This is a genomic window from Labrys sp. KB_33_2 (assembly GCF_052114505.1).
GTDB lineage: Bacteria > Pseudomonadota > Alphaproteobacteria > Rhizobiales > Labraceae > Labrys.
In genome coordinates, this window is the sequence record NZ_JBFREW010000009.1 from 57,672 (window position 1) to 114,179 (window position 56,508).

51 protein-coding genes and 2 tRNA genes (2 of these 53 running past the window's edge) are annotated in these 56,508 nt (G+C 62.7%); 24 read left to right on the top strand and 29 right to left on the bottom strand.

The genetic code is table 11. The features are described from left to right. The 3 genes in view from AB4037_RS16930 to AB4037_RS16940 are tightly spaced (at most 52 nt apart) and all read left to right on the top strand, a layout consistent with a single transcriptional unit that may run on beyond the window. Window positions 1-78: the final stretch of a MocE family 2Fe-2S type ferredoxin gene (locus AB4037_RS16930; protein WP_434957025.1), read on the top strand. 237 nt of this gene lie to the left of the window's left edge; the window shows 78 of its 315 coding nt (coding positions 238-315); its start codon lies beyond the left edge, outside the window; it ends in the stop codon at window positions 76-78. Between the two features lie 16 nt (window positions 79-94). After that, on the top strand, window positions 95-1,318 hold the full coding sequence (locus AB4037_RS16935; RefSeq protein WP_441772303.1) for an NAD(P)/FAD-dependent oxidoreductase: 1,224 nt from the start codon (window positions 95-97) through the stop codon (window positions 1,316-1,318). A 52-nt stretch (window positions 1,319-1,370) separates the two neighbouring features. Next, window positions 1,371-2,177, top strand: coding sequence for a 3-methyl-2-oxobutanoate hydroxymethyltransferase (locus AB4037_RS16940; protein ID WP_434957027.1), 807 nt, complete (start codon window positions 1,371-1,373; stop codon window positions 2,175-2,177). A gap of 254 nt (window positions 2,178-2,431) precedes the next feature. Here the strand turns inward: AB4037_RS16940 and AB4037_RS16945 are convergent, their stop codons facing one another. From AB4037_RS16945 to AB4037_RS16970, 6 genes are all read right to left on the bottom strand, one after another. Beyond that, window positions 2,432-3,472 carry a Gfo/Idh/MocA family protein gene (locus tag AB4037_RS16945; RefSeq protein WP_434959659.1) on the bottom strand — a complete coding sequence of 347 codons (1,041 nt, stop codon included), beginning with the start codon at window positions 3,470-3,472 and terminating at the stop codon, window positions 2,432-2,434. 123 nt (window positions 3,473-3,595) lie between these two features. Further along, window positions 3,596-4,381, bottom strand: a complete 786-nt coding sequence (locus tag AB4037_RS16950; RefSeq protein ID WP_434957028.1) for a ThuA domain-containing protein — start codon at window positions 4,379-4,381, stop codon at window positions 3,596-3,598. Window positions 4,382-4,585: 204 nt separating this feature from the next. Continuing rightward, complete coding sequence (locus AB4037_RS16955; RefSeq protein WP_441772304.1) at window positions 4,586-5,677, bottom strand: ABC transporter ATP-binding protein; 1,092 nt, start codon at window positions 5,675-5,677, stop codon at window positions 4,586-4,588. Between the two features lie 4 nt (window positions 5,678-5,681). Next, on the bottom strand, window positions 5,682-6,503 hold the full coding sequence (locus AB4037_RS16960; RefSeq protein ID WP_434957030.1) for a carbohydrate ABC transporter permease: 822 nt from the start codon (window positions 6,501-6,503) through the stop codon (window positions 5,682-5,684). Then, window positions 6,500-7,426, bottom strand: a complete 927-nt coding sequence (locus tag AB4037_RS16965; protein ID WP_434957031.1) for a carbohydrate ABC transporter permease — start codon at window positions 7,424-7,426, stop codon at window positions 6,500-6,502. The genes AB4037_RS16960 and AB4037_RS16965 overlap by 4 nt, the downstream gene beginning before the upstream one ends. 222 nt (window positions 7,427-7,648) lie before the next feature. Then, window positions 7,649-8,908: an ABC transporter substrate-binding protein gene (locus AB4037_RS16970; protein ID WP_434957032.1), complete on the bottom strand. Its 1,260-nt coding sequence runs from the start codon at window positions 8,906-8,908 to the stop codon at window positions 7,649-7,651. A gap of 564 nt (window positions 8,909-9,472) precedes the next feature. Between AB4037_RS16970 and AB4037_RS16975 the strand changes: the two genes are divergently transcribed. After that, a complete protein-coding gene (locus AB4037_RS16975) occupies window positions 9,473-10,489 on the top strand; it encodes a substrate-binding domain-containing protein (protein ID WP_434957033.1) in 1,017 nt (338 codons plus the stop codon). A gap of 103 nt (window positions 10,490-10,592) precedes the next feature. Here AB4037_RS16975 and AB4037_RS16980 read toward each other — a convergent pair whose 3' ends face one another. Together AB4037_RS16980 and AB4037_RS16985 are read right to left on the bottom strand one after the other, a co-directional pair. Further along, window positions 10,593-11,486 (bottom strand): DMT family transporter, encoded by an 894-nt coding sequence (locus AB4037_RS16980; protein ID WP_434957034.1) that lies wholly within the window; start codon window positions 11,484-11,486, stop codon window positions 10,593-10,595. Between the two features lie 262 nt (window positions 11,487-11,748). Further along, window positions 11,749-12,396, bottom strand: coding sequence for a cyclic nucleotide-binding domain-containing protein (locus AB4037_RS16985; RefSeq protein ID WP_441772305.1), 648 nt, complete (start codon window positions 12,394-12,396; stop codon window positions 11,749-11,751). 478 nt (window positions 12,397-12,874) lie between these two features. Here AB4037_RS16985 and AB4037_RS16990 point away from each other — a divergent pair, with 478 nt between their 5' ends. Further along, window positions 12,875-13,771 carry a tyrosine-protein phosphatase gene (locus AB4037_RS16990; protein WP_441772306.1) on the top strand — a complete coding sequence of 299 codons (897 nt, stop codon included), beginning with the start codon at window positions 12,875-12,877 and terminating at the stop codon, window positions 13,769-13,771. 41 nt (window positions 13,772-13,812) lie between these two features. Here the strand turns inward: AB4037_RS16990 and AB4037_RS16995 are convergent. Next, a tRNA-Ile gene (locus AB4037_RS16995) sits at window positions 13,813-13,888 on the bottom strand. A 148-nt stretch (window positions 13,889-14,036) separates the two neighbouring features. Here AB4037_RS16995 and AB4037_RS17000 point away from each other — a divergent pair. Further along, window positions 14,037-14,750, top strand: a complete 714-nt coding sequence (locus tag AB4037_RS17000; RefSeq protein WP_434957037.1) for an SIMPL domain-containing protein — start codon at window positions 14,037-14,039, stop codon at window positions 14,748-14,750. 191 nt (window positions 14,751-14,941) lie between these two features. Next, window positions 14,942-15,427, top strand: coding sequence for an Lrp/AsnC family transcriptional regulator (locus tag AB4037_RS17005; protein ID WP_434957038.1), 486 nt, complete (start codon window positions 14,942-14,944; stop codon window positions 15,425-15,427). Window positions 15,428-15,476: 49 nt separating this feature from the next. Here the strand turns inward: AB4037_RS17005 and AB4037_RS17010 are convergent, their stop codons facing one another. From AB4037_RS17010 to AB4037_RS17025, 4 genes are all read right to left on the bottom strand, one after another. Then, on the bottom strand, window positions 15,477-15,962 hold the full coding sequence (locus AB4037_RS17010; RefSeq protein WP_441772307.1) for a hypothetical protein: 486 nt from the start codon (window positions 15,960-15,962) through the stop codon (window positions 15,477-15,479). Between the two features lie 177 nt (window positions 15,963-16,139). Continuing rightward, window positions 16,140-16,613, bottom strand: a complete 474-nt coding sequence (greA, locus tag AB4037_RS17015) for a transcription elongation factor GreA (RefSeq protein WP_149254640.1) — start codon at window positions 16,611-16,613, stop codon at window positions 16,140-16,142. Between the two features lie 122 nt (window positions 16,614-16,735). Continuing rightward, on the bottom strand, window positions 16,736-20,041 hold the full coding sequence (carB, locus tag AB4037_RS17020) for a carbamoyl-phosphate synthase large subunit (RefSeq protein ID WP_441772308.1): 3,306 nt from the start codon (window positions 20,039-20,041) through the stop codon (window positions 16,736-16,738). A 235-nt stretch (window positions 20,042-20,276) separates the two neighbouring features. After that, on the bottom strand, window positions 20,277-20,501 hold the full coding sequence (locus AB4037_RS17025; RefSeq protein WP_441772309.1) for a hypothetical protein: 225 nt from the start codon (window positions 20,499-20,501) through the stop codon (window positions 20,277-20,279). Between the two features lie 352 nt (window positions 20,502-20,853). On the opposite strand from AB4037_RS17025, the gene AB4037_RS17030 reads away from it, so the two are divergent. Then, entirely contained in the window at window positions 20,854-21,111 is a 258-nt protein-coding gene (locus tag AB4037_RS17030; RefSeq protein ID WP_441772310.1) for a hypothetical protein, read from the top strand. A gap of 97 nt (window positions 21,112-21,208) precedes the next feature. On the opposite strand, the gene AB4037_RS17035 is transcribed toward AB4037_RS17030, so the two are convergent. From AB4037_RS17035 to carA, 3 genes are all read right to left on the bottom strand, one after another. Then, a complete protein-coding gene (locus AB4037_RS17035) occupies window positions 21,209-22,078 on the bottom strand; it encodes a LysR substrate-binding domain-containing protein (protein WP_441772311.1) in 870 nt (289 codons plus the stop codon). 439 nt (window positions 22,079-22,517) lie between these two features. Continuing rightward, window positions 22,518-23,582 (bottom strand): extensin family protein, encoded by a 1,065-nt coding sequence (locus tag AB4037_RS17040; RefSeq protein ID WP_434957044.1) that lies wholly within the window; start codon window positions 23,580-23,582, stop codon window positions 22,518-22,520. Between the two features lie 20 nt (window positions 23,583-23,602). Then, complete coding sequence (gene carA, locus AB4037_RS17045; protein ID WP_441772312.1) at window positions 23,603-24,802, bottom strand: glutamine-hydrolyzing carbamoyl-phosphate synthase small subunit; 1,200 nt, start codon at window positions 24,800-24,802, stop codon at window positions 23,603-23,605. 245 nt (window positions 24,803-25,047) lie between these two features. On the opposite strand from carA, the gene AB4037_RS17050 reads away from it, so the two are divergent. Further along, on the top strand, window positions 25,048-25,509 hold the full coding sequence (locus AB4037_RS17050; RefSeq protein WP_441772313.1) for a GatB/YqeY domain-containing protein: 462 nt from the start codon (window positions 25,048-25,050) through the stop codon (window positions 25,507-25,509). 74 nt (window positions 25,510-25,583) lie between these two features. Beyond that, complete coding sequence (locus AB4037_RS17055; protein ID WP_441772314.1) at window positions 25,584-26,723, top strand: alpha/beta hydrolase; 1,140 nt, start codon at window positions 25,584-25,586, stop codon at window positions 26,721-26,723. Between the two features lie 3 nt (window positions 26,724-26,726). Here the strand turns inward: AB4037_RS17055 and AB4037_RS17060 are convergent, their stop codons facing one another. Beyond that, window positions 26,727-27,653 carry an NAD-dependent epimerase/dehydratase family protein gene (locus AB4037_RS17060; protein ID WP_441772315.1) on the bottom strand — a complete coding sequence of 309 codons (927 nt, stop codon included), beginning with the start codon at window positions 27,651-27,653 and terminating at the stop codon, window positions 26,727-26,729. Between the two features lie 56 nt (window positions 27,654-27,709). Between AB4037_RS17060 and AB4037_RS17065 the strand changes: the two genes are divergently transcribed. After that, on the top strand, window positions 27,710-28,648 hold the full coding sequence (locus tag AB4037_RS17065; protein WP_441772316.1) for a LysR family transcriptional regulator: 939 nt from the start codon (window positions 27,710-27,712) through the stop codon (window positions 28,646-28,648). Window positions 28,649-29,146: 498 nt separating this feature from the next. Beyond that, window positions 29,147-30,424 (top strand): porin, encoded by a 1,278-nt coding sequence (locus AB4037_RS17070; protein WP_441772317.1) that lies wholly within the window; start codon window positions 29,147-29,149, stop codon window positions 30,422-30,424. Window positions 30,425-30,503: 79 nt separating this feature from the next. On the opposite strand, the gene AB4037_RS17075 is transcribed toward AB4037_RS17070, so the two are convergent. Beyond that, on the bottom strand, window positions 30,504-30,656 hold the full coding sequence (locus tag AB4037_RS17075) for a hypothetical protein (RefSeq protein ID WP_441772318.1): 153 nt from the start codon (window positions 30,654-30,656) through the stop codon (window positions 30,504-30,506). Between the two features lie 202 nt (window positions 30,657-30,858). On the opposite strand from AB4037_RS17075, the gene dnaG reads away from it, so the two are divergent. Beyond that, the gene (dnaG, locus tag AB4037_RS17080) at window positions 30,859-32,766 is read left to right on the top strand and encodes a DNA primase (protein ID WP_441772319.1); all 1,908 of its coding nucleotides are present in this window, start codon (window positions 30,859-30,861) and stop codon (window positions 32,764-32,766) included. Window positions 32,767-33,279: 513 nt separating this feature from the next. Then, window positions 33,280-35,286 (top strand): RNA polymerase sigma factor RpoD, encoded by a 2,007-nt coding sequence (rpoD, locus tag AB4037_RS17085; protein ID WP_441772320.1) that lies wholly within the window; start codon window positions 33,280-33,282, stop codon window positions 35,284-35,286. 320 nt (window positions 35,287-35,606) lie between these two features. Here the strand turns inward: rpoD and AB4037_RS17090 are convergent, their stop codons facing one another. The 3 genes from AB4037_RS17090 to AB4037_RS17100 form a co-directional block, all read right to left on the bottom strand. Next, window positions 35,607-38,780: an efflux RND transporter permease subunit gene (locus tag AB4037_RS17090; RefSeq protein ID WP_434957053.1), complete on the bottom strand. Its 3,174-nt coding sequence runs from the start codon at window positions 38,778-38,780 to the stop codon at window positions 35,607-35,609. 11 nt (window positions 38,781-38,791) lie between these two features. After that, a complete protein-coding gene (locus AB4037_RS17095; protein ID WP_441772321.1) occupies window positions 38,792-39,943 on the bottom strand; it encodes an efflux RND transporter periplasmic adaptor subunit in 1,152 nt (383 codons plus the stop codon). A gap of 363 nt (window positions 39,944-40,306) precedes the next feature. Further along, window positions 40,307-40,549 carry a hypothetical protein gene (locus tag AB4037_RS17100; protein ID WP_434957055.1) on the bottom strand — a complete coding sequence of 81 codons (243 nt, stop codon included), beginning with the start codon at window positions 40,547-40,549 and terminating at the stop codon, window positions 40,307-40,309. A gap of 196 nt (window positions 40,550-40,745) precedes the next feature. Between AB4037_RS17100 and AB4037_RS17105 the strand changes: the two genes are divergently transcribed. The 4 genes from AB4037_RS17105 (at window position 40,746) to AB4037_RS17120 (ending at window position 43,958) form a co-directional block, all read left to right on the top strand. Then, window positions 40,746-41,045: an HlyU family transcriptional regulator gene (locus tag AB4037_RS17105; protein WP_441772322.1), complete on the top strand. Its 300-nt coding sequence runs from the start codon at window positions 40,746-40,748 to the stop codon at window positions 41,043-41,045. 85 nt (window positions 41,046-41,130) lie between these two features. Further along, window positions 41,131-41,207, top strand: a tRNA-Arg gene (locus AB4037_RS17110). Between the two features lie 230 nt (window positions 41,208-41,437). Continuing rightward, entirely contained in the window at window positions 41,438-43,060 is a 1,623-nt protein-coding gene (locus tag AB4037_RS17115) for an ABC-F family ATP-binding cassette domain-containing protein (RefSeq protein WP_434957057.1), read from the top strand. 139 nt (window positions 43,061-43,199) lie between these two features. Next, window positions 43,200-43,958 (top strand): YbaY family lipoprotein, encoded by a 759-nt coding sequence (locus tag AB4037_RS17120; protein WP_441772323.1) that lies wholly within the window; start codon window positions 43,200-43,202, stop codon window positions 43,956-43,958. A 13-nt stretch (window positions 43,959-43,971) separates the two neighbouring features. Here the strand turns inward: AB4037_RS17120 and AB4037_RS17125 are convergent, their stop codons facing one another. Next, on the bottom strand, window positions 43,972-44,862 hold the full coding sequence (locus AB4037_RS17125) for a LysR family transcriptional regulator (protein ID WP_441772324.1): 891 nt from the start codon (window positions 44,860-44,862) through the stop codon (window positions 43,972-43,974). Between the two features lie 110 nt (window positions 44,863-44,972). Here AB4037_RS17125 and AB4037_RS17130 point away from each other — a divergent pair, with 110 nt between their 5' ends. From AB4037_RS17130 to AB4037_RS17145, 4 genes are all read left to right on the top strand, one after another. Beyond that, window positions 44,973-45,647 carry a cysteine hydrolase family protein gene (locus AB4037_RS17130; protein ID WP_441772325.1) on the top strand — a complete coding sequence of 225 codons (675 nt, stop codon included), beginning with the start codon at window positions 44,973-44,975 and terminating at the stop codon, window positions 45,645-45,647. Beyond that, window positions 45,644-45,979 carry a GYD domain-containing protein gene (locus tag AB4037_RS17135; RefSeq protein WP_434957061.1) on the top strand — a complete coding sequence of 112 codons (336 nt, stop codon included), beginning with the start codon at window positions 45,644-45,646 and terminating at the stop codon, window positions 45,977-45,979. The genes AB4037_RS17130 and AB4037_RS17135 overlap by 4 nt, the downstream gene beginning before the upstream one ends. A 114-nt stretch (window positions 45,980-46,093) precedes the next feature. Continuing rightward, window positions 46,094-46,903, top strand: coding sequence for a transporter substrate-binding domain-containing protein (locus AB4037_RS17140; RefSeq protein ID WP_434957062.1), 810 nt, complete (start codon window positions 46,094-46,096; stop codon window positions 46,901-46,903). A 20-nt stretch (window positions 46,904-46,923) separates the two neighbouring features. After that, window positions 46,924-47,595: an amino acid ABC transporter permease gene (locus tag AB4037_RS17145; protein ID WP_441772326.1), complete on the top strand. Its 672-nt coding sequence runs from the start codon at window positions 46,924-46,926 to the stop codon at window positions 47,593-47,595. A 4-nt stretch (window positions 47,596-47,599) separates the two neighbouring features. On the opposite strand, the gene AB4037_RS17150 is transcribed toward AB4037_RS17145, so the two are convergent. Next, window positions 47,600-48,067 carry a GNAT family N-acetyltransferase gene (locus AB4037_RS17150; RefSeq protein WP_434957064.1) on the bottom strand — a complete coding sequence of 156 codons (468 nt, stop codon included), beginning with the start codon at window positions 48,065-48,067 and terminating at the stop codon, window positions 47,600-47,602. 198 nt (window positions 48,068-48,265) lie between these two features. On the opposite strand from AB4037_RS17150, the gene AB4037_RS17155 reads away from it, so the two are divergent. After that, window positions 48,266-48,709 (top strand): VOC family protein, encoded by a 444-nt coding sequence (locus AB4037_RS17155; RefSeq protein WP_441772327.1) that lies wholly within the window; start codon window positions 48,266-48,268, stop codon window positions 48,707-48,709. 6 nt (window positions 48,710-48,715) lie between these two features. On the opposite strand, the gene soxR is transcribed toward AB4037_RS17155, so the two are convergent. Beyond that, a complete protein-coding gene (soxR, locus tag AB4037_RS17160; RefSeq protein WP_441772328.1) occupies window positions 48,716-49,159 on the bottom strand; it encodes a redox-sensitive transcriptional activator SoxR in 444 nt (147 codons plus the stop codon). Window positions 49,160-49,280: 121 nt separating this feature from the next. Between soxR and AB4037_RS17165 the strand changes: the two genes are divergently transcribed. Beyond that, complete coding sequence (locus tag AB4037_RS17165; RefSeq protein WP_441772329.1) at window positions 49,281-50,714, top strand: MFS transporter; 1,434 nt, start codon at window positions 49,281-49,283, stop codon at window positions 50,712-50,714. 59 nt (window positions 50,715-50,773) lie between these two features. Here AB4037_RS17165 and AB4037_RS17170 read toward each other — a convergent pair whose 3' ends face one another. The 5 genes from AB4037_RS17170 to AB4037_RS17190 form a co-directional block, all read right to left on the bottom strand. Further along, entirely contained in the window at window positions 50,774-51,811 is a 1,038-nt protein-coding gene (locus AB4037_RS17170) for an NAD(P)-dependent alcohol dehydrogenase (RefSeq protein ID WP_441772330.1), read from the bottom strand. A 170-nt stretch (window positions 51,812-51,981) separates the two neighbouring features. After that, complete coding sequence (locus AB4037_RS17175) at window positions 51,982-53,511, bottom strand: sugar ABC transporter ATP-binding protein (RefSeq protein ID WP_441772331.1); 1,530 nt, start codon at window positions 53,509-53,511, stop codon at window positions 51,982-51,984. A 2-nt stretch (window positions 53,512-53,513) separates the two neighbouring features. Then, complete coding sequence (locus AB4037_RS17180; RefSeq protein ID WP_434957070.1) at window positions 53,514-54,473, bottom strand: ABC transporter permease; 960 nt, start codon at window positions 54,471-54,473, stop codon at window positions 53,514-53,516. Beyond that, window positions 54,473-55,507 carry an ABC transporter permease gene (locus tag AB4037_RS17185; RefSeq protein WP_441772332.1) on the bottom strand — a complete coding sequence of 345 codons (1,035 nt, stop codon included), beginning with the start codon at window positions 55,505-55,507 and terminating at the stop codon, window positions 54,473-54,475. Before AB4037_RS17185 ends, AB4037_RS17180 begins: the two co-directional genes overlap by 1 nt. A 109-nt stretch (window positions 55,508-55,616) precedes the next feature. Further along, a protein-coding gene (locus AB4037_RS17190) for a sugar ABC transporter substrate-binding protein (protein ID WP_441772333.1) crosses the window boundary here: on the bottom strand, window positions 55,617-56,508 show its 3' portion. 134 nt of this gene lie beyond the right edge of the window; 892 of the gene's 1,026 nt are visible here — the last part of the coding sequence; its start codon lies beyond the right edge, outside the window; its stop codon occupies window positions 55,617-55,619.

Sequence of the window (56,508 nt, forward strand, 5' to 3'; positions counted from 1 at the left end):
GGCGCCCCCGTCTGCATCAACCTGAAGACCTATGCCGTCCGGCTCGCCGACGGCAAGGTCCAGATCCAGCTCGGTTGATCCGATGCAACCGGGCATGGTCATCGTCGGCGCCGGCGAGGCGGGCGCCAGGGCCGCCTTCGCCCTTCGCGAGAACGGCTGGGCAGGCTCCATCACCCTGATCGGGGACGAAGTCCACGCCCCCTATGAGCGTCCGCCCTTGTCGAAGGCGACGCTGCTGGACGAAGCCGGCCCTTCCCCGCGCTATATCGTGGCGGAAGAGCGCTTCGAGGCCGATGCCATCGTCCATCTGGCCAAGCGCACCGTCGCAACGATCGAGCGGGACAGGCGGCTGGTTCGGCTCGATGACGGCAATGCCCTCACCTATGAAAAGCTGCTCCTTGCCACCGGCGCAGCGCCTCGCCGGCTGCCCCTGGCTGGCGCGAACAGGCCCGGATGCGTGACGCTGCGGCGCTTCGAGGATGCCCTGCATCTGAGGGAACGTTTTCGTCCGGGTGCGGAAATCGTCATCATCGGCGGCGGCTTCATCGGGCTGGAACTCGCTGCCAGCGCCCGCCAGCGCGGCGCGGCGGTCACCATCATCGAGGCACTTCCACGGCTGCTCAGTCGGGGGGTGCCCGCCGATATCGCCGAGGTCGTGCAAGAGCGCCATCGAGCGGCAGGCTGCACGCTGCTGTGCGGCGAAGGCATCTCCGCCATCGAGGAGGAGCCAGACGGCCTCGCCGTCCGCCTCACCAGCGGAAAACTGGTGCTCGCCGACCTCGTCGTTCTCGGCGTCGGTGCTTCGCCCAGCATAATGCTGGCTGAGGCGGCAGGCCTTGTCGTCGACAACGGCATCGCCGTCGACGCCAGGCTCCGGACAAGCGACGAAGCCATCTTCGCGGCCGGCGATTGCTGTTCTTTTCCCCTGCCCGTCTATGGCGGACGGCGCGTGCGTCTGGAATCCTGGCGCAACGCCCAGGAGCAAGGCACGCATGCCGCCCGCACCATGCTGGGCGAAGACGTCGCCTTTGACGCCGTTCCCTGGTTCTGGTCGGATCAGTATGACCTATCCCTGCAGGTCGCCGGACTGGTCGACGAGGGGCGCCATACCATTCGCCGAGACGGTGCGGACGGTTCCTTCATCCTCTGCCATCTCGACGATGGCGGACGCCTGGTCGCCGCCAGTGGCATCGGCCCCGGCAATGCCATCGCCAAGGATATCCGGCTTTGCGAGATGCTGATTGCCAGGCGCGCGCACCCGGACAGGGACAAGCTCACCGATCCCAACACCCGCCTCAAATCCCTTCTCGCTGCCTGATCCGTCCTGCGCCTCGACGATGCGATCTTACCGCAGCCCCCTGGAGACCGTCATGGCCCGCCTTCGTCCCACCGTTGCCGACCTGCTTGCGCTTCGCGGCAAGAAGCAGATCGCCAAACTGAGAGTCACCACACTGGAAGAGGCCGAGGCGGCCGAGCGCGCCGGCATCGGCATGCTCTCGGTTCCCCCCAAGCTGATCGCCGAGCCCGCTTTCCGTGATGCGGCACCGACGGCCTTTGCGGTGACCGGGCTGGAACATGGCCACTACGTCAGCGCGGAAGACTATCTGCGGGCCGCCTTCCTTGCCAGGCAGCAGAGTTCAGACGCCGTCTATTGCGCCGCCAGCCTTGCCACCATCCGGCGGCTTCGCGACGAAGGCATTCCCGTAGTGAGCCATGTCGGCCTGATCCCCTCGCATCGGACCTGGACCGGCGGCTTCAAGGCTGTCGGCAAGACCTTCGAGACCGCCTGGCAGGTCTGGCAGCAGACCAAGGCTCTCGAGGAAGCCGGTGCTTTTGCGGCGGAGATCGAAGTGGTGCCGGTGGAGGTCGCCGCGGCCATCGGCCGCCGGACCAGCCTATTCATGATCTCCATGGGCGCCGGCGGAGGATGCGATGCGCAGTACCTGTTCGCAGACGATGTGCTCGGCGCCCATGACGGGCATTATCCGCGTCATGCCAAGGTCTATCGCAATTTCCGCGCTGAATATGAGCGCCTGCAAAAGGAACGCATCGCGGCATTTTCCGAATACAATGCCGACGTCGCCAATGGTGCCTTCCCGGCGCCGAACCAGGTCGTCGGCATTGCCGGCGAGGAACTCGAGCGCTTCCTGAAGGCGCTCGATGCCGACGCGGCCTGATCGCAGGCACTGTGAGGCCGCTCCCGGGGACGCAGGCGTCTCGCCCATGGGCGCTAACTTAGCGGCCAGAGGCGCAGGTAGCGGGAGGGTCGATCTCCACAGCTCCATCAATTGATGGAGCGAGATCGACCACCTTTGTCCTCTATCTGGCTCGACATTTCCAAGATGGTCGATCTGGAGATCGACCCTCCAATCTGGTCCCACCACCCAAAGTTAGCGCCTATGGGCGTCTCGCCCCCGCACCCGAAAGACGATCAGGCGATCGGTGGGGCCGAGGCGATATCCGTGTCGAAGCAGCGATCGATCACGCGCTGCAGATTGGCGGCGTGGCGGAAGCTGGGTTCGGCGTTCTCTCCGCTCTGCACCGCCGCGATGAAGCGCTGGTAATTGGTCTTCACCGGATCGGCGTGCAAATCGCGCCAGGCCTGGGTGTGGATGCCGTCCCCGGTGCAGATGCGCAGGCTGGTGAAGGGGCCGTGATTGATCTCGATCGCGCCCTTGGTGCCGAAGACACTGAGCTTCAGCGTGTTGGCATAACCAGTCATGAAACGGCTGGTATGGATCACGCCCAGCGCGCCATTTTCGAAACGCACCGACATCACCGCGCTGTCATTGGCATCGAGCGGATAGTCGCCGATCCGGTCGCCCGATGCCTTATGGAAAGTCGCGAGTTGCGCCTGCAACGCGACCGGCGTCATGCTCACGGCATAGCTGGCGAAATCCAGGATGTGGATGCCGACATCGCCCAGCACGCCCTTGGAGCCATGCTCCTCCGACAGACGCCAGAGCCAGCGGGGCTCGGTCGACCAGTCACCCCAGTGATTGCCCACCAGCCAGCTCTGGCGATAGGAGGCCTCGACATGGCGAACCTCGCCGATCTCGCCGCGCGCAATGATGCCGTGGGCCGCCTGCAGCGCCGGCACATCCCGATAGGACAGGTTGACCATGGCAATCAGGCCGGCGGCCTCGGCCGCCGTCGCCATCTCGTCGGCCTGCGGGAAGGTTTCGGCCAGCGGTTTCTCGCACAGGACATGCTTGCCCGCGAGGATCAGCTTCATCGTGGTGGGATGGTGAAACCTGTCGGGCGTGACATTGGCTACGGCATCGAAGCCGCCCCAGGCGATCGCCTCGTCGAGATCGCCGAAGGAGTGCGGGATGCCATGCTCGTCGCTGAACTGGCGCGCCCTCGCATCATCGATGTCGACGCCCGCCACCACCTCGGCATCGGGAGAGGCCTGGAAGTGCCGGGCGTGATTGGCCGCCATATTGCCGGTGCCGAGCACGAGAATGCGGATCTTGGACATGGAATGATCTCGGGAGCGCGGACATCCCGTCCGCTCTTGGAAACGTCAGGCGCGATCAGGAAGTGCGGACATCGCGACGTGCAAGCATGTCGCCGAGATGTCCGCGCTCCAAATTCACCGGAAGCCTTCTTCACCATCCTCGTGGAGCCGCGGCCCCTTCACTTCCAGAGGCACGGGCGCCTTGTCATGCGGCGTGTTGGGCGCTTCGTTGACTCGCTTCCAGGCCGTCGCGGGATTGAAAGCCCATTTCACCGCGTTGCCGAGCACCTTGCGCACGGTGGCGTTGTGGTAAGTCGGATAGGCCTCGTGGCCCGGACGGAAGTAGAAGATCTTGCCGGCGCCGCGCTGATAGGTCAGCCCCGAGCGGAAGACTTCGCCGCCTTCGAACCAGGAGATGAACAGCGTTTCCATCGGCTCGGGCACGGTGAAGGGCTCGCCATACATCTCTTCATGCTCGATCTCGAAATATTCCGGCAGGCCTTCGGCGATCGGATGGTTCTTGTTCAGCACCCACAGCCGCTCGACTTCCCCGGCCTCGCGCCAGGACAGCGCGCAGGGCGTGCCCATGAGCTGCTTGAAGATCTTGGAAAAATGGCCCGAATGCAGAACGATCAGGCCCATGCCCTCCCAGACGCGCTCCTGCACGCGCTTGACGATCTCGTCCTTGACCTCGCCGTGGGCAGTGTGGCCCCACCACAGCAGAACGTCGGTATTCTTGAGCTTCTCGACGGTCAGGCCATGCTCGGGCTCGTCGAGAGTCGCGGTACCGACACTGATGCCGCCGGCCTCCTCCAGCGCCGCCGCTACCTCGCCATGGATGCCCTTGGGATAGAGCTGGCGCACCAGGGCGTTGGTCTGCTCATGCCGGTTCTCGTTCCAGACGAGTGCGCGGATAGTCATGTCGGGTTTCCTTTGCCGTCAACGGCGATTCAAAGCGCTTTAATAAAAATCTCTGCCACATCCTGGGGCATGATTGAAGGTGGGATCTGAGGATATTTTCAGGTCCGGCGAAGCTCGCCGGGACCGATGCTCGTTGCACCGGTGGCGGGCGGCTACGCGAAGGGTTCCCGAAGGACGCCCCTGGTGCCGTCCGCCGAGATCGTTCTAGGCCTGGAGCCGCCGCAGGGCCGCCCCGTCGGCCTTGAAGACATGCGACAGTTCCCCCGGCACGCCGATATTCACCTTGGTCGCGGCGACCACGGGTGCGTCCCCGGCATGGCGCAATGTCACCAGCCTGCCGTCCGCCGTGCGCACATATAGGAAATGGCTTTCGCCGAGTTCCTCGACCACTTCGACATCGCCGGTGAACGAGGCCTCCCCGCCGGCTTCCTGCAGATGTTCGGGCCGGATGCCGAGCTTCACCTTGTCGCCGGCGCGCACGCCGTTGCCGTCGACCTTGGCCACCACGCTGCCCCCGCCTGGCAAGGCGACTTTCACGCCGGAGGCGTCGGCCGCCTGCACCTCGGTATCGATGAAATTCATCTGCGGCGAACCGATGAAGCCGGCGACGAACAAATTGTGCGGGTTGTGGTAGAGTTCCAGTGGCGCGCCGACCTGCTCGACATTGCCCGCGTTCAGCACCACGATCTTGTCGGCCAGCGTCATGGCCTCCACCTGGTCATGGGTGACATAGACCATGGTGGCGCCCATCTGCTTGTGTAGCTTGGCGATGGAAATGCGCATCTGCACGCGCAGCGCCGCATCGAGGTTGGAGAGCGGCTCGTCGAACAGGAAGACCTTGGGGTTGCGCACGATGGCGCGGCCGATGGCGACGCGCTGGCGCTGGCCGCCGGACAGCTGCTTGGGCAGGCGCTCGAGCAGCGGCGTCAGTTCCAGGATCTTCGCTGCCTCGCGCACCTTCTGGTCGATGGTCTGCGTATCGGTCTTCGCCAGTTCCAGGCCGAAGGCCATGTTCTGATAGACGTTCATGTGCGGATAGAGCGCATAGGACTGGAACACCATCGAGATGCCGCGATCCTTGGGGGTCTTGTCGTTCACGCGCTGTCCGTCGATCAGGAGGTCGCCGGACGTGATGTCCTCCAATCCGGCGATCAGGCGCAGCAAGGTCGACTTGCCGCAGCCCGACGGACCGACGAAGACCACGAAGTCCCTGTCTTCGATGTCCAGGTTGACGCCATGCAGGGTCTCGATCCGGCCAAAGGCCTTGCGGATATTCTTGAGTGTCACACTCGCCATTTGCTTAACCCTTGACGGCGCCAGCGGTGAGACCCGCGACGATCTTGCGTTGGAAGATGAGGACGAGGACGATGAGGGGCAGCGTCACGATGACCGAGCCGGCCATGATGTTGCCCCAGGGCAGTTCCTGCTGGCTGGCGCCACTCATCGAGGCGATCGCCACCGGCACGGTGCGGTTGTCGGGCGAGAAGGTCAGCGCGAACAGGAATTCGTTCCAGGCCGCGATGAAGGCGAGCAGGCCCGTCGTCACCATGGCCGGCCACATCAGCGGCATGAACACGCGGCGTACCACCGTCCAGGGGCTGGCGCCGTCGACGAAAGCCGCTTCTTCCAGTTCCCGCGGCAGTTCCTTCATGAAGGTGGTGAGCACCCATACGGTGAAGGGCAGCGTCAGGATCAGGTTGGAAAGCACCAGCGCCGGCATGGTGTTGTAGAGGCCGAAGGCGCGCACAACCTCATACATGCCCGACAGCACCGCGACCTGTGGGAACATCGACACGGCCAGGATGGTCATCAAGAGGAGGCCCCTGCCCTTGAAGTGGACCCGGCCCAGCGCATAGGCGGCCGTCACCCCCAAAAAGAGCGAGATCAGCACCACCGTGACGGCGACGAGGATCGAGTTCCAGATGTTCCAGGCAAAGGGCTGCTGCTCGAACACGCCGACATAATTGGAGAAGTCCAGACTGTCGGGCAGCAGCGAGGTCGAGAACAAAGCCTGGCCCGTACGCATCGAGGTGATGATGGCGTAGTAGAACGGAAAAACGGCGTAGAGGACGATGACGACGACCAGCAGCCAGAATCCGATGGGTTTGAGGACCTTGGTCATCGCGTTGCATCCTCCGAAACACGCACCTTGCCCACGGTCATAGCCAGTACGGTGATGATGCCGATCACCAGGAACAGCAGCGTCGCCGCTGCCGAGCCGAGCCCCGTCTTGGCGAAGTCGACCAGTTGCAGCCGGGCAAAGCCCGACATCGAGATGGTGTCCCGGCTGCCCGAGGTCAGCACATAGATCAGGTCGAAGATGCGCAACGCGTCGAGGGCGCGGAAGACTACGGCCACCATCAGGGCCGGGCGGATCAGCGGCAGCGTCACCTTGAAGAACACCTTCACGGGGTGGATGCCGTCGACCTTGGCCGCCTCATAGCAGTCGGATGGCATCATCTGCAGTGCCGCCAGGATCAGCAGGGCCATGAAGGGCGTCGTTTTCCAGACATCCACCATGATCACGGCCCACATCGCCGTCTGCGAATTGGCGGTCCAGGCCACCGGGCTCGAAATGATATGCAGGCTGAGCAGGATGTGATTGAGGATGCCGAACTGGTCGTTGAGCATCCACAGCCACATCTTGGCCGAGACGATGGTCGGAATGGCCCAGGGGATCAGCACCGCGGCACGGACGAAGGCGCGCCCCTTGAAATTGGCGTTCAGCACCAGCGCGACGATGGTTCCGAGCACCGTCTCCAGGGCCACGGATACCAGCGAGAACCACACCGTGTTCCAGACCGAAAGCCACCACACCTTGTTGGCGAGCAGGCCGATCCAGCGCCCGTCGACATTGGCCAGATAGTTCGAGAAGCCGACGATCTTGTAATTGCCGGGACTGCTCAGCTTGGCATCGGTGAAGCCGAACCAGATGGTGCGCAGCAGCGGCCACCCGGCGACGACAGCCAGCACGACCAGCATGGGCAACAGGAACAGCCATGCCGACCGAACCCTTGTCCGTGTCAGTTCTGATTGACTTGCCATTGGGGACTCCCAGAGGGAAGCAGGAAGAGTTGGCCAGCGGATGCGCCACCACCCAAGTCGAAATTCTTGAAGTCGGAGCGCATGAAGTCGAGATGCGACCTGCCAATAGCCACGCCCACGGGTCAGGACCCAGGCTTCGGCCATGCGGCTGGAGAGGGAAGGAAGGAAGGAAGGAGAAAGAGCGCCGCGAACCGAGGGTTCGCGGCGCAGTCGGGGAGGATGCTACCAGCCCGAGCCCTTGATATTGGCGAGTTCGCCGTCAAGGTCCTCGAGAGCCGTCTCTGCTTTCGCCTTGCCGGACAGCACGCTGGCAATCGCGTTCCAGAAGGCATTCGAAACTTCGTTGTAATTGGCGCCGGTGATCTTGGAGGGACGGGCGACCGCGCTGGTGAAGGTCGCTTTCAGGTCGCCGAAGAACGGTACGGCCTTGAGCACGTCCGGGTCCTCGTAGAGGCTGGCGATGGTGGGATTGTAGCTGCCTTCGATGGCGCGGCGTTTCTGCTCCTCCTTCGAGGTCAGATAGACGGCGAGGTCGGCGGCAAGATCCGCCTTCTTGGAATATTTGGAGACGGCGAGTTGCCACCCGCCGAGCGTACCCGTGTTCTTGCCGTCGGCACCGCCCTTGGGCAGGGCCACGACCCCGATCTTGCCCTTGACCGGGCTGTCGGCGCCATTGCCCAACGACCAGGCATAGGGCCAGTTGCGCATGAAGGCGGCGTTGCCCGACTGGAACACGCCACGCGCTTCCTCCTCGCCGTAATTGAGCACGCCATCCGGCGCAATCTTGCCGATCCAGGAGGAGGCCAGCGTTACCGCTTCCGCCGCCTTGGGATTGTTGATGGTGATCTTGCCTTCCGCATCGACGATGGTGCCACCGCCGTAGGAGTCGATCCATTCCAACGCATCGCAGGTCAGACCCTCATAGGCCTTGCCCTGGAACACGAAGCCCCAGAATTTGTCGTTGCCGCCCTTGCGCTCTCCCTCCTGAACCTTGGCCGCGGCCTCGGTCATTTCCTGCCAGGTGGTTGGCGGCTTCAGCCCGTTCTTCTCCAGAAGATCCTTGCGATAGTAGAGCACGCCCGCATCGGTGAACCACGGCATGGCGACGAGCTTGCCGCCCACCGTGTTGTTGTCGATGATCGCGGGGAAATGCTCCTTCTCGGCACCCTTGGTGTAGGGGCTGAGATCAATGAAGTGATTGGCGAGAATGCCGGGCCAGATCACGTCGATCTGGAAGACGTCGATGTCGCTCGCACCAGCCGACAGCAGCTGCTGATAGAGCGCCAGCCTTTCATTGGTATCGTTGGGGGTCGAGACGATCTTGACGGTATTGCCGGTCTTCTTGGCCCAGGCTTCCGCGCCGCTCTTGCACAGGGCCAATTCCTGGCCGACTGCGCCGCAGGAAATCGCGACTTCAGCAGCGCTGGCAAAGCTCGTGAGAGCGATAGAGGCAGTCGCGGCCAAGGCCCAACGCATGAACATGCGGTCTTCCTCCCTTTAATGTGCCGCAGCTGCCTCCTCTATGGCAGGTCAGCATAGGCAACCGACATTTCCTCGTTCGAGGTCTCTTTTAGCAGAGCTTCTATAATCTACTTCAAAGCGCTTTGAATTCTAATTCCGACAAAAGTCCGCCTTTGTCAAGGCAACCACATGGCAAAACTGCGTAACAACTGGGGCGCCCGAACAGATCCTCCGAAAGTGGCATGCTCCATTGAAATATTTTGATTGAAATTCAATGCCGCTGATGTTTTTTGAGCGAATGCGTGAGAAACTTGTGAATTTCCCAACAAATACGGCGGTTATGCTACCTATTTGACGGAAAAGAACTAAGCTGACTCAGAAAAAATAATAGAAAGCGTTGGCCCAAAGCGCTTTAATGAACAGATGCGGTCTCATCGCTGCTTGCGGCTGGGGGAATTGCCTAGAAGGGTGCGCAGTATCGCGAGCTATTCGCTGTGCCCGACGGATATTTCTCTCCGATCCCCGGTAAAACGGGTCCGCTTCTGTTCATCGAGAGAAACGAGAAGGCCTGGAAGGAACGTTGCGGTGAACTTGAAGGAACTGTCACAGCATCTGGGTCTGTCCCAGACGACTGTCAGCCGCGCGCTCAACGGCTTTCCGGAAGTTGGCGAGGCGACGCGCAAGCGCGTGCTGGAGGCGGCCGAGACCTACCAATATCGTCCCAATGCCAGCGCACGCAAACTCGCGACCGGTCGCGCGGGGGCGATCGGCATCGTGTTTTCGTCCGAACGCAACATGCTGCTCGATCCGATCTTCACCGATTTTCTCGCCGGCGTCGCCACCCAATGCTCTCGATCCGACAATGACGTGCTGGTCTCCTCCGCCCAGGGCGACGAGGCCGGTACCTATCGACGCCTCGCGCGCGTCCGGTCGGTCGACGCCGTGCTGCTGTCTTCCCCGACGATCGACGATACGCGCATCGCATTGCTGCAGCGGCTGGGCATGCCCCTGGTCATGCATGGACGCACACAGACCGGCCTGCATTATCCCCATCTCGACATCGACAATGAGGGGGCCTTTCACAAGGCCACCACGCTGCTGATCGATCTGGGGCACCGGCGCATCGGCCTGCTCAACGAAAACCTGCGCTTCACCTTCGCTACGCATCGTTCGCAAGGCTGGCGCCGAGCGTTGACCGCCCGGGGGCTCACCGCCTCTCCGGAACTCGAAGGCGGCGCCCGCATGACTGAGGAGAACGGCTACCGCATGGCCCGTGGCCTGTTCGAGCTATCAGACCCGCCGACGGCCCTGCTCTGCTCGTCGATCTTTCTCGCCCTCGGGGCCATGCGGGCGGCCCGGGAGACAGGCCGGGTCGTCGGCAAGAACCTGTCGCTGATCGCCCATGATGACGGCCTCGACGCCATCCGGCCGGAGACACTGACGCCAGCCCTCACCACCACTTTCTCCTCGATCCATGCCGCCGGAATCCGGGTGGCCGAGATCGCCATGGCCTTGGCCAACAGCGCCAATCCCGCCGCCATCGCAGAGATTTGGCCTGTCGATCTCGTCTTCCGCGGCTCCACCGTGCCGCCCGCGCCCTGACTAAAGCAAAGCGCGATTTCGGGAAAATCGCGCTTTGCTTTCTAGTTCCTATTCTGACGCATTTTCTTAAGCGAAAAGTCCATCAGCTTTTCTGGAAAATGCTTTAGCCGGCCGGCGCGGACACAGTGGCTCGATCACGATAGAAGACGAACAATCCGCTGCCGATGATGATGCAATTGCCGATGACGATCGGCAGCGTCGGCACGTCGCGCCAGACGATCCAACCCATCAAAGTGGCCCATACCATGGCCGAATACTGGAACGGGGCGAGCAAGGCAGCCGGCGCCATGGCCAGAGCGCGGGTGATGCATACGAAGCACATCATGGCGACGATACCGACGAGGAACATCAGGGCAAGATCGAACCAGCCCGGCGTAACCCAGGCGAACGGTATCGTAGCCGCGCCGATGACGCCCGCCCCGGCGAACTGCCAGACCACGAGGGAAAGCCAATGCGTGCGCCGCAACTGCCGCGTCACGGTGACCGCCAGGCCGAACATGACGGCGCCGATGAGAGCGATGGGCGAGGCCGAGGAGAACAGTTCCGCCGAAGGCTGGAGCGCCACGAGAACGCCGATGAAGCCGGCGATGACCGCTCCCCAGCGGAACGGCTCCACCCTTTCGCCGAGTAGGGGAACCGACAAGGCGGTGATGATCAGGGGTGCCGCCATGTAGAAGGTCATGACGTCGGCGAGCGGCATGCTGCGCGTGGCGAAATAGAAGCAGTAGGTGTCGCCGGCCATGCACAGGATGCGCAGGATCTGGAGCCGCCACTGGCCGAAATCGAAGAGATCGACCTTCAGGTGCCAGACCATCGGCACGAGGACGATGGCCGCGCCCACCGAGCGCAGCAGCAACAGCTGGCCGACGGAATAGTCGGCAACCAGCCATTTGCCGAGGGCATCGTTCAGGGCGAAAAAGAACACGCCGGTGAGAAAGAGCGCGATGCCCATGCCGACGCTCGCGGCCCCGATACCAGCCTGGCGGGGGGAAGTCATTTCGGTTTCGTTTCCTGCCGGAACAAGGCGCGTTCGGCGATGAATGCGCTTTGCCCAATTCTTGGTTCGAGTTCTTTGGTTCGAAGCGTCTTTGCGAGTCTTGCCGAGTCCGTCAATTCGCAAAGCGTTCCAGGCACATGGCATGGAGTTTGAAGCGGTCCGGAAGTCGGCCGGGCGTCGCCCCATCCGCCCCGAACGGTCATTTGTCGTACCAATATCCGGACATTGCGGAAAGAGGCAATCTTTCGAGCCCGTAGGGAAATCAGGCGGCCGTCATCTTCGCCGCCATGTCCGAGGCGAGCAAGCCGTCGAGCGCGACCTTGATCAGGGGGCGGCGCATCCGCAAGGCGTTGAGGGCTGCAACCGGCCATTCGACATAACAGGCGCCTGGCTCGACCGTCACAGTGGCCGAGGCCGGCTGGCGACGCAGGAAGCCGACCTCGCCGATGAAGGACTGCGGCCCGATGACCAGATTGCGGCCAGCCTTCTCCACATGGGACCGCCCGTCGAGCACATAATAGACCTTCTCGACCGCTTCCCCCTGGCGCAGGAGGGTGTGGCCATCCTCGCTGCGTCGCCAAAGACCGATCTTCATCAAGGATCGGAACTCGCCCGGCGACAGGCCGCCCAGGGCAGCAAACAGCCGTCGCTCTTCGGCGCTCAGACGAAACTGGGTGCGAGCAAAAACCAGCCTGGCCATCATCAGAAGATTCACGCCCAGATTGACCACGGTCCAGAACAGCGCATCCCACAGCATGATCTCGGGAACGACCAGGTAATAGAGAATGTAGAGCAGGGTCGAGACCACGAGGAGGGCACGCAAGACCAGCTGGTCGCGGCAGGTCAGCGCCGCAACGGCAATGAGGGCGGCGGCATGGATCAGGCCGAGCCGGACAATTTCGAAGAACATTTCAGCACCAGGGAGGGAAGACCGGATGCAGTGTCACGCCGCCATCCGCGGCATCCACATGGTGCGCTCAGCGCAAAAATGCTGTGCGCCCTCGCACGGGTCGGCCGATGTGGCCCCAACCCGGAGCCGACTCGCGCCCATGCAAGGCGCATCGGCTCTAGAACCCCGATAACCGCCTGGTTGCCATTGCGAGTTTGTCGGCTGGCCTCGAATACGGCGACGCCCTCGCCCGGCGCGCTGCTCTGGATGCGCTGATGGGAAACCCTCCGCCATAGTCCGCATGGTTTTGTCGGTTTCGGCAGTGGCGGGCACCTCTCCGAGATGACATCCCCCTCTTGTCGCGCGCCATCGACATAACCACGCAATGTCCATGCAATAATAATCAGCAGTATAGATTTATCGCCGGCGACACTCTTGCAACGCACTTCCCATTAAGCCGGCATATCAATCTCAAAAACTCGGCTTCAGGATGCAAAAAATGCCACCCCTTTTCATGATAATAAGGGACATAATCAGGGATATATTTAGAAACATTGATAACATAATCTCATTTATTCTAATAAATCTAATGATAATTGCGGCAATTTTCGCATCAATTTATGAAAAAATAAGTACGGATCGCTCCATCGCCCTTGCATCGCTGTCGATCCTGTTCGCGCTGCTGCTGTCTTATTACAGATTGAAACAACATGTCCGCTACAACCCAGGATCTTCCCTGAGACACCTGCTTCCACGCGTCTTGCTTGCACGGTCGAAAGGGGGCAGCCGTGCCTGCGGATGGCTCTCCAGAACCTTGTTCTGGAGCATCTCCGCCGTGGCTATCTATGTCGTGGTGCTCATCTGCTGGGGCAATTTCGGCACGGTGATTCGCGGACAGGTCTATCGGTCCGCCCAACTCGGCAGCGCCACGATGTCATTCAACGTCCAGCGCTATGGCATCAAGGCCATCATCAATCTGCGCGGCAGCAATCCCGGCCAGGATTGGTATGATAGGGAAGTCGCCGATGCGAAGGTGCTCGGCATTCACCACATCGATTTCCGGATGTCGGCCAAGCGGGGGCTGAGCCGGGAACAAGCCGAAGAACTCATCGCCTTGATGGCGCAGGCGCCAAAACCGCTGCTGATCCACTGCGCTTCCGGAGCCGACCGCACCGGCCTTGCCGCCGCCCTCTATGTCGCCGCAATCGCCAAGGCCGGCCGCGAGAAGGCGCAAGCCCAATTGTCTCCCTTCTTCGGGCACTTGTCCCTGCCCTTTTTGCCCGGCTATGCCATGGACAGAACCTGGGAGGAATTCGCCCAGTGGCTGAACAAGGTTGGGCACGAACCACACCCTGCGCTGGCTAGGTCGGACGGCAACACCACCGACCTGCAATGACCGATAATCGCGCCAGGCTAGCGAATTCCTGTAAGGAGTTCTGGTGGGCCCGGAGGGACTTGAACCCCCAACCAGACCGTTATGAGCGGCCGGCTCTAACCATTGAGCTACAGGCCCGGCTGTGCCAGACGGGGCATCTATAGGCAGAGTCTTGTCCAGGTTCAATCGGCTATCCGCAATTGCGATGCCTGCCGCAAGCCCGTCATCATGCCGCCGCCTTCGATTGCAAGGTTCCACTCGCAATTTTTATCACTGGAGTTCATCGATGCTACCGTCCTTCGTCGCCCGCCCCGCCCTCGCCGCCTTGCTGCTGGCCGGAGCGCTCGGCGCCGCCCAAGCCGAAGATTTCAAGCGCGTGATCGCCATCAATGGCGAGGCGACGGTCGGTGCCAAGCCGGATCTGGCCTATGTCAGCGTTGGCGTGCAGAGCGCAGGCAAGGTGGCGCGCGACGTGCTGACCGCCAATTCCAAGGCGACCGGCGAGGTTCTCGCCGCTCTCAAGGCAGCCGGCATCGATCCCAAGGACCTGCAGACCTCGGGCTTCAGCGTGCAGCCGGCGAGCCCACAGAACGGCAAGTTCTCGTCGAGTTCCGAAGATGGCCCGGCCATTGCGGGCTATACCGTCTCCAATACCGTGAACGTGACGCTGCGCGACCTGCCCAGGCTCGGCGATATCCTCGACAAGGCGGTGAGCGCCGGCGCCAACAGCGTCGAGGGCATCCAGTTCGTCGTCTCCGACCAGTCGGTCCTGCTCGACGGGGCTCGCAAGACCGCCCTGGACGATGCGAGGCGCAAGGCCGAGATCTATGCCAAGGCCTCCGGTCTGCGCTTGGGCAAACTGGTGGATCTGAGCGAGAATACCGGCCCGATCGGCGGCGGCCTCTATCGCGCCAAGGCTGTGCAGGATTCGGTGCCGATCGAGTCCGGAGAGAGCGCGCTGAACGTCACCGTATCCGCACGCTTCGAGCTTGAAGACTGACCCTTCGCGCTCCGCCAGTATCGAACAAGACTCCACGGGCCAGCACGGCATTTGCCGCAGTGCTGGCCCGCCGATTTTCCGCACACGCAAGTTTGTTTCACGCAGCAAGGCCGATTGGGTAACAAAGATGCTTGCCTGGCTGTTCTCCCCGGTTTAGGACGGCTTAACCGCTCTTAATCGGAATGCTTATCGTGCGCGCACGCCTTGATGCTGTTGACTGGAAAATCCTGCAGGAACTACAGGCCGATGGTCGCATGACCAATGTGGAGCTGGCCAAGCGCGTCGGCATTTCCGCGCCCCCCTGTCTGCGGCGTGTGCGGGCCCTCGAAGATGCCGGCGTGATCAAGGGTTACCGTACCCTGCTCGACGAAACCTCGCTCGGTTACGAGATCACCATCTTCGCCATGGTCAATCTGACCTCGCAGGCCGGCGCGGATCTGCAATCCTTCGAAACCTATGTGAAGAATCAGCCCCTGGTGCGCGAATGCTGGATGCTGTCCGGCGACGTCGATTTCGTGCTCAAATGCGTGGCGAAGGATCTGCGCTCCTTCCAGGCTTTCGTGGCCGAGCTGACGGCAGGGCCGGCCGTGCGCAACGTCAAGACGGCGCTGACTCTGCGTTCCATCAAGGACGATCCGATCGTTCCCCTCGAACTCGACGTGAGCGAAGGGGCCTAACCCCGATGCGGTTCAGCTGGGCGTGCTTGCCCATCTTGAGTGAACCGTATCAAGCCTGAACCAGCTTGCTCAGCAGCCAATGCGCGTAGCTGGAAGCCAGCCAATCATATCGGCGCGGTGTCGGATCAGGCACTTCAGCAGCGGCATCCACCGAGGTCGTGGTAGCGAAGAGCGGGAAGCTCTTGATCACGCTCCCCGATGACGACAGCGTGATGCGGCCATCGAGCGTGTCGACACTGTCGAAGCTGACCAGGCCACCGTCGGAATCCACAGGAAAACTGATGTCGGTAAGCACGACCGACAATGTCGCTCCGCCCTTTGCGCCGGGCTGGTAGCGCGAGCCGAGCTGACGGACGAGATTGCGCTGAAGATAGGGCGGCATGCGCTGGAGCCAGAGATTGCCGCTCCCGCTGACCTGAACCCTGCGGATGACGGGAATGGCGGGATTGTCGCCATAAGAGGTGGCGCAACTGGTGAGCAACAGACCGGCGCCAATGGTCAGGAAGCCCCTGCGCCCGATACGTTCCGAAGTCATGGTACCCTCCTGCTCGCGATACGCGCTCTCTATAGATACTCGCTCTCTATAGAACGTGCCGTCTCCCCAATCGAAGCAAATTCATGCGACCATGTCGTCCTGTATCCAACAGCAAAACGCCGCACCCGGCGAGGATGCGGCGCACTGCGTTACAGGGGCCTGAAATCAGCGGTCGGCTCAACGCCAGGCGACGTTGGCGATCTCATAGGCCTTGGGGCCTTTGGGCGTGTTGACCTCGACGGAGACCCCGATCTTCTTGCCCACCAGAGCGCGGGCGAGCGGCGAACCGATCGAGATCTTGCCGGAGCGGACATCGGCCTCGCTCTCGCCGACGATCTGATAGGTCTTCTTTTCCTCGGTGTCTTCGTCGATCAACGTGACAAGGGCCCCGAATTTGACGGTGTCGCCGGACAGCTTGGAAATATCGATCACTTCGGCGCGAGACAAAGCATCTTCGAGTTCGGCGACACGGCCTTCATTATGGCCCTGAGCTTCCTTGGCCGCGTGATATTCGGCGTTCTCGGAAAGGTCGCCATGGGAACGCGCTTCGGAAATCGCCGCGATGATGCGCGGCCGTTCAACCTGCTGGCGTTCCTTCAATTCTGCCTCGAGCGCGGCATAGCCTGCCGGCGTCATCGGGATCTTGTCCATTGCTTCGTCTTCTCTTTCCAAACGCAAAAAAGATACGCGCCGGACGGACTTTCCCGGCGCGGCTGACATATCGGTTTTGCAATTTTACGGTACCCTCCCCCCACGGGAGAGGGTGCCTCCTTTCAGAAATAGGATTGCAGCGGCCGCACTTCCAGATCCCCGCCCTTATGGGCTTTGATCCCTTGCGCAGCCGCCACCGCTCCGAAGAGAGTGGTGTAATATGGGACTTTATGCAAGAGGGCGGCACGTCGCAACGAACGCGAATCCGCCAGGGCCTGGGCCCCTTCCGTGGTGTTGAACACTAGCTGGATGCTGCCATTCTTGATGGCATCGACGATGTGCGGACGCCCTTCCAAGACCTTGTTGATACGCGTGGCGTTGACGCCATGGCCGGCAAGGAATTGCTGCGTGCCGTCGGTCGCGACGATCGAAAAGCCGAGCTCGGCGAGCAGCCGCATCGAATCGAGGATACGCGGCTTATCGCTCTCCTTCACCGACACGAACACCGTGCCGCCTGATGGCACGGTGACACCGGCTCCAAGCTGGCTCTTGGCGAAGGCGACGGCATAGTCGCGGTCGAGACCGATGACTTCGCCGGTCGAGCGCATTTCGGGGCCCAGCACCGTATCGACACCAGGGAAGCGCGCGAAGGGATGCACCACTTCCTTGACCGCGATATGGTCGAGCTTCTTGGCTTTCAGGTTGAAGGAAGCCAGGCTTTCGCCCGCCATGACCCGGGAGGCGATCTTGGCGATCGGCTCGCCGATCACCTTGGCCACGAAGGGCACCGTGCGCGAAGCGCGCGGATTGACCTCGAGCACATAGATCAGGCCGTCCTTGATGGCGTATTGCACATTCATCAGGCCTCCGACATCGAGGGCCAGGGCCATGGCCTTGGACTGGCGTTCGAGTTCGTCCAGGACCTCGGGACTCAGCGAGCGCGGCGGCAGCGAACAGGCCGAATCGCCGGAATGGATACCCGCCTCCTCGATATGCTCCATGATGCCGGCGACGAAGACATCCTTGCCATCGGCGAGCACGTCGACGTCAACCTCGACCGCGTCGGAAAGATAGCGATCGAACAGCAGCGGGTTCTTGCCCAGCAGCGTGTTGATCTGGCCCGTCTTGTCGTTGGGATAGCGCGTCTTGATCTCCGGCGGCACCATCTGCGGCAGGGTACCGAGGAGGTAATCGTCGAAGGCAATTTCGTCGCGGATAATCGCCATGGCGCGTCCGCCCAGTACATAGGAGGGACGCACCACCAGCGGCAGGCCGAGATCGGCGACGACCAGGCGCGCCTGCTCGACCGAATAGGCGATGCCGTTCTTGGGTTGGCGCAGGCCGAGCTTATCGAGCAGGCGCTTGAAGCGGTCGCGGTCCTCGGCAAGATCGATCGCGTCGGGCGTGGTGCCGAGGATAGGAATGCCCGCCTCCTCAAGCGCCGCCGCCAGCTTCAGCGGCGTCTGCCCGCCGAACTGCACGATCACGCCGTGCAGGGTTCCCTTGGACTTCTCGACGCGCAGGATCTCCAGCACGTCCTCGGCCGTCAACGGCTCGAAATAGAGACGGTCAGAGGTGTCGTAGTCGGTCGACACCGTCTCGGGATTGCAGTTGACCATGATGGTTTCATAGCCCGCATGCGAAAGCGCGAAGCAGGCGTGGCAGCAGCAATAGTCGAACTCGATGCCCTGGCCGATGCGGTTGGGACCGCCGCCGAGAATGACGATCTTCTTGGCGTCGGACGGATTGGCTTCGTCGGCCGGCGCGCCAGCGAAGGGCGGCGCATAGGTCGAGTACATATAGGCGGTGGGCGAGGCGAATTCGGCGGCGCAGGTATCGATGCGCTTGAAGACGGGATGCACGGCAAGTTCCGTGCGCAGGTTCTTGACCGTTCCTTCCGGAACACCGGCCAGTGCATCGAGGCGACGGTCGGCGAAGCCCATGGCCTTGAGGCTGCGCAGGGCACCCTGGGTCTGGGGCAGGCCGATCGCGCGCACCTTCTGCTCGGTCTCGACGATGCCGCGGATCTGGGCCAGGAACCAGGGATCGACTTTGCACACGCCGTGGATCTCGACGTCGGACAGGCCGAGGCGCATGGCCTGGGCGATGTTGAGCAGGCGATCGGGCGTCGGCTTACCGAGAGCGGCACGGATGGCGTTCTTGTCGTCACCCTGGCCAAGGCCGTCGATCTCGATCTCGTCGAGGCCGTTGAGGCCTGTTTCGAGCGAGCGCAGTGCCTTCTGCAAGCTCTCCTGGAAGGTGCGGCCAATGGCCATCGCCTCGCCGACCGACTTCATCGCGGTAGAAAGGATCGGCTCGGCGCCCGGAAATTTCTCGAAGGCGAAACGAGGGATCTTGGTGACGACATAGTCGATCGTCGGCTCGAAGGAGGCCGGCGTCGCCCCGCCGGTGATGTCGTTCTCGATCTCGTCCAGCGTATAGCCGACGGCGAGCTTGGCGGCGACCTTGGCGATCGGGAATCCGGTGGCCTTGGAAGCCAGCGCCGAAGAGCGCGAGACGCGCGGATTCATCTCGATGACGACGAGGCGTCCGGTAGCCGGGTCGACGGCAAACTGCACGTTGGAGCCGCCGGTCTCCACCCCGATCTCGCGCAGCACCGCGATCGAGGCGTTGCGCATGATCTGGTATTCCTTGTCCGTCAGCGTCAGCGCCGGTGCGACGGTGATGGAGTCGCCGGTATGCACGCCCATCGGATCGATGTTCTCGATCGAGCAGACGATGATGGCATTGTCCGCCTTGTCACGGACGACCTCCATCTCGAACTCCTTCCAGCCGAGCACGCTCTCCTCGACCAGGACCTGGCTGGTCGGCGAAGCATCGAGGCCGCGCTCGATGATGTCGATGAACTCGGCCTTGTTGTAGGCGATGCCGCCACCCGTGCCGCCCAGCGTGAAGGAGGGACGGATGATCGCCGGCAGGCCGACATGGTCGAGCGCCTCCAGCGCTTCGGTGAGGCTGTGGGCCAGGCTCGAGCGCGGCGTCTCCAGGCCGATCTTGGTCATGGCCTCGCGGAAGCGCTGGCGGTCCTCGGCCTTATCGATGGCGTCGGCATCGGCGCCGATCATCTCGACCCCGAATTTCTCCAGCACGCCCATCTCGGCAAGCTTCAGCGCGGTGTTAAGCGCGGTCTGGCCGCCCATGGTCGGCAGCAGCGCGTCCGGGCGCTCCTTCTCGATGATCTTGGCGACGATCTCGGGCGTGATCGGCTCGACATAAGTCGCATCCGCCAGATCCGGGTCGGTCATGATCGTGGCCGGGTTGGAATTGACCAGGATGACGCGATAGCCCTCCTCGCGCAGGGCCTTGACGGCTTGCGTGCCCGAATAGTCAAATTCGCAGGCTTGGCCGATGACGATCGGGCCAGCGCCGATGATCAGGATGGAGGAAATATCGCTACGTTTTGGCATCGCTCGTCCGATTTAGGAGGGCCGGCATGAAAAAGCCGCGGAGGGGACTCCACGGCCGGATATTCACGGTACCAGCCGATCTCAATCGGCCCGAACACGATTCGGGCCGATTGAGATCGGCTGCGGCGGATCGAGCGGTTCGACTAAACCATTTTGGCGTCTTGCGAAAGGGGCCGAATGCCGACCTGAGCGGAAAGTGACGATCGTAACAGAAATTGTGGGCTCGATGGGCGGCTCAAAGCGGCCTGCGCGTGGTGCATTTCGTCGTCTGGCCGCCGGGCATGCGCACGATATGGACATAGAGCTTGTCGCCCGAGCCGAAATCCATGACATAGGTGTCAATCACCTTGCCACCGCGTTGCAGGAGGCTCTGACAGCTGTCCTTGGTCTGGGCCTGAGCCGCGACCGGTGCGGTGATCAGTCCGGCTGCCAGGACGGCGCGAATCAAACGTAGGCCCATGTCATTCCCTCCTGGCGGTGAGATCCTGTTCGGGACCGATGAAACCTGCCCGGCCACGATAACGCAAGGGAAGCATGTGTCAGCCGCGAAAATGGCCTAATCGTGCCATCATGGTTGGCCATCTCCGCGAGATCTGCCCATTTGGCCGTGGAAAACGCCCATGATCAGCCTACGCCTCGCCATCCTCGCCAGTTGCCTCGTTCTGAGCGCCTGTCGTCTCACCGAGGCCCCCGTTTCAGGCTAGGCCGGGGCACTCGCAGGCTTCGGCGCAACGGGCCTGTTGCTCGACCAAGGCAAGCCCGTTCCGAATATCCGCATTCGCGCGACCTCCTCACACCTGCCAAGCCACAGCATGCTTACCACCACGGATACGCAAGGACGCTTCCGCCTCGATGCGAGCGGTATCGGCGGCAATCGTGACGTTCTGCGAATCGAGGCGAGCGGCGAGGATTATCATGCCGTCGGTGAGATCTCGCTCACCTCCCTGGCCTTCACCTGCGAGCTCGAAAGCAATGCTCTCTATGCTTCGGACAAGCAGGGGCGTTTCTGGAGCGGCAATGACATCGAATGGAAGCCCGGCCAGCCGATCAAGGCGTTGAGATGCCGATAAGCTGCTTCGGAGCGCGGACATCCTGTCCGCCCTTCCTTCCAATAAAACCCTGCGCTCGTGGAGATGAAGGGCGGACAGGATGTCCGCGCTCCGGCCCTCACCGCGCCTGCGACAGCACGAAACGCCGAAAGGCCGCCACCTTGGGCAGAGCCAGAGCGCCAGCTGGATAAGCGAGATAATACCCATAGCCGAGCGTGACTTGTCGGTCGAACAGCGCCACCAGGCGCCCCTGGCGGATCAGCCCCTCAACCACACTGCCGACGACCAGACCGACCCCCTGCCCGGCCAAGGCCAGCTCGATCAGCACGTTCTCGTCGTCGAATACCGGCCCGGCCTGTGCCAGAGCCGGATCGAGGCGTGCCACGGCAAGCCATTCGCGCCAGTCGCTGCGATCCTGATCGTGCAGAAGGCTGGCGCGGGAAAGGTCGGCGGGTTCGGACAGGCGCAGCCGCTCGGCATAATCAGGCGCCGCCACTGGCAGCGTCACCGATGGGCCGATCAATTCCGCCGTAAGGCCCGGCCATTTGCCGAGGCCGCCCCGAATGGCAAGGTCGATGCCTTCGGCCACGATATCCAGCGGCGTCTCGGTATGACGCACCGAAATCTCGATTTCGGGATGGAGCTCGGCAAAGCGTGGCAGGCGTGGTGCCAGCCAGCGGGCACCGAAAGAGGGCGTGGTGGTGATCGAGAGGAGGCTCTGCGCGCGCCTGATGCCGGCAACCGCCCGCTCGATCTCGCCAAAGGCAGCCACCGCTGCCGGCAGCAATTGCTGTCCGGCAGCGGTTAGCTGCAGGCTGCGCGTGGTGCGCTGGAACAATTTGACGCCGAGCTGCTCCTCCAGCACCCGGATCTGATGCGAAACCGCCGCCTGGGTAACGTTCAGCATCTGGGCTGCGCGGGTGAAACTCAACGCCTTTCCCGCCACGGCGAACACGCGCAAGGCCGATAGGGACGGCAGTGTTTCCATATGTTTCACTCACAAGAAAAACTTATGAAAGAGGCACGATATTCAAACTGAACTCGTTTGCCGATTACCCAATATTTCCTGAGAATGACTGCCATGTCACCAAGCTTTTGCAAGCGGTGAGGAGGTAACCTCTCATGATTGATTCTTATCTAACTGCCGGCCTGACCAGAGGCCTTAGCCTTGCCCTGTCACCGCAGGCCGCGCTGCAGGGCACCGAAGTGGCACAGATGGAGGAGCGACGAGCTTATCGAGAAGAAAATCAGCCGCACAGGCGGGCGAGAGCCACAATCACGACGCGCCTGGCCCGGTTCATGCGTCTGTTCCGAGCCAAACCGGAGCCGTCATCGCGGGAGATTGCGAAGACTGCCGGCTGCCGCGGCTGAGGGCCGGCCCGCCGGCAAGAGCGGGCTCGGCGCGCGGACCAGCAATGAGGCTGGTTTTACCGGCAGCTCTTCCAGCGGCCGAGATCCATATGGAAATGGTCTTCGTGGTAGCCATCCGAACCGGGGCCCAGCACGACCTGGAACACGCCACAGGTCACGCCATGCACCTGTTTCAGGAAGGCCGACTTGGCACCCCCGCCCTTGAAGTCATGACGGACGGTGATTTCCTTGCCGCTCGCGGTGATATAGCCGGAAATGTCGATGGCATTGCCCTTGGCATGCTCGGAGAGCTTGGCGCCGCGAATGTTGTTCATGCCCCGGCAGACATAGGAAGCAGCCACCTTGATGGCAACGACGTTCTCGCCGAGATACTGTTTGGCGGCAGCCTGCATGCCGGCCTCCCAGCGCACCAACCCGTTGACCATGGCGTAGTCGACGGTCGCGGCCGGCACCAGCGTGGTGCGGCTGCCCGGCCCCAACGCCATCAGGCGATAGGGCTGCCCCACGCTGCAAGCCCCCTTGACGATGGCGGCCTCGGGGACCGCACGCGCCAGATTGTTGATCGCAATGCCCGCGCCCGGCAAGGCACCCAGCATGGCGACCTTGGTTTCCGGCGGCGGTGCATTGAGGCCAGGATTGGTGGTCATGCGGTCATCGATGCCACCGGGCCGGCGCACGGGCAGCGGCACGAAGGCATGTGACAAGGTTCCGGGTGGCAAGCCACCGTCGGGCTTGGCATTCGATGCGGCGTTGGCTTGCGCCGGCGCCCCATCGGGCTCTGGCCCGGCCACGTCGATATCTGTATCGGGGCGCGCAGGCGGCAAGGGTGTATCGGCGGCATAGGCGGACACCACCGGAGAGTCATTGCCGCGGGGTCGCTCCGGTGGGGTGGGCACGCCGCCATGGACGATCAGGTCCGGCAGGCCTTCCAGCCCGGTCGAAGCCCGGATGGCCCGCATTTGATTGGGCTTGGGCTTGAGGGGCGGCAACGGCTTGGCGTTCGCCGCGGCGATGCTCTTCTGAAAGTAGTCCGGCAGGGGGACCAGCGGTCCATCTGCCGTTTGCGCCACCGCGGTGCCGCAGAAAACAGTCAGGAAGAGACAGGCGACGCTTGCTCGCATGCACACTGCTCCGTTTTCGATCAGGCGTTGTGTTGCGCAACTGCGGCAACACCATGGCGAGACGCCATGTTTTCGACAAACCGCTTAAAGAGGTAGTGACTATCCTGTGGGCCGGGCGAGGCCTCGGGATGATGCTGCACAGAGAAGACCAGCTTGCCGGTGACCGCGATACCACAATTGGAACCGTCGAACAGCGAGGCATGGGTTTCGACCACGCCAGCCGGCAGGCTGTCGCGATCCAGCGCGAAACCATGGTTCATCGAGACGATCTCGACCTTGCCGGTGGTGAAATCCTTGACCGGATGATTGGCGCCGTGATGGCCCTGCTTCATCTTGGCCGTACGGGCGCCAAGAGCGAGGCCGAGCATCTGGTGGCCGAGGCAGATGCCGAAGATCGGGATATCTTTTTCGAGCAGCGCCTTGATCGCCGGCACGGCATATTGGCCGGTCGCCGCAGGATCGCCGGGGCCGTTGGAGAGGAAAATGCCATCGGGTTCAAGCGCGATGATCTCCTCGGCCGGTGTGGTGGCGGGCACCACGGTGACGGCGCAGCCGGCCGCGGCCAGCAGGCGCAGGATGTTGCGCTTCACGCCGTAATCGATGGCGACCACCTTGTATTGCGGCGCCTCCTGCTTGCCAAAGCCCTGCGACCATTCCCAGGTGGTCTGGTCCCAGTCGAAGCGCTGCGCGGTCGTGACCGGGGGCACCAGATCGAGGCCGTCCATCGAAGGAAGGCCGGCGGCCTCGCGCTTCAGAGCCTCGACGTCGAAATTGCCGTTGGGATCGAAGGCGAGCACCGCATTGGGCATGCCGCCCTCGCGGATGCGTGCCGTCAGCGCCCTGGTATCGATGCCGGCAATCCCGGCGATGTTGCGAGCCTTGAGCCAGGCATCGAGATGGCGGCTGGCACGGTAATTGGCCGGCTCGGTGATCGGCGCATGTAGCACCACGCCCCTCACCCCGGAGGAAGAGGCCATGTTGACCGTCTCGATGTCCTCGTCATTGACACCGACATTGCCGATATGGGGGAAAGTGAAGGTGATGATCTGGCCGGCATAGGAAGGGTCGGTGAGGATTTCCTCATAGCCCGTCATCGCGGTGTTGAAGCACAGTTCGCCCGCCGCCTTCGTCACGGCGCCGAGCCCGATGCCTTCGATCACGGTGCCGTCTGCGAGGACCAGGAGCGCGGTCGCCTTGGGTTCCGCCCAGCCATTTTCCATGTCTCTGTCCTTCGCGCTCGCTTGTGTGACGGTCATTTTCATCTTAAGTGCCGGATGAATGGCGGCGGCACATTTGGCTCCGCCCGGCAGGCGCGGCGGAAAGTAGGGGGCGGACGGCTTGCCGTCAACCCTTGGTGACGCTCAAAATCGTAAGCAAATTCAATGATTTGAGACGGAGCTACCAAATATTTCGCTGCTGCGTGCCGCTCGGTGAACAATTTTGATTCCAGGAAAGGTAGGGCACCATGTCTCTGCGCGACGATTTCACCACCGCCGTCAAGGACGCCATGAAGGGCGGCGACAAGGCCCGCCTGTCGGTCGTGCGCATGATCCAGGCCGGGTTGAAGGACCGCGACATCGCCGCCCGCGGCGGCGAGCATGACGGCAAGATCCCGGAAAGCGAGATCCTGTCCATGCTGCAGAAGATGATCAAGCAGGCCCAGGAGACACTGGAGACCGCCGTCAAGGCAGGCCGCGGGGAAATGGCCGCAGCCAGCAAGGCCGAGATCGAAACCCTCTCCTCCTTCCTGCCCAGGCAGATGGACGTGGCCGAGACCAAGGCCGCCATCGCCGCCGTGGTGACCGAAATCGGAGCCGCCGGCGTCAAGGACATGGGCAAGGTCATGGCCGCGCTGAAGGAGCGTTTCGCCGGCAAGATGGATTTCGGCAAGACCAGCCCGCTGGTCAAGGAAGCGCTCGGCGGTTAAGGACGTCTAAATTCCAGGCTTTTCCGAGACCGACGCGCCCGCTAGATTGCCGGCCGTGCAACAATGAGGCCGGCATGGCGCCCTTCCCACGCTTCCTGGTTCGGTTTTCGGTGGTCCTGCTCGCCGTGGCCGGCTTGGCGTCCTGCGCCGACCGGCCCGGTGCGCTGATGCTGCATCCGGTCTCGGCATCGCCGGGTATCGGTACGCCGGTCAACATACTGGTCGCCACCACGCGTCAGCGCTCCGCCACTGACAAGAACGACTTCACCACCAAGCGCAATTTCGGCGTGAGTTATGAGGCCTATACGATTTCGGTGCCGCCCAACCATGTCGTCGGCAATATCGAATGGCCGAAGAAGCCTCCCGGCAATCCTGCCGTGAACTTCGTCGTTACCGGTTCGACGGCCCTGGACCAGGCGCATTTCGACGCAGCCGTGGCAAAGGACACCAAGGGCAGTGGCGAGGTCATCGTCTTCGTGCATGGCTACAACACCAACTACCAGGAAGCCGTCTATCGGGTTGCCCAGCTCGAGAAGGACAGCGGCTTTCCGGGAGCGGTCGTAGCCTTCGCCTGGCCCTCGCTCGGCACCTTGACCGGCTATGTCGCCGATCGCGAGAGCACCACCTATTCGCGCGACTATCTTGAAGCCACCCTCAACGGCCTCGCCCGCACGCCGGGTGTGCGACGCATCCACATCATCGCGCATTCCATGGGTAATTGGCTGGCGGTGGAGACCCTCCGCCAGTCCAAGATCCGTGGCAACTCGGCCTTCATTCCCAAGCTCGGCGAAGTCTTCCTGATGTCGCCGGACATCGACATCGACGTCTTCCGCACCCAACTCGACACCATCGGTAAGCTGAACCAGCCTATCACGGTCGGGATCTCACGCGACGACAGGGCACTCGGCTTCTCGCAGCGACTGGCAGGGGATGTGCCGCGCGTCGGCAATGTTCTGATCGACAACAAGGAGGCCCAGCAGGCCATCGCCCATTACGGCCTGCGGGTGATCGACATGTCGGATGCCCAGAGCCTGGATTCGATGAATCACAGCAAGTTCGTCGGCCTGCTGCCCTCCCTCAGCCAGATGGCCAAGAGCGACGCGGCGGCCGCCCGCGGCAATCCGATCTCGCGCACCGGTCTGTTCGTCGTCAATACGGCCGGCACGCTGCTGCAGACTCCTCTGCGTTTGGGTGAAGCCATCGTCGGGCAGTGATTCTCAGGATTTGAGAAAGCTGGCCGCAGTGGCCGAAATCCCCTGCTCGAGCGGCATCGGCCTGAAGCCGAAAGAACGCTCGAAACTGCCGCCATCGACCAGAAAGGGGCGGTCGTGCTGATAGGCCGTCTCGGTCCACTCCCGTAGAAAAGGCACGAACGCCCCCATCAACCTCTGCAGCCAGCCGGGGAGCGCCTGCAGGCGAGGTTTTACGCCGAGCGCCGTAGCGGCCATGCCGATGATCTCGCGCGGCGTGTGCGCCGGCGCACAGGGCATCATCCAGGCCCGGCCATAGGCCTCGTCCGAAGCATCGGCGAGCAGGATCGCGGCCGCAGCGACATCCGGTGCATAGGCAAAGGCATGCGGCTCATCGGCGGCGATGCCGAGTTGGGCGGCGCGGCCGGCGGCAAGACGGCCGATGGCCTCTTGGCCAAGCACCGAAAGCGTCACGCCGGGGCCGTAGAAATCCGTCACCCTCAAGGCTGTGGCCGTCACCGTGCCGGCAGCCTGCCATTGCTGGGTGATAGCGGCGCGCACTCTGCCCTTGCGACCGGGCGCATCGAGGGGCGTGTTCTCATCGAGTGGCCCGGGCTGGGGGCCGTGCATGTAAAGGTCGTCGACAAAAACCAGACGTGCCCCGTTCGCCTCGCAAGCCGCTAGCATATTGGCCATCAGGCGGGGCCAGTCCCTCTCCCAGACGGCCGCATCATAGGCGAGCCCGATGGTGCAGATCAGCACGTCGTGCCCGTGCAGCGCGGCCGTCAGGCTGGCCCGATCAAGAGCATCGCAGGCATCGAAATGCACGCCGGACGGCAGATTGGCTGGTTCCCGCCGCTGAGCGACCAGCGCCTCGCGGCCGGCCTCCGAAAGCTGCTGTGCGATGGCGCGGCCGATGGGGCCGTAACCCAGGATCATGATTTTGGCAGACATGGTGCGTTCTCCTTGATGAGGAGACGCTAGCAAGTGCCCTATCATAACTCCAATGCATGGTTTATATTTACTATATGCGCGACGTGCATTTGAAATCGATCGATCTCAACCTGCTGACGGCGCTCGGTGCCCTGCTCGCCCAGCGTAGCGTCAGCCGCGCGGCACGCGAGATCGGCCTCAGCCAGCCTGCTATGAGTCGGGCACTCGATCGTCTGCGCCATCTGTTCGGCGATGAACTGATGCTGCGCTCGGGAGCCGGCATGGTGCTGACGGCGCGCGCCGAGGCGCTGGTGCCGCAAGTGCAGGAGATCCTGGCCGATATCCGCGCCCTCGTTGCCGAACCGCTCTTCGATCCCTCGACCGAGCGCCGCACGCTACGGATCGCGGCCGTCGATTCGCTGACTACCCTGCTCTTTCCCGGCGTGATGGCCCGTCTGCTCGAAGAAGCGCCGCATGTCGATCTGCGCGCCATGCCGATCGGAACGGACATCGCCCGCCGTCTCCAGAGCGGTGATGTCGACCTGACCTTCGCTCTGGCCAACTACCCGCTCGCGGCCGGAACCCATAGCGAGATGCTGATGGACGATCGCCTCGCGCTGATCATGCGGCGCGATCATCCAGCCGCCCGGAACGGACCGCTCAGCCTCGGCGCCTATGCCGCCCTCACTCATGTCACCGTGTCCGTCTTCGGCGACGGCAGCACCGAGGCGGATGCAGTGCTGGCCGCGGCCGGGCTGGAAAGACGCATCGGCCTGACAACGCCGCATTTCACCTCGGCGCTGATGGCCGTAGCCCGCACCGACATGGTGACCATGCTGTCTCGTGCCTTCGCACGCCAGTTCGCTCCGGCCTTCGGGCTCATCCTCCTGGAGCCCCCGATTCGGCCGACGACCTTACCCGTCACCATGGTCTGGCACGCATCCCGCAAGCATGACCGCCTGCTTGCCTGGCTGCGGGACGTCTTCAGGCAGGTCGCCGCCGAAACCGTGGAGTGAACGCCTCCGCGGCACCGACCGTTTACGCCCCGCAATCAAATTCAACTTCTGAGCGTAATCACGTAAAAACGCAGATCACGCGCGAATATCCGTCTGCAATTGCGCCCTGATTTCGCGGTGAAGGCCGTTCCATTTCTAGAACAAATCGGTCGAAAACATGGGCAATTTTCCTTGCGATGCCTGAGCATTTACCCCGGATCGCAATAATAATCAGTTTATCTTCAGTGATATACAGTTTTAACAAAACATATCTTTAGTTTCATCAAACTGTCACAAAACATAATGTGGCTTTTTAGAGACACTATTCAGTTATTAAAACGTCATATCAGTTGTCTGTTGCAAACGTTGTTGTGAATCTCCTCGGGATTCCGCAAAGACACTTCGGCTCTCGTTTCACGAGCATCCGGCTCCAAACGCCCTTTTTGGGCGAAAGCCTGTGCCCGGCTCGAGACGAGCCAGCCCGAAGTACCCAACTCAATTTGCTCAGTGAGCCTTCAGATGACGATGAAATCTCTCCTCCTCGGCGCCGCGGCCGGTTTCGCCGCCCTTGCCACCGCCCAGGCCGCCGACCTCCCCATGACCAAGGGGGAAGCCGTCGAATATGTGAAGGTCTGCTCGGCCTTCGGCCCCGGCTTCTTCTACATCCCTGGCAGCGATACCTGCCTCAAGATCGGCGGCGAAATCCGCGCCGACTATCGCGTCTATAACCAGAGCGGCGACAGCCGCACTGCGAAGGATGGCTATAAGCAGAACCGTGACATTCACAGCAGCGGCTTCAATACCGAAGCTCGCCTCTCCTTCGACGCCCGCACCCAAACAGAGTACGGCCTGTTGCGCTCCTTCTTCCAGCTTAGGGCGCATAGTCGCAAGATCCCAGGAAGCTGGAAGACGGCAGACGACTCGACGAGCAATACCTTCGAAATCAAATATGCCTACATTCAGTTTGGCGGCTTGACGGCAGGTTTCGCCCACTCATTCTTCGGATTCTACGATCTAGACTTCGGAAATACGCTGTGGGGGCCTTACTACGCCCAGTCGAACGTCGTCAATCTGTTGGCTTATACGGCTGATTTCGGTGGCGGCTTCTCTGCTACTCTGTCAGTCGAGGATGGGCGCGACCATCGCCAGAACGCTCTCTTCAAGACTCAGCAGGGCGGACAGCAGATTCCCGACGTTGTCGGTCAGCTTCGTCTGAAGCAGGATTGGGGCTCCATTGCCGTGCAAGCGGCTGCGCATCAGTATCGCACGGCTGAAGCGATTGTCCCGCGCGACAACAAGTGGGGCTATGCGGTTGGTGGCAGCTTGCTGCTCAACATTCCCGCCCTCGACAAAGGCCACTTTGTAATCGAAGGTCAATATGCCGATGGCGCACTTGACTATCTCGGCATCGGTGCCAGCAAGCTGAAGGGCCAGGACTACTTCATCAATGCGAACAATAGCCTTGATGGTGGCAAAGGCTGGTCGGTGACCGCCGAACTCGGCGGCAACTTCGCGCCGCAATGGGGCTTCAACCTCGTCGGCGGCTACATCGATACGACCTATGATAGGTTCAGCGCTCTCGGCGGCGACCTCGGCGTGAAGGAATATTCGCTGACGGGCAACCTGACCTACACCATCGTCAAGGGCCTGACGATTACAGGTGAAGTGGCCTACACCCATCAGGACATCGACAACACCGTTTGGACCACCGGTACCGGCGCCAACGCCGTTTCCCGCGTCACAGATGCCAAGTCCGACTTCTGGACCGGCGGCGTGCGCATCAAGCGCACCTTCTGATCCGCCGCTGTGATCATCATATCAAGGAAGGCCCGGCTTGTGCCGGGTCTTTTTTATGCACTCCACTGCATGTTTGGGATCAAGGCCAAAGGAAATCCACGGGATGGCGGAAGCCGGGGCGATCCCGAATGAAGGAGATACCGCCGCCGACCAGCACCACGAGAAAGACTATGGCGCCCATGATCCCTGCGATGGCGCCGGTAAGCTCGACCAGTCCCATGATCTCGGCCAACGGTTCCTCCCTGCGCATGACGATCACAAGCAATCATCGAGAGCGGGCGTTTTCATGTCCGCATGTCGGCAAGCCGCCAATCTGCCTCCTAAGACGCGGACGGACGGTCCGCTCTGAGGACAGCGGGGAAAGATTCGACTCATCCCTTCCGTGCTAGAGTGACGCTCTTGCGCCTGCGGCCTGCGTCCTCACATAAGAGCCCATGAAATATCCGCCTTCCCTGCTCGACGAAATCCGCGCCCGGCTACCTGTGTCAGAGGTGGTGGGCAGGCGCGTCAAGCTCAAGAAACAGGGCCGGGAATGGCGCGGTCTTTCCCCTTTCAATGCCGAGAAGACGCCCTCCTTCTATGTCAATGACCAGAAGGGCTTCTATCACTGCTTCTCTTCGGGCAAGCATGGCGACATCTTCCGCTTCCTGAGCGAGGTCGAGGGGATCTCCTTCCCCGAAGCCGTGGAGCGTTGCGCCAACGATGCGGGCGTCGCCCTGCCCAAGATGACGGTGGAGGATGTCCGGCGCGAGGAGCAGCGTGCCTCGCTGCACGAGGTGATGGAACTCGCCGCCGCCTTCTTCCAGTCGCGCCTGCAGGCGCGCGAAGGTGCGGCGGCACGCGGCTATCTCGCCGATCGCGGCCTGACGCCGGCGATCCAGGCCGAGTTCGGTATCGGCTATTCGGCGAATGAGAAATTCGCCCTGCGCGACCATCTCGCCGGCAAGGGTGTCGACCGCGACGCCATGATCGAAGCGGGCCTGCTCATCCATGGCGAGGACATCCAGGTCCCCTATGATCGCTTCCGCGACCGCATCATGTTCCCCATCCATGATGCGCGCGGCAAGGTGATCGCTTTCGGCGGCCGCGCCATGGACAAGGAAGCGTCCGCCAAATATCTCAACTCGCCCGAAACCTCGCTCTTCCACAAGGGCGCCTGCCTCTACAACCATCACCGCGCCCGCAAGGCTGCCCATGAGAAGGGTGGCGTCATCGCGGTGGAGGGCTATGTCGACGTCATCATGATGAGCGTGGCGGGGTTCGGTCACACGGTCGCGCCGCTCGGCACGGCTTTGACTGAGGATCAGCTCAACCTGCTCTGGCGCATGAGCGAGGAACCGGTGCTGTGCTTCGACGGTGACAAGGCCGGGCGGCGCGCCGCCTATCGCGCCGTCGACGTCGCCCTACCGCAGATCGCGCCCGGCAAGACGCTGAAATTCGCGCTTCTGCCAAGCGGCCAGGATCCGGACGAACTGGTGCGCAGTTCCGGTGCGACCGCCGTGTCGGAAGTCCTGCAGGGCGCCCTGCCGCTGTCCGACATCCTCTGGGAACGGGAAACGCAAAGCGGTGACTTCTCCACGCCGGAGCGGCGGGCCGCGCTCGAACGCAAGCTGATGGATACGCTGGCGCCGATCCGCGACGAGACCGTGCGCAAGCATTATCGCGCGGAAATGGACAACCGCCTGCGCAGTTTCTTTGCCCCCGCCCGGGCCGCCCAGTCCGGCTTCGCCGGTGGCCAGCAACGGGCCTGGCGCCAGGGCGGCGGCCGGCGCGAAACGGCCCAGACTGCCCATGTGGTGACACCCGCCGTTCGGGAAAGCGCACATATGCGCGGCGGTCATGGCACCATACCAACCCGTGAGGCCTTGATATTGGCGGCTCTGGTGGCACATCCGCATTTGCTCGACGCCCATTGCGAGTTGCTGGCCGGGCTCGAATTCGACAATGTCGAAGCTGGCCGGTTGCGCAAGGCGTTGATTGACTGCGTGGCGCACGGCTTGCGCGAATCAGTTGAGATCGAAGCCGAACTCAAGACACTTGGATTCGAGCGTTTGCTGGTGCATACCGCCGCTCTGACCGTTCCGGGGCATTTTTGGGTGCGACGGGACGCCGCATTTCCTGACGTTCGGGACGGTTTCCTGCACACAGTGGCCTTGCATCATAAGAATCGCGCGCTACATAAGGAGCTTAAGCACGCTGAGGCGGCGTTGGATCGGGACTTCACTGAAGAGAATTGGGCTCGGCTCACTGATATCAAGGCACAAATCGCCGCGATGGAAGGAACCGAGGCAGTGATCGAAGGGTTTGGAGCTTCCTCCGGGCGGACTTCGCGGGCTGTGTAGGAACCATCAGGGTTAACGGCGGATTAGCCTTTACCCGGGTAGTGATAGCACCAGTTCCTGGAACTGGAATTTCGATTCTACCAGTCGCCGCAAGGCGTTGCGAGGTTGAACGGAAGGTCTTCCCAGGGCTCTGGAGCAAGGCTGTGACAAGTCGGGTGGCTCCGGATACCGGATGCTGCCCTTTTTGGTGTTGGCAAACGGGGTGCCTGTGGCGGGAACCCCTCGCCAGGTCAGGGTTTGGGACTGGAGTTCAGGCTCGAGACCAGGATCCTGCGCCAAGGCCTTGAAGTTGTTTGGAATTATTCGGAGGCGCCTTCCGGCGAATCTGAAGATTTCCATATCGGGTGTCGCACAGGGTGTGCGGATGCGCCAGTGCTTACGGGCCGAAATCTGTGGCCCGGGGGAATTGGTAGTGGCCAGGCTGGTCCTGGTGGAACGTTGTGCGGGATTTCCGAGCTCTACCCGGCGGGGCGAGCTGCGAAATCCTGCTTGAGCGAGTGAGGGAAAGCAACGATGGCGAAAAAGGAAGCTGACAAGGAAGAAACGCCGGACACCGAAGCGCCGAGCCAGGACAGCCCCTTGCTCGACCTCTCGGATGCCGCGGTTCGCGCCTTGATCAAGCGCGCCAAGAAGCGTGGCTACGTCACGCATGAAGAGATCAACAACGTCCTGCCTTCCGATCAGGTCGACGGCGACCAGATCGAGGACGTGCTCGCCATGTTCTCCGAGATGGGGATCAATGTCGTCGAGAACGAAGAGAACGAGGAGCCCGAGGAGGCTGCTCAGGGCGAGGAGGAGGAAGCCGAAGGTGGCGACCTCGTCGAAGCCACCACCTCTTCGCGCGCGATCGCTTCCACCACCACGGCCAAGGAGCCGACGGATCGCACCGACGATCCCGTGCGCATGTATCTGCGCGAGATGGGAACGGTGGAGCTGCTGTCGCGCGAGGGCGAAATCGCCATCGCCAAGCGCATCGAGGCCGGCCGCGAGGCGATGATCGCGGGGCTTTGCGAAAGCCCCCTCACCTTCCAGGCCATCATCATCTGGCGCGACGAGCTCAATGACGGCAAGATTCTCTTGCGCGACATCATCGACCTCGAAGCGACCTATGCCGGCCCCGACGGCAAGAATCCGCCGGCAGTGGCGGGCGAAGGCGAGGCTGAGGCCGGCGAGGCCGAGCAGCAGCAGCAGATGGACGACGACGCCTTGCCGCCGATGGACAGCGACATGGACGAAGACGACATGGAGAACAACGTGTCGCTCTCGGCCATGGAAGCCGAGCTCAAGCCCAAGGTACTCGAGACCTTCGATCGCATCGCCGACGACTACAAGAAGCTGCGTCGCCTGCAGGACGTGAATGTTGAGAGCCGGTTGCAGAACCGCTCGCTCTCGCCGTCGCAGGACCGCAAGTACAAGAAGCTGAAGGAAGAGATCGTCGTCAACGTAAAGAGCCTCTCGCTCAACCAGGCCCGTATCGATGCCCTGGTCGAGCAGCTCTACGACATCAACAAGCGCCTGATCAGCTATGAAGGCCGCCTGATGCGCCTGGCCGAGAGCTATCGCGTCGATCGGACGGACTTCCTCAAGACCTATCAGGGCTCGGAGCTTGATCCCAAGTGGATCCTGCGCGTCTCCAAGCTCGGTTCGAAGGGCTGGCGGGAGTTCGTGGCCCACGAGCTCGAGACCATCAAGACGATGCGCGAGGATATCCATAACCTCGCCACCGAGACCGGCCTCGAGATCACCGAGTTCCGCAAGATTGTGCATATGGTGCAGAAGGGCGAGCGCGAAGCCCGCCAGGCGAAAAAGGAAATGGTGGAGGCCAATCTGCGCCTCGTCATCTCCATCGCCAAGAAATACACCAATCGCGGCCTGCAGTTCCTCGATCTGATCCAGGAAGGCAATATCGGCTTGATGAAGGCGGTCGACAAGTTCGAGTACCGTCGCGGTTACAAGTTCTCGACCTATGCCACCTGGTGGATCCGGCAGGCGATCACCCGCTCGATCGCCGACCAGGCCCGCACCATCCGCATCCCCGTGCACATGATCGAGACGATCAACAAGATCGTGCGCACGAGCCGGCAGATGCTGCACGAGATCGGCCGCGAACCGACGCCGGAGGAACTGGCTGAGAAGCTCGCCATGCCGCTCGAAAAGGTGCGCAAGGTGCTCAAGATCGCCAAAGAGCCGATCTCGCTGGAAACTCCGATCGGCGACGAGGAGGATTCACATCTCGGCGATTTCATCGAGGACAAGAACGCCATCCTGCCGATCGACGCGGCCATCCAGTCCAACCTGCGCGAAACGACGACGCGCGTGCTGGCTTCGCTGACCGCCCGTGAGGAACGCGTGCTGCGCATGCGCTTCGGCATCGGCATGAACACCGACCACACGCTGGAAGAAGTCGGCCAGCAGTTCTCGGTGACGCGCGAACGTATCCGCCAGATCGAAGCCAAGGCTCTGCGCAAGCTCAAGCATCCGAGCCGCTCGCGCAAGCTCAGGAGCTTCCTCGACAACTGATCCCTCCCGGGATCACCGGCATCTCAGCGACAATCTTCGGTGAAGATTGTCACCATTGCTGGTTCCTCAGACGAAAAAAGGGCTTCTCCGGCATCGGAGAAGCCCTTTTTGTTGCGCAGAACAATCTGCGTGGCACCCGGCTGGGACCGCGGACGTCTCGTCCGCTTCTTCCCATCCTCCAGCATGGCGTTTCCAAGAGCGGACGGGACGTCGGCGGTCCCAGCCCCTGCGTTTCCTGCAAGGATGTGGGGACCAATGAAAAGGGCTTCTCCAACACGATGGAGAAGCCCTTTGTAGTTGGGTGAAGCGACCGTTCGCTCCTACTCGGCTGCTGGCGCCGCCTCTGCCGGCTTGACTTCCTTGCGCTTCTTGCCCGGGGCAAGCATGCGCAGTGCGACATAGAACACCGGCGTCAGGAACAGGCCGAAGAAGGTCACCCCCAGCATGCCGAAGAACACGGCGGTGCCCAGCGCCTGGCGCATTTCGGCGCCGGGACCGGTGGCGATCAGGAGCGGTACCACACCCAGGATGAAGGCGAAGGCCGTCATCAGGATCGGGCGCAGGCGCAGGCGGCAAGCCTCCACCACCGCTTCGATCGGCGTCTTGCCTTCCCGTGCCTCGGCCTCCCGTGCGAACTCCACGATCAGGATGGCGTTCTTGGCCGCAAGACCGACCAGCACGATCAGGCCGATCTGGGTGAGGATGTTGTTGTCCATGCCACGCGCCATCACCCCGAGCAGGGCGGAGAGCACCGCCATCGGCACGATCAGGATGATGGCGAGCGGCAGCGACCAGCTCTCATACTGGGCGGCCAGCACCAGGAAGACGAAGAGCACCGACAGGGCGAAGATGAAGATCGCGGTGTTGCCCGTCGCACGTTCCTGGAAGGCCAGTTCCGTCCACTGGAAACTGGTTCCCTGCGGCAAGGTCGCCTTTGCCAGAGCCTCCATCTCGTCCAGGGCCTGGGCGGTGGAGACGCCTGGGCCGGCATTGCCCTGCAGCGGCACGGACGGATACATGTTGTAGCGCTGGATCAGCTGTGGGCCTGAGACCTCCTTCACTTCCACCAGCGTACCGAGCGGTACCAGGGCTCCGGAGGCCGAGCGTACGCGCAGGCCGCCGATCTGTTCAGGATCGTTGCGGAAGCGCTGATCGGCCTGGGCCTGCACCTGGTAGACGCGCCCGAACGCATTGAAATCATTGACATAAGCTGTGCCGAGATTCTGCTGCAGCGTGTCGAAGATGTTGGTAATCGGGACGTTCAGGATCTCGGCCTTCTGCCTGTCGATGTTGAGGAAGAGTTGCGGCGAGTTGGCCGAGAAAGTGGTGAACACGCCGGAAAGCTTCGGGTTCTGGCGTGCCTTGCCCATCATCTCGTAGGTCGAAGCGAGGATACGCTGGATATCCGAGCCGAGCCTCTCCTGCACCTGCAGCTTGAAACCACCGGCATTGCCGATGCCGCGCACCGGGGGCGGCGGGATGGCGATGATGAAGGCTTCCTCGATCACCTGCATGCGGCCGAACAGATCCTTGATGATCTTGTCCGCGGTCAATCCTTCCTTCAGGCGTTCCTCGAAAGGCTTGAACGGCACGAAGATCGCGGCCGAATTGGTGGCGTTGGTGAAGGTCGCACCGGAAAAGCCGGCAAAGGCCACGGCATCCTGCGCACCGGGCGTTGCCCGCGCGATTTCGGAGACCCGCCGGGTGACGGCATCGGTGCGCGAAAGCGCGGCACCGTCCGGCAGCTGCACCACCACGATGGCATAGCCCTGGTCGAGCGTTGGAATGAAGCCCTGTGGCACCTTCTGCACTGCCCAGACCGTACCGGCCAGCAATCCTGCATAGAGCGGCAGCATGATGATCTTGCGCCGGACCACGCGATTGACGCTGGAGGCGTAACCGTTGGACAGACCATCGAAGCTCCGGTTGAAACCGCCGGCCAGGCTCTTTCCGAGCCGTGTCAGCGGATTGCGCGGCGGTTCATGGCTGTGCGGCTTGAGCAGGATGGCCGCGAGCGCCGGCGACAATGTGAGCGAGACAAAGGCGGAAATGAAGGTCGAGACCGCGATCGTCAGTGCGAACTGCCGGTAAAACTGGCCTGATATGCCGGGAATGAAGGCGGTGGGAATGAACACCGCGCCGAGCACCAGGGCGATGGCGATCACCGCCGTGCCGACCTCGTCCATGGTCTCATGCGCCGCATCGCGTGGGGACATGCCCAGACTGATATTGCGCTCGACATTCTCCACCACGACGATGGCGTCATCGACCACGATACCGATCGCCAGCACCATGCCGAACAAGGTCAGCGTGTTGAGCGAGAAGCCGAAGATGGCCATGATCGCGCAGGTGCCGATCAGCGAGATCGGGATGGCGATCACCGGGATGAGCGCCGTGCGCCAGCTTTGCAGGAAGATGATGATCACCACCACCACCAGCACCACGGCCTCGCCGAGGGTGTGATAGACGGCGTTGACCGACTCCGCGATGAACTGGGTGGGATTGTAGACGATGGAATAGGCGACGCCCGGCGGGAAGGACTGCTTGAGCTCCTCCATCTTCTTGATGATCTCGTCGGCGGCCTCCAGCGCGTTGGTATTCGGGCGTTGGAAGATCGCCAGCGCCACCGCCGGCTTGCCATTGAGGTAGGAATTGGTGACGTAATCCTGGGCGCCGAGTTCCACGCGCGCCACGTCCTGGACCCGGATGAGTTGCCCGTCCGGGGTCGAGCGCACGATCACGCGCCGGAACTGGGCGACATCCTGGAAGCGCCCCTGGGTGTTGATGGTGACCTGGAAGGCGCCGCCCGAACTTGTCGGCTCCTGGCCGATGGCGCCGCTGGAAACCTGGACGTTCTGGGCCTGGATCGCCGTCACCACGTCGGACGAGGTCAGGCCGTAGCTGGCGAGTTTGTCCGGATCGAGCCAGACGCGCAGGCTGTATTGGCGCTCGCCGAAGATGGTGAGGTCGCCGACGCCGTCGAGACGAAGCAGGTCGTCACGCACGTTGTTGCGGGCGTAGTTGGAGACATAGAGCTGATCGTAGCGGTCATCCGGCGAAAACATATGGATGACCATCATCAGATCGGGCGAGGATTTCAGCGTGGTGACACCGAGGCGCCTGACATCATCCGGCAGGCGCGGCGTAGCGATCGCGACGCGATTCTGCACCAGCACCTGCGCAGTATCGAGGTCGGTACCGAGCTTGAAGGTGATGGTTAGCGACATCGAGCCGTCATTGGAGGCGTAGGAGGACATGTAGAGCATGTTCTCGACGCCGTTGATCTGCTGCTCCAAAGGCGTGGCCACCGTAGCGGCGACGGTCTGGGCATTGGCGCCCGGATAACTGGCGCGCACCACGATGGTGGGCGGCGCGATCTCGGGATATTGCGCCACCGGCAGGCCCAGAAAGGCGATGGTGCCGACGAGCGTGATCACGACCGCCAAGACCGATGCAAAGATCGGCCGGTCGACGAAGAAATGGGAAAATCGCATGGACCGCTCTCTCAGTTCGCGGCCGCGACAGCGGTGGCCGGCAAGGTCGTCAGCTTGGGATCGACCTTGATGCCGGGCCGCACCCGCATCAGTCCGTTGACAACGATGGTCTCGTCACCCTTGAGCCCCTCGCGGATGACGCGATAGCCGTCCACGCGCGAGCCGACGCGGACCGGCTTCAGCGAAATGGCGTTGTCGGCGCCGACGACATAGACGACGCGCCGATCCTGGTCCGAACCGAGTGCGTCCTCCGGCACCAGTACGCCCTTGTATTTGTCGGAACCGAGGATGCGGATGCGGCCGAACAGGCCGGGCACCAGGGCCAGATCCTTGTTCTCGAACACAGCGCGGGCCCGCATGGTGCCGCTGGCGGCATCCAGACGGTTGTCGGTGAAGTCCATATGGCCCTTGTGGATGGGCTCGCGCTCATTGGAAGTGGCGACCAGGACCTCGTTGAGATCGCCATCGCTCGAAATGCGCAGCGACCCGGTCGAGAGCTTCTGATAGGCAAGATAGGAGCGCTCATCGACGTCGAAATAGAAGTTGATCGGGTCCATCGACACCACATTGGTGAGGACCGTCTCATTGGCATTGACGAGGTTGCCGAGCGAGACCAGGCGCCGAGACATCCGGCCGGGGATCGGAGCCCTGATCTCGGTGAACTGCAGGTCGAGCTTGGCGCGGTTCAAGGTCGCCTGGGTCCGGTTGAGATCAGCCTTTGCGGTGGCGAGGGTCTGCGTGCGTTCGTCATAGATCTGGCCGGTGATGTTGCCCGACTTGCGCAGGTTCTCGGCGCGGCCGACGTCACCGGCGGCGAAATCCACCCGCGCCTTGGCTGCCTCGACACTGGCCTGTGCCTCTTCGAGCGCGGCCTGATAAGGACGCTGGTCGATGGTGAAGAGCAGATCCCCCGCCTTGACGATGGCACCGTCGATGAAATGGATCTTGTCGACGTAACCCGAGACACGGGCGCGGATGTCCACCCTGTCGACCGCCTCGAAGCGGCCGATGAAATCGTCATATTCGACGACGTCCTTCACGATGGGCTTGGCCACCGCGACGGGCGGCGGCGGCGCGTTCTGGGCGAGCACCGCGGTGGAGAACCCCAAAGCCAGCAGGGTGCCGATCACGGCATCGCGGCCACGCAAATTTTCTAGTATCATTCTACCTTCACGCATAGCTGCCTCTTCGCGGACCCTGGTGAAAAATCAATAATTTAACGAGAGTCGGCATCAGGCATGCCGAAGCCCCCGTGCGCCGGGCTCGTCGGCAATTCCGATGCCGGCTCCCTTGTCCGGCAAACTGAAAATGAAATCCCCCCGCGGCTCCCGCCGTCTTGTGGGGTCCCTTGATTTTGGTCTTCCTGCGGCAATTTCAAGGCCACCGGCTGAAGACCGATGCGGAAAAAAACGAGAGCGCCTGCTTTAGCGAGGCGCTCGCGGTTCCGGAATCGGAACCAATTGAGAGCATTCTTGCGGTTGCATCGTTCTTGCCGAAAACCGCAATCCACTTTTCGGCACGATACTCTAGCGGCGCCAGCCGCGATGCCGATGGCCGCGATACTCCCATGCGTGGCCATTCTTGCCATCGGGCGCATCCTGGATCGCCTCGTCACAGGCGCCGAAGAAGCGATACCACGGCAGGATGCATTCGATCCTGGCATTGTCGGCGTAGCGCTCACCCTGTTGGCGCGAGGCTGCCTGTCCCGTACCTGTTCCAGCATAGAACCCACCCATCACGATCATGCCGGCGAGAATGAGCTTGTTCATGTCTGTATCCCAGGAATCGCCGCCGCATCTCGTCGCGGCTGGCGAATTCTAGTGGAGCGCGCAGGCAGGAGCAAATCGCCCGCAGCTTCTGCGCGAAAGCCCGTCCTCCCACAACCGGGCGGAACATGCGCCCATTGGCGACAAGCGTCAATGCAGCTATCGTGCGGGCCTCGATCAATCATATTGGGACTTTGCCGTGGCCTCCTTCCTTAAATCCCTCTCCTCCCTGTTCGGAGGCAAACGCGAATCGGATGGTGACCCCGCCCTCAAGGGTGATGGCGAGGAATATAACGGCTTTACCGTGCGCCCTGCCCCCTACAAGGAAGGCGGCCAGTATCAGACCTGCGGCTTTGTGGAAAAAGAGATCGGCGGCGAACTCAAGAGCCATAAGTTCATTCGGGCCAATCGTTTCGCCAGTTTGGACGATGCCGTGCAGTTTTCCCTGACCAAAGGCAAGCAGTTGATCGACGAGCAGGGCGAGGGTTTATTTCGATAATATGAAAAAAAGCGAGAAGGGGGCTTGCATACCCCGCTAGGCTTGGTTATCAGACCGGCCATGGAAGCGCCGGTCGCTTCCCAGTGCGCCCGTAGCTCAGCTGGATAGAGCATCAGACTACGAATCTGAGGGTCAGAGGTTCGAATCCTTTCGGGCGCGCCATTCTTTCTATTTTTCATCACATTGTCAGTTGCTTGTGGGCAGGATTTCATATCCTGCCTCATGGTGATCGACTGATTGTGAACCTGCCGTCCAGTTTGGATGACAGGTGTCCGCCGTTCCCATGATCCGGATTCGTCATTTTCCACGGCACGTCCGGCCTGCTGGGACCTTTCTCCCGTTTCCGGCATCGCGTAAGAGCGTGCTTCCCTCCGCATTGACCGCATCGCTCCATGATCCGCCTCGAAAATATCTCCAAGCAGAACGGCCACCAGATTCTGTTCATCGAAGCCTCCGCCACCCTGCAGAAGGGGGAGAAGGTGGGGCTTGTCGGCCCGAACGGGGCCGGCAAGACCACGCTGTTTCGCATGATCGCCAGCGAGGAAGAACCCGATGAAGGCCGTGTCTCCGTCGATCGCGGCGTCACCATCGGTTATTTCAACCAGGATGTCGGCGAGATGGCCGGCCGTAGCGCCGTCGCCGAGGTGATGAATGGTGCCGGCCCCGTCAGCGAGGTGGCGGCCGAGTTGAAGGAACTCGAAACCGCGATGGCCGACCCGGACCGGGCCGACGACATGGATGCCATCATCGAGCGTTATGGCGAGGTACAGGGGCGATTCGAGGAACTGGGCGGCTACGCGCTCGAAGGCCGCGCCCGCGAGGTTCTGGCCGGGCTGAGCTTCAGCGAAACCATGATGGACGGCGATGTCGGCGCCCTTTCCGGCGGCTGGAAAATGCGGGTCGCCCTCGCCCGCATCCTGCTGATGCGTCCCGACGCCATGCTGCTGGACGAGCCGAGCAACCATCTCGACATCGAGAGCCTGATCTGGCTGGAGGGGTTCCTCAAGGGCTATGAGGGCGCCCTGCTGATGACCTCGCATGACCGCGAATTCATGAACCGCATCGTCTCCAAAGTGGTGGAGATCGATGGCGGCACGCTGACCACCTATTCGGGCGACTACGAGTTTTACGAGCAGCAGCGCGCCCTGAACGAAAAGCAGCACCAGGCGCAGTTCGAGCGCCAGCAGGCGATGCTCGCCAAGGAGATCAAGTTCATCGAGCGCTTCAAGGCGCGCGCTTCCCACGCGGCGCAGGTACAGAGCCGGGTGAAGAAGCTGGAGAAGATCGACAAGATCGAGCCGCCGCGCCGGCGCCAGAGCATTGCCTTCGAGTTCCAGCCTGCACCGCGCTCGGGCGACGACGTCGTCAGCCTGAAGGAGGTGCACAAGGCCTATGGCGATCGCATCATCTATGAAGGCCTTACCTTCCAGGTCCGGCGCAAGGAGCGCTGGTGCGTGATGGGCATCAACGGCGCCGGTAAATCCACCTTGCTCAAGCTCGTTGCTGGCACCGCCGAACCCGACAGGGGCGCGGTCGTGCAGGGCGGCAGCGTCAAGATGGGCTATTTCGCCCAGCATGCCATGGACCTGCTCGACGGCGATTACAGCATCTTCGAGACGCTCGAGGATGCCTTTCCCCAGGCAGGCCAGGGCTCGCTACGCACCCTGGCTGGCTGTTTCGGCTTTTCGGGCGACGATATCGAGAAGAAATGCCGCTTCCTGTCGGGCGGCGAGAAGGCCCGGCTGGTGATGGCCAAGATGCTCTACGATCCGCCGAACTTCCTGGTGCTGGACGAGCCCACCAACCATCTCGACCTGGCGACCAAGGAGATGCTCATCGCGGCCCTGTCGCAATATGAGGGCTCGATGCTGTTCGTTTCGCATGACCGGCGCTTCCTCGCCTCTCTCTCCAATCGTGTGCTGGAGCTGACGCCGGACGGCGTCCACCAATATGGCGGCGGCTACACCGAATATGTCGCCCGCACCGGGCATGAGGCGCCCGGTCTGCACAGCTGAGGCGCGGCGCACCTCTGGGACGGCTCGGCTGACGCCTGACCCAGCCAAAGGCTGCGAAGGCAGCGTCAGGCTGATAGGGTGACCGAAGAAGCCCGAGGATCGGAACGTGCCGGTCCCATCGCCCTGAGGAGTAGATCCGATGATCAATCGCTGGTGGCCCGTCGTACTAGCCTGCGCTCTGCTCGGCCTGATGCTTCCCGCGAGCGAGGCTTTCGCAAGACAGCGTATCTTGACCGGCACAGTCAGCTATCGAGAGCGCATCGCCTTGCCTCCCTCCGCGATGATCGAGGTCAAGCTCGTCGACGTGTCCCTGGCAGACGCCCCGGCCCGCACGCTGGCGCGGACATCGGTTCGGTCAGGCCGGCAGGTACCCATTCCCTATCGCCTGCGCTATGATGACAGGTCCCTGAAGCCGACCGGCCGCTATGCCCTGGAGGCACGCATCAGCGTCAATGGCCGCCTCTGGTTCCTCAACACCACCCACCACGCCGTCACCGCGGGCGAGCTCGTGAATGGCGACATCCAGGTCGATCGCGTGGGGCAAGAGGCTGAAGCCAGCCCGGCCGGTCCCAGCGGACGCTGGCTGGCCGAGGACATCAATGGCCGCGGTGTGGTCGACAATGCGCAGAGCGTGCTCGAAATCGCCGCCAATGGCGCGATTTCCGGTCGCGGGGGCTGCAACGGCATGGGCGGCAGGGTCACCATCAGGGGCTCGCGCATTCGCATCGGACAGATCGTCAGCACCCAGATGGCCTGCCCGCCGGCCATCATGGATCAGGAAGGCAAGTTCATCAAAGCCCTGGAGTCCGCGCGCAGCTGGCGCATCGATGCGGCCCGCAATAAGCTGCTGCTCCTGGACGCAGGGGGACGCTCGATCCTCGTCCTCGCTCGCATGTAGCCATTTCGGGAACTCACGACCCGACGCGTTCGACGAGCCGCTCCATCAGCGCCTGCAGGAGCGGCTCCTCCGCCCGGTCGACCGAACAAAGGATGTAATAAGCCGCCGCCGCATTGATCGAGGTGGCGAAGGGCTGAATGAGCCGTCCCTCGCGCAGCAGATTGCGCGTGAGCACGTCCGAGACAAGCGCCAGCCCCTGCCCTTGCACAGCCGAGGCAACCGCCTGTGCCACCGAGGCCACGCGCACGCTGGCACTTCCCTGCAGATTGACCCGTGCCGCCACGGCCCACCGTGCCCATTCCTCGCCGCGGTCCTCGTGCAGCAGCGTGATGCCATTGAGTTTGCGCTCGCGATGCTGCAGGTCGAGCCGTGGAAACAGGATCGGCGAGCACACCGTCCGTAAGCGGACCTCGCTGAGCAGGCGCCAGTACCGTCCCGGGAAAGGCGGATTGTCGTAGACGATGGCGACATCGCTGGCCTGCCAATCCACCTCGGCGGCGGTTATCGCCTCGTTGATGGCCAAATTGGCGATGTTACGGCTTTCCGCGAACTCCACCACCACCGCGCTCAGCCAGGCGACTCCGAGCGCGGTCGGCAGGGATAGCGACAGGTTCTGCTGCGGGGTGGCAGTGCCTCGGCTGCGGCAGTCACGTGCGGCCGAATCGAGCTGGCCGAGGCTGACGGCAACCGCCTGGGCAAAATCGCGGCCGGCCGGCGTCAGCGCGATGTTGCGTCCCGCCTTTTCGAACAGGGGGATCCCGATCGCCTCTCCGAGCTTCTTGAGCTGCAGCGAGACGGCGCTTGGACTGAGATTGAGCTCCTCCGCCGCCCGGCGAAGGCTTGCCAGCCGGGCCGTCGCCTCGAAGGCCGGCAGATATTGCAGATAGACCAGGGGCCGGGCCATGATGCCTCGCGCGGTAATCGATGAGATTATTAGAACAATTTTGATTAAAACAAATCGTTTTTTGAGAACAATTTCGGGTGCTATCCAGGATGGCGAAAGGAAGCACCCCGATGATCCAGGCGACACCATTCGATTATCCCTATGACGGCAGGCTCGACGCGCGCTGCACGGCGCTGATCGTCATCGACCTGCAAGAGGACTTCCTCTCGCCGACGGGCTATTTCGCCAGGCAGGGCTATGATCCCAGCCCACTTCGGGCCATCCTGCCGACGGTCAACCGGCTGATCGACGCCGCCCGCGCCGCCGGCATCCGCATCATCCATACCCGCCAGGGCTATCGCGGCGATATGGCGGACATGACCCCTTACGAAAAATGGCGCCGTAAGCGTGCCGGCCTCGACGGCACGCAGGTTCTGCTGCGTTCAAGCCCGGGCTTCGAGATCGTCTCCGACATCGATGTGCGCCCCGAGGACATCATCGTCGACAAGACTTGCAACGGCGCCTTCACCTACACTGATTTCGAGCACGTGCTGCGGGCCCAGGGCATCACCCATCTGCTCTTCTCGGGCTGCACCACCGATGTGTGCGTCCATACCACCTTGCGTGAAGCCTGCGACCGTAACTTCCAATGCCTGACCATCTCGGATGCCTGTGCCAGCGGTGACCAGCGCGCCCATGAGGCAGCCCTGCACATGGTGACGGTGGAGAACGGCATCTTCGGCGCCCTGACGGATTCGGCCGCTGTGCTCGCCGGCCTTGCCAAGCTGCCGAGGGCCGGCGCGTGAGCCAGCACCACGGCGCGCCCCAGCGTTACGTCTCGCTGATGCGTCTGACCGCCAAGGGCCTGGCCGAGCTCGGTGACAGCGCCGGGCGCAGGCGTATCAGCGAAGAGCGTGTGGCGGCGTTGGGCGGGCGCTCCATCGCCTTCTACGCCCTGCTCGGCGCTTATGACTTCGTACAGATCTTCGAAATGCCGAGCACCGAAGCGATGATGCAATATGTGCTCACCGCGCGCCGCGACGGCCATGTCGATCCGCTCATCCTCCCCGCCTTCGACACGCAAGCCTATGGCGGGATCATCGAACGCATCCAAGCGGCGGACATCCGGACAAGCTGAAGCATCTTGTGATGAGACCGCATCGCCAAGAATCATAAAGACGTGTCGAAACAATGAATTAGAGCAAACAAACGTTCAGCCATGGACGCAGTTTGCTCCAAGGGGGAGACAGTCATGACAGCGAAATTCGTGACCATGGTCGCACTGGCGACGCTTGCCAGCACCGCGGCATGCGCGGAACAGCCGAGCTTCGTTTCGGACGGATCGATCAATATCTGCACCACTGCGGCGTTTCCGCCCCTGAGCTACAAGCGCTCACCGGGCGACCTGACGCCCGTCGGCATCGACATCGAGATCGCCGAGGCGCTGGCCAAAACCTGGGGCGCCAGCACGAGCTATACCGTCACCGACTTCTCGGGCCTGCTGCCGACGCTGGGTTCGGGGCGCTGCGGCCTGATCATCAGCGGCATCTATGTCAACGACGAGCGCCGCAAGACCTATGACGGCGTGCGCTACATGAAATCGGCCACCGTGCTGGTGACCAAGGCCGGCAACGCGGCGATCGGCAAGCCGGACGACCTCAGCGGCCGCGACGTCGCACTGGAGGCCGGCACCTATTACAAGGAAGAGCGGCTGGATCCCCTGAACAAGACCCTGGAAGCGGCCAGCAAGCCGCCCGTCGCCATCCACAATTATCCGACCCAGCAGGCAGCCTATCAGCAGGTGATGGTGGGCCGCGTCGACGCAACGCTGACCGAGGAGGCCGAGGGTGCCTTCCGCGTTGCCGACGCCAAGGACACGCTACAGATCGCCTATACATGGCAGTCCGACTTCACCTACGGCATCTATATGCGTCGCAAGGACGGCGACCAGGCGCTGGTGCGCAACTCCCTGAGGAAACTTCGCGATGACGGCTTCTTCGCCGCTCTCGCCCAGAAATACGGCCTCAACGCTGCTGTCTTCGACGTCGACTACGACAAGTAGCCGGGAGCAGCGGCGCCGACATGTCCTTCGATCCGGCACTCCTCCTGACGGCACTGACCAACCCGGCCATGCTGCAGGGCGCCGCCATCGCCCTCATCCTGTCCGTCATCGTCTTCGCCGTCTCGTTCTTCCTCTGCCTGCCGCTGGCGCTGTGCCTGAATTCACGCAAGGCGATACGCAATGGCTCGGCGCAGCTCTATGTCTGGGTGTTCCGCGCCGCACCGCTCATTCTGGTGCTGCTCCTGGTGTGGAATGGCTCGCCGCAGTTGATGCCCTTTCTGCTCAAGGCAGGCTGGTTCACGCCCTTCGTGGCGGCGGCAATCTCCTTCACCTTGGTCACATCGGCATATATGGCCGAGATCATGAAGGGAGCCCTGCGCTCGATCGGCGCCGGACAGGGGGAAGCCGCGACCGCGCTCGGCCTCACGCGCCTGCAGGCCTTCAGGCTGGTGATCCTGCCGCAGGCCCTGCGCGTCTCGCTGCCTGCGTTGGTCAACGAGTTCATCAACCTCCTGAAGGTGACCTCGCTCGCCTATGTCATTTCGCTGCGCGAGATCATGGCGGTGGTCAATGACGCGATCGCAGCATCCTTCCGCTTCGTGGAATGGTATTGCGCCGCCCTGATCTACTATCTCGTCATCGTCTCGCTTTTCATGATGGCACAGTCGCTGATCGCCCGCCGCCTGCAGTGAAGCCTCACGGCTTGACGAAGAGGATGGTGGTCAGCCCGCTCTGCCATTCCTCGTCGGGATAGCGACCGGCCTCGCGATAGCCCCGCCAGAGGTAGAAGGCCTGGCTCGGCTGGTTGAAAGTGTCCGTTTCCAGGCGCACCTGTGCAAAGCCAGCCGCCTTGATCGCGGCCTCCGCCGCGTCCATCAGCCGGTGTCCGATACCCTTGCGAGCGTGGCTGGAGTGGACATGCAGGGCATCGATGAAATCGCCTTCCCAGCGCACGAAGCCTGCCACCTCGCCGTCGAGTTCGGCAACCAGGCATTCCTGCCCATGCTCGTCGATGAAGCGATCGGCGAGGCCGGAGGTGAGATAGCGCTCGACAGCTGCTGGCGTGATGTTGGGGCGCCAGGTGCTGTCGAACGTATCCCGGAGGATCGCCTTCAACGCCGGCTTGTCCGCCTCGCTGCCCTGCCTGACCACGACGACACCCATTACCATCTACCCCGATTGCAAGCCCGCCCGACCCGGGCTCTTGCGCTTCACACTGCCTTAACCTGATTCTCAGCGGCGTAAGCGCCCGAAGCACGGAGAGATGACCGGCCCATATTCTCGCCATGTCACCACGGAAATTCTCGTTATGTCACCATGGAAGGAAGTACCGACTGACGCCGGATAAGCGCTAGAATGACGATGAGCGCCCTTTTGGAGGACATGCCGATGACACTGACGGTCCAGCCTTTCCTGATGTTCCAGGGGCAAGGGCAGGCGGACGCCGCCATGAACCTCTATGTTTCCTTGTTTCCGGACGGCAAGATCCTCGACGTCGAGCGTTACGGCCCCGGTGAAATGGGGCTGCAGGGTTCGATCAAGAAGGCGCGTTTCAGCATCGCCGGCCAGAGCGTGGTCTGCATCGACAGCCCGGTGCAGCACAATTTCACCTTCACGCCATCCTTTTCGTTCTTCATCGATTGCGAGACGAATGAGGAATTGGATCGCCTCTTCGCCACCCTCTCGCAGGACGGCACTGTCTTCATGGCCCTTGACGATTACGGGTTCAGCCGCCGGTTCGGTTGGATCGCCGACCGTTTCGGCGTCTCCTGGCAGATCAACCTGCCGTTCGAGCCGGTGGGCTGACACCGGCTACGCCTCCGCCTCCTGCATCAGCCTGACCGGCCCACTGCCTGCACCCGCGAGCCGGTCATCGGTATTGAGCAAGGTGCAGCGTTCCATCGACAGGCAGCCGCAACCGATGCAGCCCGTCAGTTCGGTGCGCAGGGTCTGCATCAGCGCGATGCGATGGTCGAGCTCGTCGGCCCAGTGACTGGCGAGTATTTCCCAATCGTGCCGGGAAGGCGGACGATCGTCCGGAAGCTCGGCCAGGCGAGCTGCGATCTCCGCCAGCGAGAAGCCGAGTTCCTGCGCCACCTTGATCAGGGCGACGCGGCGCAGCACCGCCCGGTCGTAGCGGCGCTGATTGCCCTGGTTGCGCCGACTGCGGATCAACCCCTTGCGCTCGTAGAAATGCAGCGCCGTGACCGACACGCCGCTGCGGTGAGCGAGATCGCCGACGCTCAATTCAACCATGGTTCGTCTCCCAAAAACAGCTTGACCTTAACTTAAGTAGAGGTTGTAGGCCAGACGATGTCGGGATGCAGAGGTTGCATCGGACACCGTTCGAGGCGGATGCTGGAAGTTGGAGCTGAAGATGGACACGCAAGTCAGCACGGGAACGGAAGCCCGTTGGCGCGAGATCGCGGTCGGCAGCTATGCCGGTGCGACGGCGACGCTTTGCCTTGGCGTTGCCCTGTTCGCCTTCAACAGCTTCCTGGTTTCGACCGCCCTGCCCTCGGCGATCGACGAGCTGGGCGGCGCCTCGTTGATCGCCTGGTCGGTCAGCCTCTATCTGATCTTCGCCATCCTCGGCGGCTCGATCGCGGCGTTGCTCAAGGCCCGCCATGGCGCACGGGCGGCACTGATCGGGGCAGCCCTGCTGTTTACGGCGGGAACGCTGTTCGCGGGCCTTGCTCCCGCCATGGCCGTGCTGCTGGTCGGCCGCGCCTTGCAGGGCTTCGGCGAAGGCCTGATCGCCGCGATCTGCTACGCGCTGATCCCGGAGATCTTTCCCTCCCGCCTGGTTCCCAAGGTGTTCGGCGCCGAGGCGATGGTCTGGGCAGCGGCGGCCTTCGGCGGCCCGGCCGTCGCCGGCATCATCAGCGAGACGGTGTCGTGGCGGGCGGCCTTCCTGGTCAACGTACCGCTGTCGCTGATCTTCATCGCCCTCGTCCTCAAAGTGGTGCCGCATGCAACCCGGCAGGAAGCGGTGCCACTTCCACTCGTCCAGCTCGGCGCCATCGGAGCCGGCATGGCGGCGGTGATGATCGCCGACGTGGCCGGCGGCACCGGCGCGGCCATGCTGCTGCTGGTGCTCGCCGCCCTGCTGTATGTCGGCGCCATCTACAGCGACAGGCGCTCGCCGGCCCGGCTCTTCCCCAAGGATGCCTTCCGGCTCGGCAAGCCGATCGGCCTCGGGCTTTGGATCGTCTTCCTGATGCCGATGGCCCATTCGGCGGCCTCGGTCTATCTCGTCTATCTGATCCAGCATCTTTGGGGGTACGGAGCCACGCTGGCGGGCGCGCTCAACGCGGTGATGGCGGTGTGCTGGAGCCTCGTTGCCATCGCTGTGGCGAGCGTGGCCTCGCAGAGGATCCGCCGCCGGCTGATCTGGCTGGGCCCGCTGTTCCTGGTGCTTGGCCTCAGCGCCATCATCGTCGCGCTCTGGCGGACCGACATCGTGCTGCTCGTCGGCGGCCAGATCCTGATCGGCGTGGGCTTCGGGGCAAGCTGGGGCTATCTGAGCCAGGGCCTGATGGAAGCCTCGCCGGCGGAGGAACGCAACCGCACCTCGGCCCTGCTGCCCACCCTGCAATCGGCGGCCTATGCCATCGGGGCCGCCGTGCTCGGCTTCGTGGCCAACGCCAACGGTGCCGGCTCCGCCACCACGGGTCCACAGCTTCAGCAAGCGATGCTGGCCGTGTTCATCCTGGCGATCGCAATCGCCCTGCCCGGTGTTTTCGCCGCGCTGAAACTGGCGCCGCTTCTGTTCAGGGAGAGGGAGCGGGCTCAGGGCTGCACGAGTTGAGAAAATGCAGCCCTCCCGCGAGGCCCTCGCCTCTTTCAGCAAGAGGGCAGGAAGACGCTTCAGTCCTCCATCAGGATCTGCAGCTTCACGTCTGTGGGCAAGGCCTTGGCGGCCCGCTCGAAGGCGGCGATGGAATCCTGGAAGGCATAGGTGCCGGTGATCAGCGGCTTGAGATCGACCTTGCCCGAACCGATCAGCGCCAGAGCGCGATCATAAATGTTGGCATAGCGGAACACCGTCTCGATGCGGACTTCCTTGGCGATGGCGCCAGGAACGTCGAAATTGACCGGCTCCACCGGCAAGCCGACCAGCACCAGCGCGCCGCCGGGCCGCACCAGGTCGAAGATGCCGTTATAGGCCTTGGCGCTGCCGCTCGCCTCGAACACCACGTCGGCGCCCCACTTGTCGGTCTCCCGCGCGATGGCGGCGGCGAAGGTTTCCTTGGTCAGGTCGACCGGGATGATGCCGTCATAGCGCCCGGCAATCTCGAGCTTTTCCTTGCTGAAATCGGAGATCAGCACCTTGCTGCAGCCGCCGGCCAGGGCAGCAAGCGCGACCATGATGCCGATCGGGCCGGCACCAATCACTGCGCCGACATCGCCAGGTGCGATGCGGGCGCGTGCAGCTGCCTGCATGCCAACGGCGAAGGGCTCGACCATCGCACCTTCGGCGAAGGAGACATTGTCGGGTAGTTTGTAGGTGAAGGCGGCCGGATGCACCGTGAAGGGCGTGAGCACACCATGCACCGGCGGCGTCGCCCAGAAAACCACGGACGGATCGACATTGTAGATGCCGAGCTTTGAGGCCCGAGAACTCAGATCCGGTATGCCGGGCTCCATGCAGACGCGGTCGCCAGCCTTGAGGTTCGTCACCTTCGAGCCGACCTCGACGACCGTGCCGGCCGCTTCATGGCCCAGCACCATCGGCGCGTTGACGATGAAATTGCCGATGCGGCCATGGGTGTAATAATGCACGTCGCTGCCGCAGACGCCGACGGTGTGCAGGGCGATCTTCACATCCGTGGGGCCGACCTCGAGCGGGAGATCGATTTCGCGCAGCGACAATTCGTGCTGGCGTTCGAGGACAAGTGCACGCATGGGTTTCCTCCGGTTTCGGGCAAACGTCGCCGAAGAGCCGGCGCGTATTCATCCGACATTATCGTCAGTTTGTTGCGGCAATCAACCAACTCCGGCAACCGACGACGGCGAGCCGACAGAGATATTACCAGCTATCCGTGCGTGCCGATCCGTCAGAAACAATCCGGCCCTCACGCTGCATCGAGCTTGTGGATGAGGTTCATGATGCCTTCGCTCATGGCACCATAGTCGCGGCTGTTGTGCAGGTCTCCCGCCACCCGGTAGCCGTTCATCACCACGATGCGGTCGGCCAGGGCGATCATCTCCGGCATGTCTGAGGTGATGAGCAGGATGGAGGTGCCGGCATCCGACAGTTCGCGAATCAATTCATGCAGATAGGCCTTGGTCTTGATGTCGATTCCAACCGAGGGCTCGTCGATGATCAGGAGCCGCACACCCGCAGCCAGCCATTTAGCCACGCTGATCTTCTGCTGGTTGCCACCGGAGAGATTGCCGACGAGCTGCCCTAGGGAAGGCGTGCGAACCTCCAGCTTGCGGATATAGGGCTCGGTCGCCTTGCGCACGGTACGGTCGGTGAGCAGGCCGCCGAAACCGGCGAGCTTGCGCCAGATCGCGATGCCGGCATTGTCCAGCACCGAATGCAGGAGGATGAGGCCCTCCTGCTTGCGGTCCTCGCTGACATAGCCGAGCCGATGGGTATGGATCGCCTCGCCGACGCTGGTAATGGCCACCTCCTTGCCGTCGAGCCGGATGGTGCCCGACGTCGCCGGCTGCAGCCCCATGATAGACTTGGCGAGTTCGGTGCGCCCGGCTCCCACCAGGCCATAGAGCCCGACGATCTCGCCGCGGCGGACGATGAGATCGATGTCGCGATGGCCGAAGGGCGTGGCGACCTTCTCGAGCTGCAGCACGGGCGCTGCCCCGGCATGGTCGCGCGGCTTCCAGTCCGGGATCTGCTCGCTGCGCCCGATCATCAGGCGCACGAGATCCTGGCGCCCGAGCCCTTCCATCGACCGGCTGTCGCAGGCATTGCGCCCGTCGCGGAGCACGGTGACCTGGTCGCAGATCTCCTGCACCTCCTCCAGTTTGTGGCTGACGAAGAGCATGCTGACACCCTCGTACCTGAGCTTCTTGAGCAGAGCGAACAGGGCGACGGTCTCATGCGGAGTCAGGGAGGCCGTCGGCTCGTCGAGCAGCAGCACGCGCGAACGCAGGGACAGCGCCTTGGCGATCTCGACGAGCTGCATCTTGGCGACGCTGAGCTGCGAGACCGGGGTGGCCGGGTCGAGGTCGAGCCCGAGGACGTCGAGCCAGCGCCGCGCCTCGGCATTCACTGCGGCATAGTCGATCGGCTTGAACGGGCTGGCGCTCAGGCGCTCCAGCATGATGTTCTCGCCCACCGAAAAGCGCGGGATGAGGTTGCGTTCCTGATGCACCACGCCGATACCCCTGGCGATGGCGTCGCGGGTCGAGGTGAAATGCACGGGTTGCCCATCCACCACCAGTTCGCCCTCGTCGGGCCTGAGCACCCCCGTGATCAGCTTGATCAGTGTGGATTTGCCGGCACCGTTCTCGCCCAGCAAGGCGTGGATGGAGCCCGGGCGTAGGGAGATCGAGACCCCTTCCAGCGCCTTGACGCCCGGGAAGAACTTGCTGACGCCGCGCGCCTGGAAGACCGAGGCTGGTGTCTCTGCCGCCATGGTCAGATCCTCTTCAGGCCGCGGCTGACGCGGATCTCGCGCCAGCGGTTGATGCCGACAGCCCACAGGATCAGGCCGCCGAGAACGACCTGCACCAGGAAGGGATCGATATGGAAGAGCACGAGCGCCTGGGTGATGATGGCGACGATGATCACGCCGAGCAGCGTGGCGAAGCTGGAGACATGGCCGCCCGCGAGCACGGCACCGCCGATCACCGGTGCGGCAAAGGAAAGGATCAGCCAGTCGTCGCCGATGGTCGGCTGCCCGATCTCCAGCCGCGCCACCAGCGCGATGCCGGCCAGGGCCGCCAGCAGGCCCGAAATGGCATGGGCGGTGACGACGGTCCGCGACACCGAGATGCCGGAGAGTTCGGCCGAATGCGGATTGCCGCCTACGGCCAGGATGAAGCGCCCAAGCGGCAGGCGGTTGAGCAGATACCACATCGCCGCGAACACGATGGCCGCCGGGATCACCAGCCAGGGCAGCGGACCCAGGAAGGTGGTGTTGCCGAAATCCTTGACGCTCTGAGGCACGCCGTAGAAGGGCTGGGCCTTGGTGATGGCGAGGTTGATGCCCTTGAACACCGACAGGGTGGCCAATGTGATGACGAAGGCAGAGATACCGGTGCCGGCGATGAAGGCGCCATTGACGATGCCGGCCAGGAGGCCGATCCCCGCCGCCAGCAGCGCGGCAAGCGGCGCCGGCAAGCCCCACACCTGCATCATGCCGGCAAAGGAGATCGCGGCCAGTCCGCCGATGGCCCCGACCGCCAGGTTCATCTGCCCGATGGCGATGATGATCATCTGGGAAAAGGCGATCAGCATGTTCACGGTGATGGCGAGCAGCAGCACCTGGATGTTGAGCGGCGACAGGAAGGACGGGTTGAAGCTGCCGATGAAAGCAATCGCCACGACGGCGATCGCCAGCGGCCCGAACCAGTCGGTCTGCATGAAGCGGGGCATCACACCATCCTCCGATGGGCGAGATAGGAACGGCGCGCCTTATCGATCAGCACGGCTGACAGCAGCAGGCAACCCAGGCAGGCCTGCACCCAGAACTCCCCGATCTGCAGGAGAAGCAGGCCGTTGGTCAGCATCGTAACCAGGATGGCGCCGAGCACGGTGCCGCTCACCGAGACGCGGCCACCGCTGAGCAGCGTGCCGCCGAGCACCGGGCCGAGAAAGGCCGGCAGCAGCCAGTCCTGCCCCAGTTGTCCGGCCATTGAGGGAATGGCCGCGCCGGTACGCGCCACCACGAGCATGGCCGTGATGGCGGCGAGCCCCCCCGACAGCATGTGGCAGAGGATGAAGACACGCCCGACGCGCACGCCGGAAAGCTCGGCGGCCTCGGGACGGGCGCCGGCCGCCAGCATCTCGCGGCCGAAAACGGTGAAGCGATAGAGCATGCCCAGCGCGATCGCCACGATGAGGGCGACGACGAGAAGCGGCGAGACCAGGCCGAACAGGCGCAACCGCCCGAAATTGGAGAAGTCGGCCGGAATGCCGCGGAAGGATTGAGCCTTGGTCAGATAGATCATCGTCCCGAAGAAGATGCTCATGCTGGCAAGCGTGATGATGAAGCTGTGCAGGCCGGAGCGTACCACGACGAAACCGTTGATCCAGCCGAGCGCCGCCGCCAGGGCGATGGCGCCGAGAGCGGCAACAGGCCAGGGCAACCCCGCCAATTCCACCAGGGCGCCAAAGGCCATCGCCGCGCAGACGCCAATGGCGCCGACCGCCAGGTTCAACCCACCGGTGACGATCACCACCATCATGGACAGGCCCACCATGATGTTGACGGCGGCGACGCGCCCCAGCGTGAACTGGTTGAAGGGTGAGAAGAACCCTTTGGTGGCGAGGCCGAATAGGCAAGCGAAGACCACGATCAGGACCAGCAGGCCGAATTCGTTTGTCAGGTAGAAGCGCACCGTGCCGCTTTGCATCGGCTTGCCGGTCGCCGGCGCGAGTGTTGCGATTGGGGATTCGTCACCGGCCATCGGCGGATCTCGGCTCCGTAGGAATAGAGTTGCGTCCGGTCGTCACTGCGGGCCTTTTCGATCCTGTGATCGGCGCGGCTCGCAATGACGAACAGTCCCTCCGGCACGCTTACTTGCAAGCCAGGTAAGTTTTCTCGAAGCTCGCCAGCAGCGTCTTGGTGATGCCCTGCATGGCGGAGATGTAGTTGTCGACACCCGAGGCATCGACGAAAACCGTGCCCGAATCGATGAAGTGGCTGGTCAGTGCATTGGACTTCCAGGGCGCATCGGCCTTCACGGTGCAGCCATTGCGCAGCTTGTCGGCCGCGAAAGAACCGATATAGCCCTGGCCATAGGGGTTCTGCAGCATGGTGCCGTTGACGAAGCCGTCCTTGATCGCCTTGAGCACCACCTCGTCATGGTCGATGCCGACCATTTTGATGCGCTTGTCGCCGATCTTGCGCAAGGCGTTGGAGGCGACCACCGCCGGCACCCAGGCCGTGGTGACGATGCCGTCGATCTCACCGGCATGGGCGGCAAGATAGGCGTTGATCTTCTCTTCCGCCGGCTCGGGCGCGTCGATATCGGCGATGACCTGCACCACCTGCCCGCCTTCTTCCTCGGCAGCCTTCTTTACGGCGTCGATGCGAAGCTGCGTGTTGGGATCGACCAGGAAGCCGGTGAAATGGGCGATGCGCTTCTTGCCGCCCATCGCCTTGAACAATTCCTTGGTGCCGAGATAGGCCGAATTGCCGGTATCGGTACCGAGGCAGAAGGCCGCCTTGGAAGGGTCCTTCAGGCAGCCGGCCAGTGCCATCACCGGCGCGCCGGTATCGGCCAGCTCATTGGCTGTGGCTACCGAACCGACCGGATCGCCCGGGAAGATCAGGAAGGCATTGTAGCCCTGCGTTACCAGGCTTTCGAGCAGTTCGTTCTGTTGGCTGAGCTCCCATTTCTGCGGAACCTTGTAGTCGGCCGCCCCAAGGCCGAAATCCTTGGCCGCATCTTTGCCGGCCTGATCC

Bases quoted from the DNA above. Each gene is read 5' to 3' on its own strand.
- carB (WP_441772308.1), bottom strand. From the start codon at position 20,041: ATGCCAAAACGTAGCGATATTTCCTCCATCCTGATCATCGGCGCTGGC.
- dnaG (WP_441772319.1), top strand. From the start codon at position 30,859: ATGAAATATCCGCCTTCCCTGCTCGACGAAATCCGCGCCCGGCTACCT.
- AB4037_RS17050 (WP_441772313.1), top strand. From the start codon at position 25,048: ATGTCTCTGCGCGACGATTTCACCACCGCCGTCAAGGACGCCATGAAG.
- rpoD (WP_441772320.1), top strand. From the start codon at position 33,280: ATGGCGAAAAAGGAAGCTGACAAGGAAGAAACGCCGGACACCGAAGCG.
- AB4037_RS17065 (WP_441772316.1), top strand. From the start codon at position 27,710: ATGGTTTATATTTACTATATGCGCGACGTGCATTTGAAATCGATCGAT.
- soxR (WP_441772328.1), bottom strand. From the start codon at position 49,159: ATGGTTGAATTGAGCGTCGGCGATCTCGCTCACCGCAGCGGCGTGTCG.
- AB4037_RS17155 (WP_441772327.1), top strand. From the start codon at position 48,266: ATGAGCGCCCTTTTGGAGGACATGCCGATGACACTGACGGTCCAGCCT.
- AB4037_RS17035 (WP_441772311.1), bottom strand. From the start codon at position 22,078: ATGGAAACACTGCCGTCCCTATCGGCCTTGCGCGTGTTCGCCGTGGCG.
- AB4037_RS16970 (WP_434957032.1), bottom strand. From the start codon at position 8,908: ATGTTCATGCGTTGGGCCTTGGCCGCGACTGCCTCTATCGCTCTCACG.
- AB4037_RS17175 (WP_441772331.1), bottom strand. From the start codon at position 53,511: ATGGCGGCAGAGACACCAGCCTCGGTCTTCCAGGCGCGCGGCGTCAGC.
- AB4037_RS17120 (WP_441772323.1), top strand. From the start codon at position 43,200: ATGATCAATCGCTGGTGGCCCGTCGTACTAGCCTGCGCTCTGCTCGGC.
- AB4037_RS17125 (WP_441772324.1), bottom strand. From the start codon at position 44,862: ATGGCCCGGCCCCTGGTCTATCTGCAATATCTGCCGGCCTTCGAGGCG.
- AB4037_RS16950 (WP_434957028.1), bottom strand. From the start codon at position 4,381: ATGACTATCCGCGCACTCGTCTGGAACGAGAACCGGCATGAGCAGACC.
- AB4037_RS17185 (WP_441772332.1), bottom strand. From the start codon at position 55,507: ATGGCCGGTGACGAATCCCCAATCGCAACACTCGCGCCGGCGACCGGC.
- carA (WP_441772312.1), bottom strand. From the start codon at position 24,802: ATGGAAAATGGCTGGGCGGAACCCAAGGCGACCGCGCTCCTGGTCCTC.
- AB4037_RS17170 (WP_441772330.1), bottom strand. From the start codon at position 51,811: ATGCGTGCACTTGTCCTCGAACGCCAGCACGAATTGTCGCTGCGCGAA.
- AB4037_RS17145 (WP_441772326.1), top strand. From the start codon at position 46,924: ATGTCCTTCGATCCGGCACTCCTCCTGACGGCACTGACCAACCCGGCC.
- AB4037_RS16955 (WP_441772304.1), bottom strand. From the start codon at position 5,677: ATGGCGAGTGTGACACTCAAGAATATCCGCAAGGCCTTTGGCCGGATC.
- AB4037_RS17165 (WP_441772329.1), top strand. From the start codon at position 49,281: ATGGACACGCAAGTCAGCACGGGAACGGAAGCCCGTTGGCGCGAGATC.
- AB4037_RS17150 (WP_434957064.1), bottom strand. From the start codon at position 48,067: ATGGGTGTCGTCGTGGTCAGGCAGGGCAGCGAGGCGGACAAGCCGGCG.
- AB4037_RS16940 (WP_434957027.1), top strand. From the start codon at position 1,371: ATGGCCCGCCTTCGTCCCACCGTTGCCGACCTGCTTGCGCTTCGCGGC.
- AB4037_RS17000 (WP_434957037.1), top strand. From the start codon at position 14,037: ATGCTACCGTCCTTCGTCGCCCGCCCCGCCCTCGCCGCCTTGCTGCTG.
- AB4037_RS17010 (WP_441772307.1), bottom strand. From the start codon at position 15,962: ATGACTTCGGAACGTATCGGGCGCAGGGGCTTCCTGACCATTGGCGCC.
- AB4037_RS17055 (WP_441772314.1), top strand. From the start codon at position 25,584: ATGGCGCCCTTCCCACGCTTCCTGGTTCGGTTTTCGGTGGTCCTGCTC.
- AB4037_RS16990 (WP_441772306.1), top strand. From the start codon at position 12,875: ATGCCACCCCTTTTCATGATAATAAGGGACATAATCAGGGATATATTT.
- AB4037_RS17115 (WP_434957057.1), top strand. From the start codon at position 41,438: ATGATCCGCCTCGAAAATATCTCCAAGCAGAACGGCCACCAGATTCTG.
- AB4037_RS17095 (WP_441772321.1), bottom strand. From the start codon at position 39,943: ATGATACTAGAAAATTTGCGTGGCCGCGATGCCGTGATCGGCACCCTG.
- AB4037_RS17030 (WP_441772310.1), top strand. From the start codon at position 20,854: ATGCTTACCACCACGGATACGCAAGGACGCTTCCGCCTCGATGCGAGC.
- AB4037_RS17070 (WP_441772317.1), top strand. From the start codon at position 29,147: ATGACGATGAAATCTCTCCTCCTCGGCGCCGCGGCCGGTTTCGCCGCC.
- AB4037_RS17025 (WP_441772309.1), bottom strand. From the start codon at position 20,501: ATGGGCCTACGTTTGATTCGCGCCGTCCTGGCAGCCGGACTGATCACC.
- AB4037_RS16965 (WP_434957031.1), bottom strand. From the start codon at position 7,426: ATGGCAAGTCAATCAGAACTGACACGGACAAGGGTTCGGTCGGCATGG.
- AB4037_RS17060 (WP_441772315.1), bottom strand. From the start codon at position 27,653: ATGTCTGCCAAAATCATGATCCTGGGTTACGGCCCCATCGGCCGCGCC.
- AB4037_RS17090 (WP_434957053.1), bottom strand. From the start codon at position 38,780: ATGCGATTTTCCCATTTCTTCGTCGACCGGCCGATCTTTGCATCGGTC.
- AB4037_RS17100 (WP_434957055.1), bottom strand. From the start codon at position 40,549: ATGAACAAGCTCATTCTCGCCGGCATGATCGTGATGGGTGGGTTCTAT.
- AB4037_RS17130 (WP_441772325.1), top strand. From the start codon at position 44,973: ATGATCCAGGCGACACCATTCGATTATCCCTATGACGGCAGGCTCGAC.
- AB4037_RS16935 (WP_441772303.1), top strand. From the start codon at position 95: ATGGTCATCGTCGGCGCCGGCGAGGCGGGCGCCAGGGCCGCCTTCGCC.
- AB4037_RS17140 (WP_434957062.1), top strand. From the start codon at position 46,094: ATGACAGCGAAATTCGTGACCATGGTCGCACTGGCGACGCTTGCCAGC.
- AB4037_RS16960 (WP_434957030.1), bottom strand. From the start codon at position 6,503: ATGACCAAGGTCCTCAAACCCATCGGATTCTGGCTGCTGGTCGTCGTC.
- AB4037_RS17180 (WP_434957070.1), bottom strand. From the start codon at position 54,473: ATGCCCCGCTTCATGCAGACCGACTGGTTCGGGCCGCTGGCGATCGCC.
- AB4037_RS16980 (WP_434957034.1), bottom strand. From the start codon at position 11,486: ATGACTTCCCCCCGCCAGGCTGGTATCGGGGCCGCGAGCGTCGGCATG.
- AB4037_RS17040 (WP_434957044.1), bottom strand. From the start codon at position 23,582: ATGCGAGCAAGCGTCGCCTGTCTCTTCCTGACTGTTTTCTGCGGCACC.
- AB4037_RS16985 (WP_441772305.1), bottom strand. From the start codon at position 12,396: ATGTTCTTCGAAATTGTCCGGCTCGGCCTGATCCATGCCGCCGCCCTC.
- greA (WP_149254640.1), bottom strand. From the start codon at position 16,613: ATGGACAAGATCCCGATGACGCCGGCAGGCTATGCCGCGCTCGAGGCA.